Source organism: Yunchengibacter salinarum, assembly GCF_037658235.1.
GTDB lineage: Bacteria > Pseudomonadota > Alphaproteobacteria > Sphingomonadales > Kordiimonadaceae > Yunchengibacter > Yunchengibacter salinarum.
In genome coordinates this window covers 114,685-172,036 of sequence record NZ_JBBJLN010000003.1, presented here as the reverse complement: position 1 = coordinate 172,036, position 57,352 = coordinate 114,685, and the positions used below count along the sequence as shown (strand labels likewise).

General features: G+C 66.1%; 51 protein-coding genes (2 of these 51 running past the window's edge). 26 read left to right on the top strand and 25 right to left on the bottom strand.

The features are described from left to right. Both WGH93_RS04360 and WGH93_RS04355 read right to left on the bottom strand, forming a co-directional pair. Positions 1–783: the 5' portion of a DUF2336 domain-containing protein gene (locus tag WGH93_RS04360; RefSeq protein WP_374763638.1), read on the bottom strand. Its footprint begins 183 nt before the window's first position; 783 of the gene's 966 nt are visible here — the first part of the coding sequence; its start codon is at positions 781–783; the stop codon falls past the left edge of the window. 142 nt (positions 784–925) lie between these two features. Beyond that, complete coding sequence (locus WGH93_RS04355) at positions 926–1,465, bottom strand: gamma carbonic anhydrase family protein (RefSeq protein ID WP_374763637.1); 540 nt, start codon at positions 1,463–1,465, stop codon at positions 926–928. A gap of 114 nt (positions 1,466–1,579) precedes the next feature. On the opposite strand from WGH93_RS04355, the gene mnmC2 reads away from it, so the two are divergent. Continuing rightward, positions 1,580–3,544 carry a tRNA (5-methylaminomethyl-2-thiouridine)(34)-methyltransferase MnmC2 gene (mnmC2, locus tag WGH93_RS04350; protein WP_374763636.1) on the top strand — a complete coding sequence of 655 codons (1,965 nt, stop codon included), beginning with the start codon at positions 1,580–1,582 and terminating at the stop codon, positions 3,542–3,544. A 40-nt stretch (positions 3,545–3,584) separates the two neighbouring features. Here mnmC2 and WGH93_RS04345 read toward each other — a convergent pair whose 3' ends face one another. From WGH93_RS04345 to WGH93_RS04335, 3 genes are read right to left on the bottom strand one after another with little or no spacing between them, the layout of a single operon-like run. Further along, the gene (locus WGH93_RS04345; protein ID WP_374763635.1) at positions 3,585–4,796 is read right to left on the bottom strand and encodes an ABC transporter permease; all 1,212 of its coding nucleotides are present in this window, start codon (positions 4,794–4,796) and stop codon (positions 3,585–3,587) included. Beyond that, positions 4,793–5,566, bottom strand: coding sequence for an ABC transporter ATP-binding protein (locus WGH93_RS04340; protein WP_374763634.1), 774 nt, complete (start codon positions 5,564–5,566; stop codon positions 4,793–4,795). The genes WGH93_RS04345 and WGH93_RS04340 overlap by 4 nt, the downstream gene beginning before the upstream one ends. Beyond that, on the bottom strand, positions 5,563–7,068 hold the full coding sequence (locus tag WGH93_RS04335; protein WP_374763633.1) for an alpha/beta fold hydrolase: 1,506 nt from the start codon (positions 7,066–7,068) through the stop codon (positions 5,563–5,565). The genes WGH93_RS04340 and WGH93_RS04335 overlap by 4 nt, the downstream gene beginning before the upstream one ends. A 282-nt stretch (positions 7,069–7,350) precedes the next feature. Between WGH93_RS04335 and WGH93_RS04330 the strand changes: the two genes are divergently transcribed. From WGH93_RS04330 to WGH93_RS04320, 3 genes are read left to right on the top strand one after another with little or no spacing between them, the layout of a single operon-like run. After that, entirely contained in the window at positions 7,351–7,767 is a 417-nt protein-coding gene (locus WGH93_RS04330) for a YeeE/YedE family protein (RefSeq protein WP_374763632.1), read from the top strand. Between the two features lie 15 nt (positions 7,768–7,782). Then, complete coding sequence (locus WGH93_RS04325; RefSeq protein ID WP_374763631.1) at positions 7,783–8,208, top strand: DUF6691 family protein; 426 nt, start codon at positions 7,783–7,785, stop codon at positions 8,206–8,208. Between the two features lie 4 nt (positions 8,209–8,212). After that, positions 8,213–9,139, top strand: a complete 927-nt coding sequence (locus tag WGH93_RS04320) for a hydroxymethylglutaryl-CoA lyase (RefSeq protein WP_374763630.1) — start codon at positions 8,213–8,215, stop codon at positions 9,137–9,139. Here WGH93_RS04320 and WGH93_RS04315 read toward each other — a convergent pair. After that, entirely contained in the window at positions 9,136–10,332 is a 1,197-nt protein-coding gene (locus WGH93_RS04315; protein WP_374763629.1) for a PP2C family protein-serine/threonine phosphatase, read from the bottom strand. The genes WGH93_RS04320 and WGH93_RS04315 overlap by 4 nt on opposite strands. A 160-nt stretch (positions 10,333–10,492) precedes the next feature. Between WGH93_RS04315 and WGH93_RS04310 the strand changes: the two genes are divergently transcribed. Then, positions 10,493–10,768, top strand: a complete 276-nt coding sequence (locus WGH93_RS04310; protein WP_374763628.1) for an Lrp/AsnC ligand binding domain-containing protein — start codon at positions 10,493–10,495, stop codon at positions 10,766–10,768. A 30-nt stretch (positions 10,769–10,798) separates the two neighbouring features. Here WGH93_RS04310 and WGH93_RS04305 read toward each other — a convergent pair whose 3' ends face one another. The 4 genes from WGH93_RS04305 to WGH93_RS04290 form a co-directional block, all read right to left on the bottom strand. Continuing rightward, a complete protein-coding gene (locus WGH93_RS04305) occupies positions 10,799–11,848 on the bottom strand; it encodes a dipeptide epimerase (protein ID WP_374763627.1) in 1,050 nt (349 codons plus the stop codon). Then, complete coding sequence (locus WGH93_RS04300) at positions 11,845–13,218, bottom strand: MFS transporter (RefSeq protein ID WP_374763626.1); 1,374 nt, start codon at positions 13,216–13,218, stop codon at positions 11,845–11,847. Before WGH93_RS04300 ends, WGH93_RS04305 begins: the two co-directional genes overlap by 4 nt. Next, positions 13,160–14,536 carry an oxygen-independent coproporphyrinogen III oxidase gene (hemN, locus tag WGH93_RS04295; RefSeq protein ID WP_374763625.1) on the bottom strand — a complete coding sequence of 459 codons (1,377 nt, stop codon included), beginning with the start codon at positions 14,534–14,536 and terminating at the stop codon, positions 13,160–13,162. The genes WGH93_RS04300 and hemN overlap by 59 nt, the downstream gene beginning before the upstream one ends. Positions 14,537–14,634: 98 nt before the next feature. After that, a complete protein-coding gene (locus WGH93_RS04290; RefSeq protein WP_374763624.1) occupies positions 14,635–14,955 on the bottom strand; it encodes a DUF1476 domain-containing protein in 321 nt (106 codons plus the stop codon). 269 nt (positions 14,956–15,224) lie between these two features. Here WGH93_RS04290 and purC point away from each other — a divergent pair, with 269 nt between their 5' ends. The 6 genes from purC (at position 15,225) to WGH93_RS04260 (ending at position 21,511) form a co-directional block, all read left to right on the top strand. Further along, the gene (gene purC, locus WGH93_RS04285) at positions 15,225–15,989 is read left to right on the top strand and encodes a phosphoribosylaminoimidazolesuccinocarboxamide synthase (RefSeq protein WP_374763623.1); all 765 of its coding nucleotides are present in this window, start codon (positions 15,225–15,227) and stop codon (positions 15,987–15,989) included. Between the two features lie 67 nt (positions 15,990–16,056). Further along, complete coding sequence (gene purS, locus WGH93_RS04280) at positions 16,057–16,296, top strand: phosphoribosylformylglycinamidine synthase subunit PurS (protein ID WP_374763622.1); 240 nt, start codon at positions 16,057–16,059, stop codon at positions 16,294–16,296. A gap of 24 nt (positions 16,297–16,320) precedes the next feature. Next, on the top strand, positions 16,321–17,001 hold the full coding sequence (gene purQ / locus WGH93_RS04275; RefSeq protein ID WP_374763621.1) for a phosphoribosylformylglycinamidine synthase subunit PurQ: 681 nt from the start codon (positions 16,321–16,323) through the stop codon (positions 16,999–17,001). 5 nt (positions 17,002–17,006) lie between these two features. After that, a complete protein-coding gene (gene purL / locus WGH93_RS04270) occupies positions 17,007–19,220 on the top strand; it encodes a phosphoribosylformylglycinamidine synthase subunit PurL (protein ID WP_374763620.1) in 2,214 nt (737 codons plus the stop codon). A gap of 36 nt (positions 19,221–19,256) precedes the next feature. Next, on the top strand, positions 19,257–20,303 hold the full coding sequence (locus tag WGH93_RS04265) for a sulfotransferase (RefSeq protein WP_374763619.1): 1,047 nt from the start codon (positions 19,257–19,259) through the stop codon (positions 20,301–20,303). Continuing rightward, the gene (locus WGH93_RS04260; protein ID WP_374763618.1) at positions 20,300–21,511 is read left to right on the top strand and encodes a glycosyltransferase family 4 protein; all 1,212 of its coding nucleotides are present in this window, start codon (positions 20,300–20,302) and stop codon (positions 21,509–21,511) included. Before WGH93_RS04265 ends, WGH93_RS04260 begins: the two co-directional genes overlap by 4 nt. On the opposite strand, the gene WGH93_RS04255 is transcribed toward WGH93_RS04260, so the two are convergent. After that, complete coding sequence (locus tag WGH93_RS04255) at positions 21,508–23,040, bottom strand: oligosaccharide flippase family protein (protein ID WP_374763617.1); 1,533 nt, start codon at positions 23,038–23,040, stop codon at positions 21,508–21,510. The genes WGH93_RS04260 and WGH93_RS04255 overlap by 4 nt on opposite strands. 184 nt (positions 23,041–23,224) lie before the next feature. Here WGH93_RS04255 and WGH93_RS04250 point away from each other — a divergent pair, with 184 nt between their 5' ends. The 3 genes from WGH93_RS04250 to WGH93_RS04240 all read left to right on the top strand — a co-directional run bounded on the left by WGH93_RS04250 (position 23,225) and on the right by WGH93_RS04240 (position 25,084). Next, positions 23,225–23,458, top strand: coding sequence for a BolA family protein (locus WGH93_RS04250; protein WP_374763616.1), 234 nt, complete (start codon positions 23,225–23,227; stop codon positions 23,456–23,458). A gap of 132 nt (positions 23,459–23,590) precedes the next feature. Next, positions 23,591–23,923: a Grx4 family monothiol glutaredoxin gene (gene grxD, locus WGH93_RS04245; RefSeq protein WP_374763615.1), complete on the top strand. Its 333-nt coding sequence runs from the start codon at positions 23,591–23,593 to the stop codon at positions 23,921–23,923. A 108-nt stretch (positions 23,924–24,031) separates the two neighbouring features. Beyond that, entirely contained in the window at positions 24,032–25,084 is a 1,053-nt protein-coding gene (locus WGH93_RS04240; protein WP_374763614.1) for an NADP(H)-dependent aldo-keto reductase, read from the top strand. A 409-nt stretch (positions 25,085–25,493) separates the two neighbouring features. On the opposite strand, the gene WGH93_RS04235 is transcribed toward WGH93_RS04240, so the two are convergent. From WGH93_RS04235 to rpsD, 5 genes are all read right to left on the bottom strand, one after another. Next, positions 25,494–26,180, bottom strand: a complete 687-nt coding sequence (locus tag WGH93_RS04235) for a TorF family putative porin (protein WP_374763613.1) — start codon at positions 26,178–26,180, stop codon at positions 25,494–25,496. Positions 26,181–26,468: 288 nt separating this feature from the next. After that, entirely contained in the window at positions 26,469–26,960 is a 492-nt protein-coding gene (locus WGH93_RS04230; RefSeq protein ID WP_374763612.1) for a GNAT family N-acetyltransferase, read from the bottom strand. Then, a complete protein-coding gene (locus WGH93_RS04225) occupies positions 26,944–29,667 on the bottom strand; it encodes an aspartyl/asparaginyl beta-hydroxylase domain-containing protein (RefSeq protein ID WP_374763611.1) in 2,724 nt (907 codons plus the stop codon). Before WGH93_RS04225 ends, WGH93_RS04230 begins: the two co-directional genes overlap by 17 nt. 54 nt (positions 29,668–29,721) lie before the next feature. Next, a complete protein-coding gene (locus WGH93_RS04220; RefSeq protein ID WP_374763610.1) occupies positions 29,722–29,895 on the bottom strand; it encodes a DUF1737 domain-containing protein in 174 nt (57 codons plus the stop codon). Between the two features lie 142 nt (positions 29,896–30,037). Further along, on the bottom strand, positions 30,038–30,649 hold the full coding sequence (gene rpsD / locus WGH93_RS04215; RefSeq protein ID WP_374763609.1) for a 30S ribosomal protein S4: 612 nt from the start codon (positions 30,647–30,649) through the stop codon (positions 30,038–30,040). 251 nt (positions 30,650–30,900) lie between these two features. Between rpsD and WGH93_RS04210 the strand changes: the two genes are divergently transcribed. Further along, entirely contained in the window at positions 30,901–32,844 is a 1,944-nt protein-coding gene (locus WGH93_RS04210; protein WP_374763763.1) for an ATP-binding protein, read from the top strand. Positions 32,845–32,893: 49 nt separating this feature from the next. On the opposite strand, the gene WGH93_RS04205 is transcribed toward WGH93_RS04210, so the two are convergent. Further along, entirely contained in the window at positions 32,894–33,799 is a 906-nt protein-coding gene (locus WGH93_RS04205) for an NAD(P)-dependent oxidoreductase (protein ID WP_374763608.1), read from the bottom strand. A gap of 229 nt (positions 33,800–34,028) precedes the next feature. Between WGH93_RS04205 and WGH93_RS04200 the strand changes: the two genes are divergently transcribed. The 8 genes from WGH93_RS04200 (at position 34,029) to WGH93_RS04165 (ending at position 44,430) form a co-directional block, all read left to right on the top strand. Further along, positions 34,029–36,494: a penicillin acylase family protein gene (locus WGH93_RS04200; protein ID WP_374763607.1), complete on the top strand. Its 2,466-nt coding sequence runs from the start codon at positions 34,029–34,031 to the stop codon at positions 36,492–36,494. A 141-nt stretch (positions 36,495–36,635) separates the two neighbouring features. Then, positions 36,636–37,595, top strand: coding sequence for a flagellar motor protein MotB (locus WGH93_RS04195; RefSeq protein ID WP_374763606.1), 960 nt, complete (start codon positions 36,636–36,638; stop codon positions 37,593–37,595). 198 nt (positions 37,596–37,793) lie between these two features. Next, entirely contained in the window at positions 37,794–39,632 is a 1,839-nt protein-coding gene (locus tag WGH93_RS04190) for an SLC13 family permease (RefSeq protein WP_374763605.1), read from the top strand. A gap of 69 nt (positions 39,633–39,701) precedes the next feature. Beyond that, the gene (locus WGH93_RS04185) at positions 39,702–40,424 is read left to right on the top strand and encodes an arginyltransferase (RefSeq protein ID WP_374763604.1); all 723 of its coding nucleotides are present in this window, start codon (positions 39,702–39,704) and stop codon (positions 40,422–40,424) included. Positions 40,425–40,656: 232 nt separating this feature from the next. After that, positions 40,657–41,733 (top strand): TRAP transporter substrate-binding protein, encoded by a 1,077-nt coding sequence (locus WGH93_RS04180; protein ID WP_374763762.1) that lies wholly within the window; start codon positions 40,657–40,659, stop codon positions 41,731–41,733. Positions 41,734–41,755: 22 nt separating this feature from the next. Next, entirely contained in the window at positions 41,756–42,292 is a 537-nt protein-coding gene (locus tag WGH93_RS04175; RefSeq protein WP_374763603.1) for a TRAP transporter small permease subunit, read from the top strand. After that, positions 42,292–43,932: a TRAP transporter large permease gene (locus tag WGH93_RS04170; RefSeq protein ID WP_374763602.1), complete on the top strand. Its 1,641-nt coding sequence runs from the start codon at positions 42,292–42,294 to the stop codon at positions 43,930–43,932. The genes WGH93_RS04175 and WGH93_RS04170 overlap by 1 nt, the downstream gene beginning before the upstream one ends. 51 nt (positions 43,933–43,983) lie before the next feature. Next, on the top strand, positions 43,984–44,430 hold the full coding sequence (locus WGH93_RS04165; protein ID WP_374763601.1) for a thioredoxin family protein: 447 nt from the start codon (positions 43,984–43,986) through the stop codon (positions 44,428–44,430). Positions 44,431–44,444: 14 nt separating this feature from the next. Here the strand turns inward: WGH93_RS04165 and WGH93_RS04160 are convergent, their stop codons facing one another. The 7 genes from WGH93_RS04160 to WGH93_RS04130 all read right to left on the bottom strand — a co-directional run bounded on the left by WGH93_RS04160 (position 44,445) and on the right by WGH93_RS04130 (position 51,655). Next, positions 44,445–45,380, bottom strand: coding sequence for a hypothetical protein (locus WGH93_RS04160; protein ID WP_374763600.1), 936 nt, complete (start codon positions 45,378–45,380; stop codon positions 44,445–44,447). A 4-nt stretch (positions 45,381–45,384) separates the two neighbouring features. After that, positions 45,385–45,696 (bottom strand): STAS domain-containing protein, encoded by a 312-nt coding sequence (locus WGH93_RS04155; protein ID WP_374763599.1) that lies wholly within the window; start codon positions 45,694–45,696, stop codon positions 45,385–45,387. Positions 45,697–45,750: 54 nt separating this feature from the next. Next, the gene (locus tag WGH93_RS04150; RefSeq protein WP_374763598.1) at positions 45,751–46,548 is read right to left on the bottom strand and encodes a TSUP family transporter; all 798 of its coding nucleotides are present in this window, start codon (positions 46,546–46,548) and stop codon (positions 45,751–45,753) included. Continuing rightward, on the bottom strand, positions 46,549–48,339 hold the full coding sequence (locus WGH93_RS04145; protein WP_374763597.1) for an N-acyl-D-amino-acid deacylase family protein: 1,791 nt from the start codon (positions 48,337–48,339) through the stop codon (positions 46,549–46,551). A 73-nt stretch (positions 48,340–48,412) separates the two neighbouring features. Further along, positions 48,413–49,354 (bottom strand): bile acid:sodium symporter family protein, encoded by a 942-nt coding sequence (locus WGH93_RS04140; protein WP_374763596.1) that lies wholly within the window; start codon positions 49,352–49,354, stop codon positions 48,413–48,415. Positions 49,355–49,400: 46 nt separating this feature from the next. After that, a complete protein-coding gene (locus WGH93_RS04135) occupies positions 49,401–50,555 on the bottom strand; it encodes a M23 family metallopeptidase (RefSeq protein WP_374763595.1) in 1,155 nt (384 codons plus the stop codon). Positions 50,556–50,698: 143 nt separating this feature from the next. Further along, the gene (locus tag WGH93_RS04130; protein WP_374763594.1) at positions 50,699–51,655 is read right to left on the bottom strand and encodes a lactate/malate family dehydrogenase; all 957 of its coding nucleotides are present in this window, start codon (positions 51,653–51,655) and stop codon (positions 50,699–50,701) included. A 222-nt stretch (positions 51,656–51,877) separates the two neighbouring features. Here WGH93_RS04130 and WGH93_RS04125 point away from each other — a divergent pair, with 222 nt between their 5' ends. Together WGH93_RS04125 and WGH93_RS04120 are read left to right on the top strand one after the other, a co-directional pair. Next, positions 51,878–52,693 carry a DUF2189 domain-containing protein gene (locus tag WGH93_RS04125; protein ID WP_374763593.1) on the top strand — a complete coding sequence of 272 codons (816 nt, stop codon included), beginning with the start codon at positions 51,878–51,880 and terminating at the stop codon, positions 52,691–52,693. 99 nt (positions 52,694–52,792) lie between these two features. After that, the gene (locus WGH93_RS04120; protein ID WP_374763592.1) at positions 52,793–53,650 is read left to right on the top strand and encodes a substrate-binding periplasmic protein; all 858 of its coding nucleotides are present in this window, start codon (positions 52,793–52,795) and stop codon (positions 53,648–53,650) included. A 78-nt stretch (positions 53,651–53,728) separates the two neighbouring features. On the opposite strand, the gene WGH93_RS04115 is transcribed toward WGH93_RS04120, so the two are convergent. Then, entirely contained in the window at positions 53,729–55,759 is a 2,031-nt protein-coding gene (locus WGH93_RS04115; protein WP_374763591.1) for an ATP-binding protein, read from the bottom strand. 200 nt (positions 55,760–55,959) lie between these two features. Here WGH93_RS04115 and WGH93_RS04110 point away from each other — a divergent pair, with 200 nt between their 5' ends. Further along, positions 55,960–57,352 carry the 5' portion of a glycoside hydrolase family 32 protein gene (locus tag WGH93_RS04110; RefSeq protein ID WP_374763590.1) on the top strand. The gene runs 374 nt beyond the window's last position, so only the first 1,393 of its 1,767 coding nucleotides appear in the window; the start codon lies at positions 55,960–55,962; the stop codon falls past the right edge of the window.

Below are 57,352 nucleotides of genomic sequence, written 5' to 3'. Positions count from 1 at the left end.
GCCATTTTGAAGATAGCCCAGCAGCACATCGGACGTGATGCCCCCCACGGCCTTCAGGTCGCCCATATAGCGGGCCACTTCCCGATCCGGCGCCGCTTCCAGTGTACGGGCGACCACCTGCCGGGTGGCCACGGAAGTCAGATAGCTGGCATAATCATCGGCCAACTGGAATTTTTCCATCAGATACCGGCTGTATCGCTCGGATACCTTGAAGATGATGCGCTCCGCCAGGCTGGCGGGAAAATCCGACCGTTCGGCCATCTTCTCCAGCAGGGCCGCCTCTTCCGGGAAGCGCCCGATGACCCGGCGAAAGCCGCGCTCCGCCACGGTTGCGGTGCCATTTTCCATCAGGGTTTCCACCGCGTTCTCGCCCGCCACATCACACAGCGCATAGGCCACCCGCTCGCCCAGCGCGGCGCGGCTGGCTATGGCTTCCTGTGCACCCGCGCCGCCCGACCGCACAATGTCTTCAAGGATTGCATCGTCCACCGCCTCGGAAATCATGAGGAACGGCATGGCCACCTGATCCAGGTCCGCCGCCAGGCTGCGCACCAGATCATCGGGCAGGAAAACACAGTGGCGCAGTTCCCGCGACAGGGCTTCACGCACGGAAATGGAGGCATCGGCCACCAGCATACGGGCCAGTTCCAACCCGGCTTCACGGTCGGACGCGCCGGGATTGCCGGACAGCAGCCGCCCAACCTTTTCGGAAATTTCCACCCGTGCGACCAGGTCCACGTCCCGAAGATGCTCTATGGATGTCAAAGGGCGCGTCGCGCTCATGTGGGGGCCTTTGTCAAACAGGGTCTTTGCAGTGGTGAAAGGCGACCGCCCGATTTTCGCATGTGGACGGCCCGGTCCAACGTGCCCTGACATTTACCGGGCGACGGGCCGCCTGTCCAACAAAACCAATGCCAACTACCCCTCAATTCTCCGTGACTCCTTGTGTCAACGGGGTCAATCCGGCTTGGAAACGAGCGGCATTATCCACATAGATTCGAGCCGATGCGGCGATCATCGCGCGTTCCGATTCGGACAGGGCCCGCACCACTCTGGCGGGGGTGCCCATGATCAACATGCCGGGCGGAAAGGATTTGCCCTCGGTGATCAGGCTGCCCGCGCCCACCAGACAGCCTTCCCCGACCTCAGCCCCATTGAGAACGGTGCTGCCCATACCCACAAGGGCCCTGTCGCCAATGGTGCAGCCATGCAGGATCACCTTGTGGCCGATGGTCACGTCCCGCCCTATGACAAGCGGCTGGCCGGGGTCCGTATGGCACACGCTGCCGTCCTGAATATTGCTTCGGGCGCCCAGCGTGATCGGCTCATTGTCGCCGCGCAGCACGGCCCCGAACCACACACTGGCGGCTTCGGCCAGTTCCACCCGGCCAATCACATGGGCGCCCGGCGCCACCCAGGCGCCGGGCGCCATGCTCGGCGCGGTGCCGTCCAGATCATAGAGCATACTTGTCTTCTCCCCCTTTGCGGTCTAGCAGGGGATCAGCTTAGCCTTGCACCAAAGCCCCTGCCAAGCACCGGGGAGCAGGCCGCCCCACCGGAAGGACAACCGGACAAGACCATGCACGCCACATCACCCCCCCTCGCCCCGTCCTCCCTTGCACTGGAGACCGCCCGGCTGGACTGGAGCGACCACAGCCCCCATGCAAGCGCCTATGGCGACTGCTATTACAATCCGGCGGACGGGCTGGGGGAAAGCCGTTTCACCTTTCTGGACGGGGTGGAGCTGGACCGGATCATCCGAGCCCGGCAACACCCTGTCATCATGGAAACCGGCTTTGGAACGGGCCTCAATTTCCTTGCCAGTTGGGCGGCATGGCGGGATCATCCGGCACGGGGCGACCACCTGACCTTCCTGTCGGTGGAAGCCCACCCCCTCAGCCGGGCCGACCTGGCCCGCGCCCACCGGGCCTTTCCCGAACTGGCCCCGCTGTCACAGCGCCTGATCGCCGCCTGGCCGCCGCCAAGCCGGGGGGTGTATCACTGCCCGCTTGGCCCGGACGTAACGCTGATCCTGTCCTTCGGGGAGGCCGAGAGCGCCCTTCAGGCGCTTTCCGGCGAAGCGGATGCCTGGTATCTGGACGGCTTCGCCCCAAGCCGCAACCCCGCCATGTGGCGGGACAGCGTGCTGGACCAGATCGCCCGCCTGTCGCGCCCCGGCACACGGGTCGCCACCTTCACCGCCGCCGGTTTCGTGCGGCGGGGGCTTGCCGCGCGCGGGTTCGAGATGCGTAAGGCCCCCGGTTTCGGGGACAAGCGGGAACGGCTGCTGGGCGCCATGGCCACACCGGCTCCGCAGGCACTGCCACCGGACCCGGCCCCCGAATGGGCCATGCCCGCCCCGCCGGCAATGCCCGCTGACGTGCTGGTGATCGGCGGCGGCATCGCCGGGGCCTGTGTGGCGGCGGCGTGCCATCGCCGGGGGCTGTCGGTCACACTGCTGGAAGAAGGGGGCTCCGACGGGGCGAGCCGGGTTCCCGCCGCCGTTCTGGCGCCCCGTTTCGTGCTGGACGACGGGGCAACCGCCCGCTTCACCGTGTCCGCCTTTCATCAGGCGGTCACCGGCGGCGTGCCGCTATCGGGGCCACCGGGGCTGCATCTGAAGGACACGCCGGATCGGTGCGCCCGCCTGCAAAGCCATCTGGGATGGGGGGCGGACTGGCTACAAGAGACGGGGGACGGCCTGCATCTGCCCCTTGCCGGTACCGTGGAGGGCGGAAACGCCTGTGACAGCCTTTTGGCGGGCATCGACCGGCGCCGTGCCTCAGTGGCCCGCTTGACCCCGCAGGACGGGCGCTGGCAGGCGCTGAACAGCCAGGGCGCCATACTGGCAACGGCGGACGCGGTGGTGGTGGCGGGCGGCATGGCCAGCGGCGACCTGTTGCAGGCGCCCGCCGATCTGCTGCCGCTCAGGCCGGTGAGCGGGCAGGTGGCCCGGTTTCAGACCCGCGCCTGTCCCGGCCTCGCCCCGCACAGCCTGCATGATGACGGCTATATCTCCGCCGATGTGGATGGCTGGCGCCTTGTGGGCAGCACCTTTGACCCGCTGCCACCGCACAGCCGCGCGGCCCTGCCCCCCACGGCGGAGCGCCGCGCCCGGCTGCTGGATCGGTTGATGGACTGGCTTCCGGGTGACCCCGCCGCGCCCCGGCCTGACAGGCCCGGCGACGACCAGACATGTGACGACCGGCCATGCCGCGACTGGACCGGCCTGCGCGCCGCCACGCCGGATCATCTGCCCCTTGCCGGGCCGGTACCGGACTGGCAGGCCCTTGCCGAGCGCTATGCCCCGCTGAGCCGGGATGCCACGCGCACCGGGCTTGGCCCGCCGCCCTGCCGGAAGGGGCTGTATCTGCTGACCGGGCTCGGCGCCAAGGGGTTCCAGACCGCGCCGCTTCTGGGCGCGCTGATCGCCGCCCAGATAACCGGGGCGCCCCTGCCCGTGGAGCGTGCCGCCCTGCCCCATCTGGCCCCGCAGCGCTTTGTGGTCCGTGCCATCAAACGCAACAAGCCGCCGGCCTTATGATGCAGCCAGGGAAGCCCAGGCACGGATGCGCTTTTATGGCTCAATCGCCGTCCAACAGACGTTCGCTGGACAGGCGGCGCACCGTATAACCAAGCGCCAGCACCGCCCCAAGGGTGGACGCGATAATGGCAACCCCCACATGGGTCCAACTGGCCGAGCCGGTCAGGATCAGCCGGTTCAGGCTTTCCATGTCGGCGAACAGCGGCAGCATGTGCACCACATCCGGCAACTTGTCATTGGCATAGAGCTTGATATAGCCCGCCACCAGCGGCAGCACCATGATCATGCCCATATAGGACTGGCCTTCCTTGAAACTTTTCACGCTGATGCTCACCGCCATCAGCAGAGCCGCCACGAATGCCGACAGCGGCAACAACTGAAGAATGATCGGCGGCAGCACGGCAAAGGAAACCGGCGGCAGCACCGCGGCCGCCGCATCCGGTGCCAGCGCCATGGCCGCGATCAGCAGCGCGGCGCTGAGCGCCGAGCCCACAAAGCCGAAACTGAGCACCATCAGAAACTTGCCGCTCACCAGCGCCCTTGGCGCCACCGGCTGGGCCAGCAGGGATTGCAGGCTTTTGCGTTCCCGTTCCCCGGCCAGTGTATCCAGCGCCACGGACATGGCGGCGGAAAAAGGCGCCACGAAGAACAGAAGCACCATGGCCCGCGCGATGAAACGATTGATCAGGCTTTCGCTGGCCACATCCCCCGCCACCGGATTGAGCGGCTGACCAAGGCCGGCGGGCACCCCCCGCGCGATCAGGCGGTGGCGCGCCATCAGGCTGCCATATTGCTGGATCGCGGACATGATGCGGCGGCCTTTTTCCAGCCCCTCGCGGGCGCCTTCGTCCACATAGACGGGAATGTCCAGCCGCTGACCGCCCCGGATCGTGACCGGGGCATCAGCCGGAATCCGAACAAGCGCGTGCACGCCTTCCGGCAGGCTGTCCGGGATCGAGGCCGCGCCGCCCTGCCCATTGTCATCAGCGCGAGCACGGCGCTCCACCGCGAAGCCCTGATTGACCAGATGCTGTTCCAGGCCCGGCATCAGGTCCGCCCCCACCAGCATCGCCATGGGCGGGCTGTCCGCCCCCTTGTTCAGGGTGACCAGAAAGCCGATGAAAAAGGCCAGCAGGGGCGTGCCGATGATAAAGGAAAACACGGCGATCAGGGTGCGCCGGTCCCGCAGCATGTCGCGCATTTCCTTGCCATAGATCGCCCGCACCTGAGAGCGGAAAGTGGCCTGTGTCATGCCCTGCTCTCCTCTTTGGCTGCCCGGTTTTCGGGGCCGCTGTCCGCCCCGGCGGCAGCACGGGAAAAGGCCACGAACGCTTCCTCAAGGTCCGGCTCGCCGCTTTCCCGCACCAGTTCGTCCGGGCTGCCTTCGGCGCATTTGCGGCCCGCCGCCATCATCACCACATGATCGCTCAGGCGCTGCACTTCCGCCATCACATGGCTGGACAGCAGAATACAGTGCCCGGCATCGCGCAAATCAGACAGGATACGGCGCAGCAGGCGTATGCTCATCACGTCCAGCCCACGGGTGGGTTCATCCAGCACGATATTGCGCGGCCTGTGAATGATGGCACGGGCCAGCGCCACCTTCATGCGCTGACCGCTGGAAAAACCTTCCGTGCGCCGGTCCACGATGTCGCTGATTTCCAGCAGGGCAACCACATGCTCGATAGCGGCATCCAGGTCAGACCCGCCCATGCCATGCAGCCGGGCGAAATAGGCCAGATGCTCCCGCGTGGTCAGCCGCGCATAAAGCCCGAAATTATCCGGGAACACGCCCAGCCGGGCCTGCGCCGCCAGGGTATCCGTCGCCATCACATGGCCATCCACCAGCACCTGCCCGCTGTCCGGCGTCAACAGGCCGGATACCGCCCTGAGTGTGGTGGTCTTGCCGGACCCGTTGGCCCCCAGCAATGTGGTGATCGCCCCGTCGGCGGCGGTGAAATGCATGTCCGAAACAGCCTGCACCGCGCCGAATGCCTTGGAAATACCGTTCACGCGGATCATGGGCGCGCCTCCATCCCGATAAGAACGGCCTTGTCCGATGCCTCCGGCGGTTCCGGGGCGGGCACGGTGCGGCCATTGGGGCCCAGAAAGGGCTTCAGCCGAGCGCGGGTACCGGCGCAGTCGGGGCTGTCGTCATCGCCGCCGTCAAAGGCCGCGCGGGCGTCCGGCTCGGCCAGAAAACGCACGATCGCATCCCCCACGCAGGGCACGGTGCTGGCAATATGGCCGGTGCCGGGCACCACCTTGTGAGCGCCGTTTTCCAGCCCCCCCAGCAGATGCGCGCCCATGTCCGGCGGGGTGATCGGGTCCAGATCACCGGACAGCAGCAGGGCGGGCAGATCGCTTTCCAGCGGCTCGGCCTGATCGGCGGGCAGCCGGGAAAACGGCGTATAATCCCACCCCGCGCAGGCGGCGGCCCAGAATTCATAGAAGCTGCCCCGTGTGAAGCTGTCCCGGCCCGCGGCGCGCGCCTCCTCGGCGGTGATGCGGTCCAGCTCATCCCCGCACAGAACGGACAGGGTCGCCCCGAAATAAAGCGGCTGATGCGGCAGAACGCGCCCTTCGCTGAACAGGCCCGCCAGCGGTGTCAGGTCGCCTTCCGCCGCGCGGGCGATCACATAAGGCAGGGTCGCGGTGCCTTCCATCTGATACAGCGCCCCGCGCAGGCCGTTGGCCACCAGAAACAGCGGCAGCGGCTGCGTGTCCACGTCCCGCGTCATGGGGTCGGGGCCGGAAAAGGCCAGTTCGCCCGCCGCCGCCCGGTCCATCAGCCGGTCCAGCCGGTCGCCAAGGTCGGGATAACGATCCCGGCAAGGCTCGAATGCCGCACAGTCCGCCAGCAGGCGATCCATGGCCCGCCCGGCGGCCTTTGGCGCGAAACGGAACAGTTTGCGATCCGGCGGCGCGATGGAATCGGCAATGAAGGCGCGCACATGATCCGGGAAGCGCTTCACATAATGGCTGATCACCCGCGTGCCATAAGACCCGCCCCACAGATTGACGCTGCCATATCCCAGCCGGTCCAGCACGGCGCGAAAATCCTGAACGGCGTTTTCCTGCGTGAAGGCGGCCACATCCAGGTCAAAACCCGCGCGGCACGCCCTGACCGCGTCCGTCAGCGCGGACAGGCTGTTCACGTCCGTCTCAAGATCACATTGCAGGGGCGTGGAGCGGCCCGTGCCGCGCTGATCAATCAGCACGATATCGCGGCTGTCGCGCACGGCATCGAATATGCGATCCACCAGCGGCGCCAGTTCGCTGGCCGCCTGCCCCGGCCCGCCAGCCAGTATCACCAGCGGATCGGGTTGTGGCCGGGCGGAACGGGCGGGCAGCACGGCGGCAAAGACCGATACCGTTTCCGCGCCCGGCCCGGCATGGTGCAGCGGCAGATCGAACCGATAGCAGTCCACCGCGTCCTTCAGGCCATCCAGATAGCAGGGCTTCGCCGCCGGGCGCCCCTGATCCTGCGCCGACGCCCCGCCCTGTGGCAATCCTGCCAGCATGAGCAGGACGATCCCCAATAATCGCACCACCTGATCGCCCCCCGATCCGAACCATGCCATAAAACCATGTGTGCGTACTTTGCGAAGTGCCCACCCGCCCGTCAATGCCTGTTGTCGCCGTTAAACCAAAAGCAGTGCCGCAGCCCGTGCGGCTTTTGGTCCGATTTGGCGTACGGCAACCGCTTTCCCCCTTCAAATTCGGGTCCACAGGCTTTATCTAACGGGGTGACATGCTGTGCCGGGCCGGTAATGCCCGTGGTGTAATGCGAAGGACCCCCTCTTATGACCATTGACTGGCAGGCTTTCACACCGTGGCAATCCCTGGCCGGTGGCGCCCTTGTGGGCTTCGCCGCCGTGGCCCTGATGATGACGCTGGGCCGGATCATGGGAATCAGCGGCATCACCACGGGCGCCATGCGCGCGCCGGACAAGGGCTGGCGCATCGCCTTTCTGGCCGGCACGGTTGCCGCACCGCTGGTCTATCAGTTCGGCTTGCAGCAGCCGCTGATCGTGAATGTGACCAACAGCCCGGAGCTGCTGGCGATCGGCGGGCTATTGGTGGGTATCGGCACACGGGTGGGCAGCGGCTGCACCAGCGGTCATGGCATATGCGGCCTGTCCCGCTTTTCCCTGCGTTCGCTGGTGGCCGTCATCACTTTCATCGCCACCGCCATGCTGACCGTATATCTGCTTAAATAAAGGGGCTTTCACGCCATGCGAACCATTCTTTTCGCGCTCGTCTCCGGCCTGATATTCGGCCTTGGCCTGGCCCTGTCGGGCATGGCCAACCCGGAAAAGGTCATCGGCTTTCTGGACATTACCGGCCGCTGGGACCCGTCGCTCGTCATGGTGATGGTGGGGGGCATTCTGGTCAGCCTTGTGGGCTATCGGCTCGCCTTCCGGCAACAGGCCCCGCTGTGCGCCGCCCGCTTCGACATCCCCACCAAGCGCGGCATCGATCCGCAGCTCATCATTGGTGCGGGGCTGTTCGGGGTCGGCTGGGGGCTGGTGGGGCTTTGCCCCGGCCCGGCCTGGACCATGCTGGCCACCCAGCCACGGGAAGCCCTGCTGTTCATCACCATGATGCTGGTGGGCCTGTTCGTGACGGACAAATATGCCAGCCCGCGCCGGGAGGCCTGAGCCCATGGCACAAACCCCCGCGGTGGAGATCATCGAGGTGGGCCCGCGCGACGGCCTGCAAAACGAAAAGATCCCCTTCGCCACGGCGGACAAGCTGAGCCTGATCGGCGGCGCCCTGGATGCGGGCGTCAGGCGGATCGAGGTGGCGAGCTTCGTCCACCCAAGGCTGGTGCCCCAGATGGCGGACGCGGAGGACGTGGTGGCCGCCCTGCCCGACCGGCCCGACGTGACCTATATCGGTCTGGTGCTGAACAAGCGCGGCCTGCTCCGCGCGCTCGCCACCCGCGAAGGCGGCAGGCGCGGCGTGGACGAGGCGGGCGCCGTGGCCGTGTGCAGCGATGGCTTTGGCCAGCGCAATCAGGGCCGCACCCGGCTGGAAGCGGTGGAAGACGCCACCGGCATTGTCAGCCTTGCAAAACAGGAAGGCATGAGCGCGCAGATCACGCTGTCCACCGCTTTCGGTTGCCCGTTTGACGGCCCGGTGGCCCCGGAAACCGTGGTGGACACGGCAAAGCGGCTGGCGGAAGCGGAGCCGAAGGAACTGGCGCTTGCGGACACCATCGGCGTGGCCGTGCCCGCCCAGGTCACGGACCTTGTGGGCCGCGTGCGGGAGGCGGTGGGGGACATTCCCCTGCGCGCCCATTTTCACAACACCCGCAATACCGGCATCGCCAATGCCTGGGCCGCCTATGAAGCGGGCGTGACCCGGCTCGATGCTTCCATCGCGGGGCTGGGCGGCTGCCCCTTCGCGCCGAAAGCCACCGGCAATATCGCCACCGAGGACCTTGTCTATCTGCTGCAAAGAAGCGGCGTGGACACCGGCCTGTCCCTGGACGGCCTGATCCACACGGCCACCTTCGTGGAAGGCGTGCTGGGCCTCCCCACCCCCGGCCAGGTCTCCAAAGCCGGGGGCTTTCCGGGGTCGGCCTAACGGCACAGCAGGAGCAGGGTCAGGTCGTCGTCAAGGGCGAGGTGGTCATCGCCGAATATATCCGTCATCAGGCGGGGCAGCACCGGCTCTTTTTCGGCGGCATCCATCAGCGCCGCGACACGGCGGGCAATCTCCGCCCCGTCCCCCATATGGCCGGATCGGTCGGGGGATTCCATCAGCGCGTCCGAATACAGGAACAGGCTTTCGCCGGGGCTCAGCCGGTCATGGCGAACGGGGCGCTCCGTTTCCGGGGCAATACCCAGCGGCAGGCCGCTGCCATCCAGGAAGCGCGCCCCGTCACCGGCGAGGATGATCGGCGGGGGCGTACCGGCGGCCACATAGTCGAGAGCGCCGCTTTCCCCGTCCAGCACCAGAAAGAGCATGGTAGCGAACTGCTCTTCCCCGAAGCTGCGGGAAAGCGCGCGGTCCAGCGCGGTCATGAAGGCATCGGGCCTGTCCGCCAGATGGGCGCAGTTGGCGATGGCGGTGTGGACACGAAAGGTGTTCATGGCCGCGCCCACGCCGTGCCCGGCAATATCCAGCACATAAAGCGCCACGCGCCCGTCCGGCAGGGGCCAGCCGCCCCAGAGATCGCCGCCAAGCGCTTCGGACGCCTGATAGAGCGATTCCAGCCGGGCGCCAAGCCGCTGTTCCATGTCGCGCACCTGCTCCGAGCGCGGCAACAGGCTGTGCTGCATGTGGCGGGCCAGCGCCAGTTCGGTTTCCATGCGGGCGCGATAATCCCTGAGATCGGCGATCAGCGCGCGGTTTTCCACATGCATCCGAACCCGTGCCACCAGCTCGGCGCGGTTGATGGGCTTGCTGATGAAGTCGGTTCCCCCGGCGGCAAACACCGCCGAACGTTCATCCGCATCACCGAAAGCGCTCTGCACCACCACGGGCAGATCGGCGAATGCCGGGTCATCCCGCAGCGCGCGACACACCGCCAGCCCGTCCATACGCGGCATGGCAATGTCCAGCACCACCAGATCGGGCCGGGTGGCGCCGATGCGGTCCAGCGCCACATCGCCGTCTTCGGCATAGTCGATATGGGTGAAGCCCGCCTGTTCCAGCGTTTCCCCGATCAGGCGACGCATCAGGGGCATATCGTCCACCACCATGATACGCGCCGCGCCAATGGCATCGGCCAGCCGCCCATTCGTGGTCGTGATGGTATCCCGATCGGTGGCCACAGCCGGTCCTTTTCCCAGGGGTTCGCGGGTTTCACGATCTGACACGCCATATACGGTTTGCAGCGCGCGATGGATGGTTTATGCCTTTTTCATCCTATACCCCACTGATTCGGCCCGGTCGATAGCAGCGGGAAGATGCCGGGAGCGAAAGGAACGCGCAATGAAAACCGTTTTTGTTCAGATCAAATGTCAGCTTGGCCGCACTTATGACGTGGCCGCCGCCATCGCCGACACGGTGGAGGAGGTGCGCAGTGTCCATTCCACATCGGGCCAGTTCGATCTTCTGGCGCAGTTCCAGTTGAGCGACGATCAGGAAATCGGACGTTTCGTCACCACCCGCATTCAGACCCTGCCCGGCATCCGCGATACCTATACCATCATCGGCCTGAACGCCTTCACGGCGGACGGCCCGAAAGGCGGCCCGGACGCGCTCTGACCAGCCCCAATCCGATCAGCTACAGTCCGATCAGCCCCAGAGCGCAGCATCCGGCGCGGCCCACCGGCCCGGCCCGGCGGCGGCCAGCGAATGCGCCCGATCCCGGCTGAGCAGCAGCGGCCCGTCCAGGTCCGCCAGCACCGGCGCGCCCGGCACGCTCGATGCCAGCACCAGCCCCGGCGCCATGGCCAGCGACGTGCCCAGCATGGACCCCACCATCAAGGTCATGCCCAGCTCCGCCGCCCGATCCGCCAGTCTCAGCGCTTCGGTCAGGCCGCCGGTCTTGTCCAGCTTCAGATTGATGCCGTCATAGCGGTCCTTGAGAGTCGGCAGATCGCCCGGCCCGTGAATGCTCTCATCGGCGAAAACGGGCACGGGGCGGTCGATCTCCGCCAGGGCCGCATCGGCGCCCGCGGGCAGTGGTTGTTCCACCAGCCGCACCCCGGCATCCGCCAGCGCGGCCAGCAGCACCGGCAGATCCCCGGCGCCCCAGCCCTCATTGGCATCCACGATCAGCGCCGCATCCGGTGCCGCATCACGCACCGCCCCAACCCGCGCCAGATCGGACAGGCCGCGCCCCAGCTTCAGCTTCACAAGGGCAAGCCCGCGCCCCGCCGCATCCCGCGCCGCAGCGGCCATGGCATCCGGCGTATCGAGGCTGATGGTGAAGGCGGTGGCCAGCGGCGCGGGCGCGGCAACGCCCAGCAGATCCCAGACCCGCCTGCCCGCCCGCTTGGCGGCCAGATCCCAGAGCGCACAATCCAGCGCGTTGCGCGCCGGGGGACTGAGCCGGGGTGCGCCCGGCCCGTGCAGGTCCGCCGGTGTGGAAAGCCCGGCTTCCAGCGCTTGATGCACCTCATCCACCACGGCTTCGGCGCTGTGGCCATAACGGTCATTGGGCTGGCATTCACCCTGGCCGGAAAAGGTGCCGTCATGCAGGCTGACCCGCACCACCGTCACCGTCTCCCGCCGTGAACGGGCGATCACGAAAGGCACCCTGAGCGGCCAGTGTTCCGCCACCGCCCCGCCCTTCACGGGCGGGCCGCCCGGAAAGGCGCCGCTGGTCCCCGCCAATGTCATGTGGCGGCCTTGCGCGCCAGCCGCGCAAACAACACGGATTGCCAGACCAGCACCAGCAGCACCAGCACCGCCCCCACCAGAAAAGGCATGGCATCGGCGGACTGGAACAACACGCCGGAGGCCAGCGGCCCGGCGCTGCGGCCCAGCGCCTGCATGGCATTGAACTGCCCCATGACCAGGCCGCGCTCACCCGATCCCGCCTGATGGGAGGCCAGGCTCGCCATGGTGGGGTTGAAACAGGCCACGCCCAGACCCACCAGCGTCATGGCCGCCAGCACGCTTGCCAGGCCATCCGCCAGCGCCAGACCGGCCAGCCCCAGCCCCATCATCAGCGCCCCGGCGCGGGCCACAGGGCGCTCGCCCATGCGCCGGGCGATCCGGGGCACCACGCCGCCCTGCATCAGCGCCATGATCAGCCCCACATAGGTGAACAGCCGCCCCAGTTCACGCGGCCCCCAACCAAGGCGCCCTTCCAGCAGCAGGGGCAGGCTGGGTTCCATCAGGGACAGGCTGACCGTGAACAGCAGCACCATCAGGCCGAGCCGGGCCAGCAGGGGCCGGGATGTCATGATCGCCAGCCCCTTCAGCCGCCCCACCGGCAGGCCGGTGCCCGCATGGCTGTGGCTTTCCCGGAAATTCACCAGCACCAGCATCAGGGCCAGGCCGCTGACCGCGGCACTGGCAAAGGCGGGCACGATGATGCTGGCCTCGTCGGCGGACTCCCCCGCCAGATAGCCGCCAAGCGCGGGGCCAAAGACAAAGGCAAGCCCGATTGCCGCGCCGATCAGCCCCATGCCACGCGCCCTGTTTTCCACACCGGTTCTGTCGGCGGCGGCAGCAAACAGCACGGCCAGGCTGCCCGCCATGGCCCCCGCCATTGCCAGCGCCAGCAGCATCAGCGGCAGACTGTCCGCCGCCACCCGGCTCATGAACAGATAGGCCCCGAAACTGCCGCCCAGGCACAACAGCAGCACGGGCTTGCGCCCAAGCCGGTCGGACAGCCCGCCCCAAAGCGGCCCGAACAGGAACTGGGCCAGGCTGTAGGCCGCCAGCATGGGGGTGGCCAGCGCCGGGCTGGCGCCAAGATTCTGAAGCACGAAGACGATGCTGGGCAGCAGCAGGGAAAACCCCGCCATAACAAAAAATGCGGTCAGGAAAAGAATGAGCACGCGGTGCGCCTCCGGGCAGCGTTCATGGGACCCGCTGTTTAGCGTGCCGCCCGCCCGTACCGCAAGTGGCTGTGGCAAGACGAACCGCGCCGACGCCAGCACCCGCACGGGGCCAGGCCCCTTCAGGCGCGGCAAGGCGGGATCATACCGCGCTGGAATGTCGCGCCCCGCCCCCCGTCGCGGCGGCCATGAAATAGGCATCGAACCGGCTGGCCACCACCCGCACCAGTGCGCGGGCCGGGCCGGGCACCCGCACGGTGCGCCCGTCCAGCCTGCACAGTCCATCCGCCGCCAGGGGCACCAGATCGGCAAGGCCGCCGTCCAGATGATCGTCCCGAAAGCCGGCAAGGCGGCATTCATGGCCCACGTCCACCTTGAAATCGCACATCAGGCGCTCGATCACCCGCCGGCGCAAACGGTCCTCCGCGGAAACGGCAATGCCCTTCACCGTGGCCAGTGTGCCCGACTCGATGACCCGGCGATAGCTGCCGATATCCACGGCATTCTGCACATACCCCGCCCCAGGAGAGCCGATCGCGGAAGCCCCGAAGGCGATCAGGGTATCCGAATCATCCGTGGTGAAGCCCTGGAAATTCCGCCGCAGATCACCGGTCACGGCGGCGGTGGCCATGGCATCCCCGGCGCGGGCGAAATGGTCGAACCCCACCGGTTCATAGCCGCACTCCGCCAGCAGGCGGTTCACGGCGGCGCGCTGGTCAAAGCGGGCATCGCCGTCCGGCAGGGCCGTTTCATCGATCAGGCGCTGATGTTTCTTGAACCAGGGCACATGGGCATAGCCGAACACGGCAAGCCGATCCGGGTTCAACCCCACCGCCAGGCGGGCGGTTTCCTCCACGCTCGCCACGGTCTGTCCCGGCAGCCCCACCATCAGGTCAAAGGCGATATGGTCGATGCCCACCGCCCGCAGCCGGGCCACCGCCGCTGCCACCTGTTCATAGGGCTGTACGCGGTTGATGGCCTTTTGCACATGGCCGTCAAAGTCCTGCACGCCCAGCGACACCCGTGTCACCCCCATTCGGCGGAGCGTGTCCACGCAGTCCCCGTCCAGCGTGCGGGGGTCCGCTTCCAGCGCCACTTCCGCCGTGGGCAGCAGGGTGAAATGGCGCTTCAGGGCGGCCATCAGCCCCAGCAGGTGATCGCGGGACAGAAATGTCGGGGTGCCGCCGCCAAAGTGCACCGCCGCCACCGGCGGACACGCGCCCGCCACTCCCCTTGCCAGGTGCTGGCCCACGCGGGCGATCTCCGTCTCCAGCGCGGCCACATAGGGGGCGGCTCGATCGGTCCTGTTGGCCACCACCGTGTTGCAGCCGCAATACCAGCAAAGCTGGCGGCAGAACGGTATGTGCAGATACAGCGAAAGCGGCCCGTCTGGCCGGGCCTGCGAAAGCCAGGCCGCATAGGTATCCGCCGTGACGCCACCATGAAAATGGGGCGCCGTGGGGTAGCTGGTATAACGGGGAACCGATTCCGCCGCATAGGGTGTGAGTCGTGCCTGCATGACGCGGGAAGGTATCCGCCGCGCCCATCGCACGCCTTGACCTGGATCAGAAAACCACGCCCTGAATCAGAAAACGGCGCCGCCCCCGGCGCCCGCCTTTATTCGCCCGCAAGCTGGGCCTTGGCTTCCCTCATGAAGTCTTCCAGCTTTTTTTCCAGACGGTGGCGGGAAATCTCAACCTTGCGCTCGGCCAGATCGGCTTCCACGGCGCGGAAAACGTCTTCGTCGCCGGCTTCCTTGAGATCCTCGGTGACCATGCGTTCGCCATACAGCCGGGCTTCCGCCTCCCCCAGGCCGATGGATTCGGCAACCCACTGCCCGAACAGGCGGTTTCGGCGGGCACGCGCGCGGAACTGCATTTCTTCGTCATGCGCGAACTTGTCTTCGAATGCCTTTTCGCGGCTGCTGAAAGAGGTCATGGTAGCGGTCCTCGATATTGCGGGCACGCTGGCCCGGCGGATGATCCGGGCGCGACACCCGGTGTTGATGACATTTCGACCCCACCGCCCCGGCGCCCTGCCGGTCGGCCCTGTGGGTCGTTTCAGCACCTTACTAAGCCGTCAGCGGGCCGGGTGCAAGCGCATGAAGAAGGGATTGAGCCTGCCCGACCTTTCGCCTATGGTCCCGCCAGACCGGTTCAGGCGCCACGGGCCGACGTGGCCCCTTATCCAAAAGGAAACGCCCACCCATGTCCCGCCGCAAGAAGATTTATGAAGGCAAGGCCAAAATTCTCTATGAAGGCCCGGACCCCGGTACCATCATCCAGTATTTCAAGGACGATGCCACCGCCTTCAACAATCAGAAGAAGGGCACGCTGTCCGGCAAGGGCGTGATCAACAATCACATCAGCGAGCATATCTTCACGGCGCTGACTACGCTGGGCATTCCCACCCATTTCATCAAGCGCCTGAACATGCGCGAACAACTGGTGCGCGCGGTGGAAATCATCCCCGTGGAGGTGATCGTGCGCAACCTGGCGGCGGGCAGCCTGGCCAGTCGCCTGGGGCTGGAAGAAGGCACGGTCCTGCCCCGCCCCATCATCGAGTTCTGCTACAAGTCCGACGCGCTGAACGACCCGCTGGTGACGGACGAGCACATTCTCGCCTTCGGCTGGGCAGACGAGGTGGAGCTGGACGAAATGGCCCATATGGCGCTCAGGATCAACGATATGCTGTTTGGCCTGTTCGCCGCCATTTCCGTGCGCCTGGTGGATTTCAAGCTGGAATTTGGCCGCCATTACGAGGCGGAAGACCTGCACACCGTGATCCTGGCGGACGAGATCAGCCCCGACGGCTGCCGCCTGTGGGACATGAAAACCGGCGAAAAGCTGGACAAGGACCGCTTCCGCCGCGATCTCGGCGGGGAAATGGACGCCTATCAGGAAGTGGCGCGGCGACTCGGCATTCTGCCCAGCGCCGATATCGCCGAATTCGCCGATCACCAACGCAAATGACCGCGCGCCCCCGGCGCCGGTGGCGTCGGTGGGGCGGCGGCACCATCAAGGGCCGGAGGAAGAGCCGATGAAGGCGCGCATACATATCACACTGAAATCCGGGGTGCTGGACCCGCAGGGCAAGGCCATCGCCCATGCGCTGGGGGATCTGGGCTTCATGGGCGTGGTGGACGCCCGCCAGGGCAAGCTGATCGAACTGGACCTGGAAACGGACGACCGCGCCAAGGCGCAGGCGGACGTGGAAGCCATGTGCGAGGCCCTGCTCGCCAATACGGTGATCGAAAATTACCACATCACGCTGGACTGACCGGACGCGGGCGGAGCAACACTCATGAAAACAGCCGTCATCACCTTTCCCGGCTCCAATTGCGACCGGGACATGACCACGGCGCTGACCCGTGTGACGGGGCGCGAGCCGCTGGCCGTCTGGCACGGCGATGCGGATTTTGACGCGGTGGACCTGATCGCCCTGCCGGGGGGCTTTTCCTTTGGCGACTATCTGCGCTGCGGCGCCATTTCCGCGCGCTCGCCGGTGATGAAGGAAGTGGTCCGCCGGGCTGGCCGGGGCGTGCCGGTGCTGGGCGTGTGCAACGGTTTCCAGATTCTGCTGGAAGCGGGCCTGCTGCCGGGCGCGCTGATGCGCAATGCGGGACTGGGCTTCATATGCCGCCGGGTGCCGCTGACCGTGACCAACGCCACCAGCCTGTTCACCCGCGCCTATGAGGCCGGGGACAGCATCGATCTGCCGGTGGCCCACCATGACGGCAATTACACGGCGGACGCCGATACCCGCGCGCGCCTGCATGACGAGGGGCGGGTGGCCTTCACCTATGGCACCGACATCAATGGCTCGGACGACCGGATCGCGGGCATATTGAACGCGGCGGGCACGGTGCTCGGCATGATGCCCCACCCGGAACGCGCGGTGGACCCGGCGCTGGCCCCCGATGGCCGCACAGACGGCGTGCCGCTGTTTGAAAGCCTTGTCCGCAGCCTGAGCGAGAAAGCCTGATTCCCATGAACGCAACCAGCCACACATCCCGGCCCGACGCGGCCCTGATCGCCGAACACGGCCTGACCGCAGCGGAATATGAGCGCATCGAGGCGGCCATGGGGCGCGCCCCCAATCTGCTGGAACTGGGCATTTATTCCGTGATGTGGTCCGAGCACTGCTCCTACAAGTCGTCGCGCCGCCATCTGAAAACCCTGCCCACCACGGGGGACGTGGTGATTCAGGGGCCGGGCGAAAATGCGGGCGTGGTGGACATTGGCGACGGGCTGGCCGCCATCTTCAAGATGGAAAGCCACAATCACCCCAGTTTCATCGAACCCTATCAGGGCGCGGCCACCGGTGTCGGCGGCATATTGCGCGACGTGTTCACCATGGGCGCGCGCCCGGTGGCCAACATGAACGCCCTGCGCTTCGGCGCGCCGGATCATCCGCGCACCCGGCACCTCGTTTCCGGCGTGGTGTCCGGCATTGGCGGTTATGGCAATTGTGTGGGTGTGCCCACCGTGGGCGGCGAAACCAATTTCGACGCCCGCTATAACGGCAATATTCTGGTCAATGCCATGACAGTGGGCGTGGCGCCCGCTGACCGGATCTTCTATTCCGCCGCCGCGGGCGTGGGCAATCCGGTGGTCTATGTGGGCTCGAAAACGGGGCGGGACGGCATTCACGGCGCCACCATGGCATCCGCCGAATTTTCCGAGGACACGGAAGAAAAACGCCCCACCGTTCAGGTGGGCGACCCGTTCACCGAAAAGCTGCTGATCGAAGCCTGTCTGGAACTGATGGCCACCGACGCCATCATCGCCATTCAGGACATGGGGGCGGCGGGGCTCACCTCGTCCAGCGTGGAAATGGCCTCCAAGGGCGAAGTGGGCATCCATCTGGATCTGGACCGCGTGCCCCAGCGCGAGGCGGACATGCAGCCCTATGAAATGATGCTGTCCGAAAGCCAGGAACGTATGCTGATGGTCCTGAAACCGGGCCGGGAAGATGTGGCAAAGGCCATTTTCGACAAGTGGCAACTGGATTTCGCCGTGATCGGGGAAATCACCGACAGCCGCCGTCTGGACCTGAGCTTCAAGGGGGAGCAGGTGGGCAGCCTGCCCATTGACAGCCTGGTGGAAGACGCGCCCGACTATGACCGCCCCAGCGCGCCGCGCACACCGCCCCAGCCGATGCAGGTGCCGCGCCTGATGGATGACGGCGAAGCGCTGACCCGGCTGATGGGCGGGCCGCATCTGTGTTCCCGCCGCTGGATATGGGAACAGTATGACCATATGGTGATGGCGGACACGGTTCAGGAACCGGGTGGCGACGCGGCGGTGGTGCGCGTGCATGGCACGGACAAGGGCCTGGCCATCACCACGGACGTGACGCCCCGCTATTGCGAAAACGACCCGGTCACGGGCGGCGCGCAGGCGGTGGCCGAAAGCTGGCGCAACCTGACCGCGGTGGGGGCAAAACCGCTGGCCATCACCAACTGTCTGAATTTCGGCAACCCGGAACGGCCAGAAATCATGGCCCAGATCACCGGCTGCATCGAGGGCATGGGCAAGGCGGGCCGCGCGCTGGATTATCCGGTGGTGTCCGGCAATGTGAGCCTTTACAACGAAACCGGCGGGGAGGCGATCCTGCCCACCCCGGCCATTGGCGGCGTGGGGCTTGTAAAGGATATCGCCCGCATGGCCCGCGCCCGCTTCACGGATGACGGCCAGGCCCTGATCCTGGTCGGGGATACCCGCAATGAGCTGGGCGCCAGCCTGTATGCCCGTGCGCTTGGCGGCCCGCTGGACGGCGCGCCGCCCCACGTGGACTTTGACGAAGAGCGCCGCAATGGCGACTTTGTGCGCCGCCTGATCGAAGCGGGCACCCTGACCTGCTGCCACGACCTGTCCGATGGCGGGCTGGCGGCGGCGGTGGCGGACATGGCGCTGGCCGGCGGTATCGGCGCCACCGTGGCGCTTGCGGGCGACCTGCCGGACCATGTGCAGCTTTTCTCGGAAAGTCAGGCGCGCTATCTGCTGGCAGTGGCCCCGGCACAGGCGGGGGCCATACTGTCACAGGCGGAGCAGCAGGGCGTGCCCGCCACCCGCATCGGCGAAACCGGCGGCGACCGGCTGGTTTTCAGCAATGATCGGGACGTGATCGCACTGGACCTTGACGCGCTGCGCCAATCACACGAATCCTATCTGCCCGCGCTGATGAGCCGAAGCGACTGATCCCGCCCCTTGGCGGCGCACATTGGGGAGACGGCCATGATCAAGAGCCTGATGTTCGCCCTCTGGCGCCGCCTGCTGGCCAGTCACCGGGGCCGTGCCCTGCTGCTTGAAACGCTTGAGGAGCCGCTGACCCGGCCCCGCATGGACCCGGCGAGCCCGCCCTTCGCCCTGCCCGATCCGCCGCGCCCCACCCCCTCGCAACCGACGGATATCCCGGATGCACCAGGGGCACGATCCGCGCCGGTGTTCATGACGGGGCGGTTCCGATCCGGCTCCACCTATCTGTGGTCACTGGCCGCCGCCACGGAAGGCGTCACCGCCTATTACGAGCCGCTGAACGAACGCTGCTGGGTGGCCGGGCCGGATGGTCGCGGCGTGGACGCCACGCACCACGGCGTAAGCCGCTATGACGCGGCCTATGATGGGCTCGATGATCTGGTGTCGCTGTTTTCCCGGCAATGGTCGTTCCAGCGCCTTTACATGGATGCGGCGGACGGCGACCCGGCGCTGGAACGCTATATCAACGCCCTGATCACCCGCGCGCCGGGCCGGGCGGTGCTGCAATTCAACCGGGCGGATTTCCGCCTGGGCTGGCTGAAAAGCCGCTTCCCCGATGCCCGGCTGATCCATCTGCGGCGGGACCCGCGCGACAGCTTCCTGTCCATGCTGGGCCGGGACAGCGCGGTAACACGCGAAACCCGGCTCGCGGATTTCGGCCCCCATGACCGTTTCTATCTTGCGCCATGGGCGGCGGACCTGAAGCGCACCTTCCCCTTTCTGGCCCTGATGCCGGACAGCCACCCCTATGCCCTGCACTATCTGATATGGCGGCTGTCGGATGCGGCGGGCCGGGCGGCGGCGCATGTGAGCATCACCTATGAAGCCCTGATCGACAGGCCGGAAGACACGCTGGGCGCCATAGAGCGCGCCACCGGGCTGGACCTGTCGGGGGCCGCGGCCCGGCAGGGCAGCCACCCGGCGCGGCGCGACAAATGGCGGGATTTCGCCGACCATGACTGGTTCACGGCACAGGAATCCGCCATGGACCGGCTGCTGGCCGCCACCTTCGGGGCGCAGGCATGAAAGCCCCCCGCATCCTGCTGATATCGGACAATCTGCCGCCGGTGATCGGCGGGTCCGGCGTGGTCTATGACGCGCTCGCCCGCGCCCTGCCGGAAAACATGGTGGTATTGACCAGCACACACACCCCCGACGGCACCGAAAAACCCGGCTGGCGCGCGGTGGATCAGGGCGCCCCCTATCGCTGCCATCGCTGGCGCCATGTGCGCCTGCGCCAGGGCGGCGGCCTGATCGGCAGGCTGCGGGACCTGTGGCAGATGGCGCTGGTTTCGCTGAAGGTCTGGCGGCTGGCCGGGCAGGAGCGGGCGGACGTAATCGTGATCGGCGAACTGGTCAGCCTGGGCTGGCTGGCGCTGGCCCTGAAGCGCCTTGGCCGCCGCCCGGTGGTGATCTATACCCATACGGAAGAAGTCACGCAGGCCATGGCGGATCGGCTGGGCGGGCTGCGCCCCCGCGTTTTGGGCGCGGCGGATCATGTGGTGGCGGTCAGCCGCTATTGCGCGCGGGCCGTGCGCACACTTGCGGGGCTGGCGGGGGCGCGAATCAGCGTCATCAGCAATGGCGTGGACCTTGGCTTCTTCACCCCCGGCGCACCGGAACGGGACGTGCGCGCCCCCCACGGGCTGACGGCGGAACACCGGCTGATCGTCGCCGCCGGGCGCCATGTGCCACGCAAGGGGTTCGACCGGCTGATCGAGGCCATGCCCGCCATAACGGCCCGCCACCCGGACAGCCACCTGCTGCTGGTGGGCGACGGCCCGCAAACCGCCGACCTGAAAGCATTGGCGGCGGACACATGCCCCGATCATGTGCATTTCACCGGGCCGCTGGACCGGGCCACGCTGAGGGATCATTACCGGACGGCCACCCTGTTCGCCATGCCCAACCGCACCATGCCGGACGGCGACACGGAAGGCTTCGGCCTGGTGTTTCTGGAAGCCGCCGCCTGCGGTGTTCCGTCGGTGGGCGGCCTTGGCGGCGGCGCGGTGGAAGCCATCCGCCATGAGCGCACAGGGCTTTCCATCGACGGCACGGACATAGCGGCCATCGCCAAGGCGATCACGCGCCTTCTCGGCGATGAGCGGGACCGTCGGCGCCTGGCGGACGGGGCGCTCGCCCATGCCCGTAGCCAGGGCTGGGCCGACAAGGCCGCCGAGTTTCAAACCATCATGGCCGACCTTGTGGCCGACCCGGCGCACCGGCGCCGCTAAGACCGCGCAAGAACCGCCAGAATCCGGGCTTCCAGCCCGTCGGGGCGGCCCGTCAACCACCAGATCCCCAGAAGCCCGGCGCCATAGGCCATGGCACCGGCGGGCACCAGCATCAAAAGCTGCAAGGCGGACACATTGGTCCAGCCAGCCACCAGCGGCATCAGCGCCAACACCGTCGCGGCCATGCCGGTGGCGGCCAGAGCCGTGCGGGCCAATGCCGCCCCCAAATGCCGCCAGTCCACCGGCATTCGAATCGCCAGCACCACCAGCAGCGCCAGCGTCACGAAAGCATCCATGCCCGACTTGGCCAGCGCCACCCCCACCAGACCAGCGCCGTGAAAAGCGGGCAACAGCAGGGCCACATAACCCAGCAGGCGGGCCACCTTGATGCCGGTCACCGTGGCAAGGCGCCCTTCCACCACCATGATCTGGGTGGCCGCCGAGGACAGCCCCTCGAACGCCAGGGCCGGGGCCAGCGCCACCAGAACCGGCACGGCCCCGGCATAGTCATCACCGAGCAATGCGCGGACAAACGGATCGGCCACCAGCGCCGCCCCCACCGCCGAGGGCACCGCCAGCGCGCCGAAGCTGCCAAGGGCCAGCGAAAACAGCCGCCCGCGCCGCGCCGGATCATGCCCGCGCGCCTGTCGCAGGCCCGGCAACAGGGCGCGGCCCACCGGCATGATCAAAAGCTGATGCGGCACCAGCGCCAGATCCTTGGCCAGCGAAAACAGCCCCATGGGCGCCACACCCGCCAGACGGCCAAGCAGCAGGCGATCCGACCGCCCGCTGGCCATATCCGCCAGCACTTCGCCCAGCGACCAGCGGGACACCCCCCACAGGGCGCGGAACAGCGACCGTGTCACCGCCCCGGCGGGCCGTGGGGCCAGGGCGTATGACAGGCCCACCCGCACCATGGCCGCCACCAGCGCCCCCAGAATCACCCCCCAGAAAGAGCGCAGCCACAGGGTCAGCGCGATGGTGGCGGCGATCCGGGCAGCCCCCACGGCCACTTCGAACGCCGCATCCCGCCGCCAGCGCATGTCCCGTTGCAGGCTGACCACGCCGGGGTTTTCCAGCCCTTCCAGCACCACCACGGCGGCAATGGCCATCAGCCCGGCTTCCAGTGCGGCCACCTGATAAAAATCCGCCAGCGCGGGCGCGGAAAGCCAGACAATCGCCCCTAGCGCCAAAGCCAGCCCCACCCGCAGGCGCCGCGCGGCGGCAAAATGGGCGGGGGTCACGCTGTTCAGCCGCACCAGCGGCGCGCGGGTGACCGTATCCACCAGCATTCGGGGCAGCACCAGCAACGACATGACAATGGCGATCAGCCCGAAATCGGCGGGCACCAGCACGCGGGCCAGCACCGCCACATTGATCACGCCCGCCCCGCGCAGCGCCAACCGCATTCCCATCATCCAGGCGGCACCACCGATCACGCGGCGCCCCACGGCGCTGTCGCCGCCCATGGTCAGGCCCGGATCGGATCGCCCCTGCTCGGCGCCCGGAACACGCTGGTGGTCTGTCATGCTTCTGCCCTGCTGCTGCACGCCGTCAACATCCGGCGCCCTATCCTGTTTCTGTCTTGCCCGCTCCGGGCCTGTGGGGCAAGGTCTGGCCGGTCATGCGCAACCGGATTTCAAGGCAATGCTTGCACAGCGCCCCGGCCATGCCATATGCCCTTTGACACGGATTTATGCGGGAGAGCACATCATGGCGATGACGGCAGACGACATCGAAACCCTGATCAAGGACGCCCTGCCCGGCGCCGAAGTCAGCATAGAAGACCTGCGCGGCGACGGCGATCATTACGCGGCCCGCGTGGTCTATGAGGGATTTCGCGGCCTTTCACGGGTACAGCAGCACCAGATGGTCTATAAAAGCCTGAAAGGCCGCATGGGCGAGGAACTGCACGCGCTCGCCCTGCAAACCGCCACGCCCGACTGATCGCGCCAATGGGCGAAACACCGAAAAAACGGATTTGCTCTTGTCAGAGGGCGCCCGGAAACTTAACTGTTTTGGTATGATTTATTCGGGCGCGGTCCATCCGCCCTTTTCCAACATGCGAGGTATCCAGCCATGAGCCAACACCCCCCCATTTTCGAACGCATCCAGAATTATGTGAACACGAACGACGTGGTTCTGTTCATGAAAGGCACGCCGGTCTTTCCCCAGTGCGGCTTTTCCAGCGTGGTGGCCCAGGTTCTGTCCCATATGGACGTGCCCTATGAAAGCTACAATGTTCTGGATGACCCGGAACTGCGCCAGGGCATCAAGGACTTTTCCGACTGGGCGACCATCCCCCAGCTTTATGTGAAGGGGGAGTTCGTCGGCGGCTGCGACATCATCCGCGAAATGTTCGAAGCGGGCGAATTGCAGCAATTGATGAAAGACAAGGGCATCGCCGCCTGAGCCGGTTTCCGGCACACTTTTTTAGCAGCCGATCGGGCGCCGATCGGCTGTTTTTCTGAGTCTAACCGATTTGCGCCTGAACCAGTGCGCCTGAACGAGGATCGCCCCATGCAGTACCGCCCGCTTGGCACCAGTGATATTTCCGTCAGCCTGATCTGTCTCGGCACCATGACATGGGGCGAACAGAACAGCGAAGCCGAAGGCCACCGCCAGATCGATATGGCGCTGGATCACGGCGTCAATTTCCTCGACACGGCGGAAATGTATCCGATCCCCGCGCGGGAGGAGACCTATGGCCGAACCGAGCAGATCATCGGTTCCTGGCTGAAGAAAACCGGGCGCCGGGACGATGTGGTGATCGCCACCAAGGTACTGGGCCGGTCGGGCTTTCCCTATGTGCGCCCGGACATGGACGACGGCCAGTGCCGCCTGAACGCCCAACAGATCCGCGCGGCTGTGGATGGCAGCCTGAAACGCCTTGGAACCGATGTGATCGACCTGTACCAACTGCACTGGCCAGAACGGCCCGCCAATTTCTTTGGCCGTCTGCGCTACAAGCACAAGGAAGACCCGGACGCCATCGCCATAGAGGAAACGCTGGAAGCGCTGGCGGACCTGGTGAAAGAAGGCAAGATCCGCACCATCGGCTTTTCCAATGAAACCGCCTGGGGCACCATGCACGCCCTGCATCTGGCGGAACAAAAGGGCCTGCCCCGCGTTCAGAGCGTGCAGAACCCCTATAACCTGCTCAATCGCAGCTTTGAGGTGGCGCAGGCGGAAGTGGCCATGCGCGAAAAGTGCGGCCTGCTGGCCTATTCCCCGCTGGCCTTCGGCGTGCTCAGCGGCAAATATCTGGACGGGCACAAGCCGGAAGGCGCCCGGCTCACCCTGTTCGGGGACAAGTTCCCCCGCTACACCTCGCCGCGCGGCGTGGAAGCCACCCGGCGCTATGTGGCACTGGCGCGGGAACACGGGCTGGACCCGGCGCAAATGGCCAACGCCTTCGTCAACCAGCAGCCCTTCGTGACCGCCAATATCATCGGCGCGCGCACGGATGACCAACTCAAGGCCGCCCTTGAAACAGCAGACATGACGCTGGACCGCGCCCTTCTGGACCGGATCGACGCCATTGAGGACGACCTGACATTTCCGTGTCCTTGATATCGCTCACGCAAGCGCGCTATCGCGCGCGCTCCGCGGGGGCGCCGCACTTGCGGCGGGCCACGCTTGTGGCCTCCGCTCATCCCGCGTAGTGGCGGGATGGCGGTAGAGGCGACGCCGGTGCGGGATTTGTTTACCGCTCACGCAAGCGCGCTATCGCGCGCGCTCCGCGGGGGCGCCGCACTTGCGGCGGGCCACGGTCGTGGCCTCCGCTCATCCCGCGTAGTGGCGGGATGGCGGTAGAGGCGACGCCGGTGCGGGATTTGTTTACCGCTCACGCAGGCGTGCTACGCGCGCGCTCCGCGGGGGCGCCGCACTTGCGGCGGGGCGCGGTCGCGCCCTCCGGCGCTGCCGTGGGGCAGCACCGGTAGGGGCGGCGCTGGGGCGGTGATATGCCTTCCGGGTCGCCCTAAAAGGAGCGGAAGACTGAGATCACAACGCCCGTATCGGCATTGCTGCCCGCGGCGTTTTGCGCGCCAATCAGCGTGGCGCCCACATTGAAGCCTTCCAGGCTGGTGCTGAAGCCGACACCCCAGTCCACCTTGTCATTGCCGAACGCGCCATCTTCATAGCCGATATTGCCGTTCAGCGAGATGCCGCTGTCCGCCAGCGGATATGAACCATTGGCCGACAGATAGATATTGTCCTGGCCACCAATATTGCCCTGATCCCAGTTGTAATTGACCCCGGCACCCAGTGACCCGGCGCCCACCGACACACTCATGGAGCTGTACAGCTCCCAGTAATTGGTGTTCTTGCCGCCGGGGAAGGTGTAGAAAATAACCCCGTTGGTCCAACTCACATCCTCCGACAGATTGGCCGTGTAGGACGCCGTGAAATCCAGTTCCGTGCCCGCGCCGTTGAAATCGTCAATGCTGGACGACCACACATTGAGCGAAAAGCCGCTTTCATGGCTGGCGGTGACCGAGCCCTGAAGCGCCACATCCTCATCCGTCAGCGAAAGACCCCGGAACCGGTAATCGCTCACCAGCCCCACCGAGCCGGAATAAGCGACACTGTTGTCCGCCGCCCCCGCTGCGCTGACCGGCACCAGCACCGCCCCCAAAGCGGCACCCAGCGCGACAGCGGTAAACATCCCAACCTTCGGAAAACGGAACGGATTGCGCCCGTTCCCTTGCTCCAAACACCCCATTTTTAGTCTCCTTCAAGCATATCCGCCAAAGTCGGCGACTTTGATCACGGGATACACTTGCATGGGGTGGGCCAACTAAATAATTTAGTAAAATCAGGCACTTATAGATTTTTCACGCTGCCCTGCACAAAAAATCCTGCCTAAAATTTAGGCAAAAGTTAAAGAAACAATCAATATTGTTTACCGTGACAATTGAAACTTTATATCAGAATCAAGGTGCTGACCGATTGATCAGGAAAGCTGCCGACCAAAAAGCCATTCCTCCGTCTCGGACGGGTCGTGCAGCAGCCTGGTATCGGGGCACCGCTGATACCCTTCCCGTTGATAGAAGGCGTGCGCGCGGGTGAACCGGCTGTCCGACCAGGCGATCATTTCCCTGGCACCGCGCTTGCGCGCCCGGCTTTCCACCAGTTGCAACAGGGTGATGCCAAGGCCGGACCCCCTGAGCGGGGCCGCCACATAAAGCCGCTTCACCTCGAAAACCCGATCATCCACCGGGGCATAGGCCACACAGGCGACAATCCGGTCATCCTCCTCCACCACGAAGCCCTCCCCGCCCGCGGCGGACAGGGTAGTGGCGAACCGCTCCAGGTCCCGATCAATCCCCGGCAGGTCCAGCACCACGCCGGGATATTCGCTGAAACAGTCCCCGATCAGCGCCACCAGCCCGTCACGGTCCCCGTCCCGCGCCCGGCGCATCACAAGGTCACTCTTTTCCGGCATTGCCGCCCCCTTCATCCACGCTGCCGAGCCCCGGCACCGCGCCCACATGCTCGCTTCTTTGATCCAGCCAGTCCTGCCGCCAGGCAAAGACCGTTTCCACCCCCCGGATCTCGTCATCGGTCAGGTCTGGATGCCATGCTTCCGCAATCAGAACAATCCGCAACCGGTCACTGTCGTTGCGCGCCTCGTGATCGAAGCTGTCATCGAACGCCAGAATCTCCCCCTCATGCCAGGACCGCCAGCGATCGCCCACCCGAATCCGGCACCGTTCCGGCACGATCAAGGGAAGATGCACTGTCAGGCGGCTGTTGGCGAGCCCGTAATGTGGCGGAATGTGTTGACCCGGCCTGAGCAGCGACAGGAACACCTCAAGCGGATGGTCGCCGCGACGCACCAGCGGCATCCGGCGCAGCACCGCATCGGTTTCCGGCAGCAGGTCCAGCACCTCCGGGTTGGGCTGCCCGCCCCGGTACAAATCCAGCGCCGTCCAGTTCAGCGACCCTTCCAGATGGGCGAAACTCTCATCCAGTCCCATGCCCGCCTCAAGATAGGGGCGCCCGGCGCGTTCCAGCGTGGTCAGCGCGCGGGTCACTTCCGCCTTTACGGCCCCGCTGGCGGCCTCCACCGTCTCGGCCCAGGGCATGTGTCGCCGCTCGGCAAAGGTGATCGGCGCCAGATCGGGAATATAAAACACATGGGGCCGCTGATCGGCATGGGCGAAGCGCACCGGCCCGTATCGTTCATGATCGTGGGTTTGCGGCCAGACGGCGCGGCGCAGCCGGTCCAGTGCCGTCGCCGACGTGCCCGCCGCCACCAGGCTGTCAAGCGCGGCATGGTGCAAATCCGTGAAATGGCGGCGCAGCAGGCCATCCGCCAGCGCCGCGCGGCGCCGGGTTTCTTCGGCCACGCCGGGCATCTCCGCCGGGCGGGCAAAGCGGGGGTCCAGGTCTCGCGCCTCGGACATCAGGGCCAGCCCGGCGCGCTGCTCCGCCGCCTGCCCGGCGGCCCCTTCATGCAGATACGCCCCGGCATAAAGCCGTGTCAGGGCATTTTTCGGGTCCAGCCGGAGCGCGCGGCCATAGGCGCGGATCGCCCCCTGCCGCGTGCCCACCTGCTCTTCCACCACCGCCAGCCGGTACCATGTGGCGGCATGATCCGGCCCGTTTTCGGCCAGGCGCTGCAACAGGTCCAGCCCGGTTGCATGATCGCCGCCGTTAAACGCCCGGTCCACCGCGTCGGCCAGGGCCGGTGCGAAAGACGGATTATGGCTGAGCGCCCGATCCAGCGATTGATGGGCGGCGGCGGCCTGCCCCTCGGCCAGGGCCTTGCGCGCGCGCCGCCAGTCCTGTTCAGCGGCAGCCGCCCCCTCCAGCGAGGCACCGAGAAAGGCCAGGCTCTCGCTCCGTGCCCGGCGCCAGGCGTCATAATCCTCCGCCGCCGTCATCACCGCCTGTTTTTCCGCCGCGCTCAGGCCCGGATGCCACACTTCAAAGATCAGGGTCACGCGGCGATCACCCCCCTCATTGGCGGCGCTGTGCAAAAAGGTGTCGTCAAAGGCCAGGGGCGCCCCCGCCGCCACCGGACGGCGCTCCTCCGCCACGGTCACATGGCAGCCGTCCGGCACGATGATGGGCAGGTGCACGGTCAGCCGGGCATTATTGGTGCCATAGTGGGGCGGGATGGTCGTGTTCGGGGCCAACAGGGAAAAGAACACCTCCACCGGCGCCCCGTTCAGGCGGTACAGGTCCAGCCCCTCAAGCGCCTCAAGGGTGCGGGGAAAGCGCTCAGCCAGCGGCGTGGCATTGGCATTGTTGTACAGGTGAAGCGCGCCCCAGTCCTCCCGCCCGGCCAGATCGGACCAGCGCGCATCCTTGCCCAGATGGGCCGCCACATACGGCGCCGCCGCGCCGGGGTCCAGCGCGGCCCGCACCTCCGCCACAATGGCGGGAAAGGCGGCCACCAGATCATCCATGCCCGTCAGTTCTTCGCCCGCCACCCACGGCCTGGCGGGCAGCGCGGGCAAAAAGAACTGGGCGGGTCTGCGGCCATGCGGATCGTCGGCCCACACCTCCTCCGGCAGACCCTGGCGCCATTCCGCCCCCGCCAGCGCCCCGGTGAGCCCGCCCGCGGCATCCCGGCAGCCCTTGGGCGCACAGGCCACGATCCGATCCTTGAGATAGCGATGCAGAAAGGGGGCGGCCTCGGCCACGGCATGGCTCAGGGCGGGCTCCCCCTCCCGGCGCACACGGTCCAGCGTTTCGGGGGCCAAGCCCTCCAGCGCCAGCGACAGCAGGCTGGCGGCATGGTCCCGCGCCCCGGCGGCCCGCGCCGCCTCCCCGGCATATACGGCCAGCGTGCGGTCGCTCGGCGTCAGGCTGAGCGCGGTTTTCAAGGCGTTCCACGCGGCATCGGCCTGCCCCGCGCGCAGCAGCGCCTGACCCAGCGAGCGCCAGCCCGCGCCGTCCAGCGGATATGCCTTCAGATAGCCCCGTATGGCCGCCGCTGCGCCCGCATGATCCCCGCCCCGGAACGCCGCCGCGGACAGGAACTGCCAGCTCTCGCCCCGGTCGGGCTGGCGGGCGACAATCCGCCGATGCAGCGCCGCCGCGCCGGCTTCGTCGCCACGCCGCGCGGCATCGTTCGCCTGGCGGATCAGGTCCGCCAGAGGCGCTTGGGCACCGCTTTGCCGTTCGCCCGGCGATGTCATGCAGCCCTGCCCCCTGTGATTTGGCCTGTGATCCGCCCGCGCGGCACGGCCCGATCAGTCCCTGATGACGGCCTGGCCGCACATCAGGCGACCATCCGGCATGGCCACCAGGCGGGGTTCGCCGTACAGGCTGTAGCCCGCCTCCAGCGCGTCGCTGACCCGCTGGCAGAAACGGTCATCATCTTCCCCGGTTATGAAGCGGTATTTCTTCGGGTTGTCATCGGCCATGAAACGGGCTCTCCTGTTGTCATACTGGTTCTGCCTTAGCAGCTTGTAACGCACCGTGCGAGGGCCGCCACACAAAAAAAGCCGCCCGGCAACAGCCGGACGGCCCAAATCTCGCAGCGGCGCCGGAAGGCGCCCGCACGCCTTAGCGGGAGTAGAATTCCACCACCAGGTTCGGCTCCATCACCACCGGATAGGGCACGTCCTCAAGGTGCGGAACGCGGTTATAGGTAACCTTGAAACCTTCCGTGGTCAGATAGTCCGGCACTTCCCGTTCGGGGCTTTGACCGGCTTCGATCACCATGGGAATTTCGCGGGCCTTTTCGCGCACTTCCACCACATCGCCGGGCTTCACCTGGCGGGACGGAATGTTACAGCGCACGCCGTTCACCAGCACATGGCCGTGATTGACGAACTGGCGCGCGGCAAAAACCGTGGGCACGTACATGGCGCGATACACGATCGCATCCAGACGGCTTTCCAGAATGCCGATCAGGTTCTCGCCCGTGTCACCCCGGCGGCGATCCGCCCAGGTGTAATAACGGTGGAACTGCTTTTCGGTGATATTGCCATAATAGCCCTTCAGCTTCTGCTTGGCACGCAGTTGAACGCCGAAGTCGGACAGCTTGCTTTTGCGGCGCTGGCCGTGCTGGCCGGGGCCATAGGACCGCACATTGGCCGGGGACTTGGCGCGCCCCCAGACATTTTCGCCCATGCGGCGGTCAATCTTGTATTTGGCACTGATGCGTTTGGACATCGTGAATCGCTCCTTCCATATATAAGCGCCGCGAGTGGCCCACGTTCCTCATGGACACATTCAAACCCGCGCGGACGGCACCCGGTATGGGCCGCCCATTCGTTTCAGGAAGCGCGTGCCTACCCCCGCCACCGGAAAAAGTCAACCGCCAAGGCGCCTGATGCGCTATTAGCAACCCATTAAGGTTTTGGCGTCATAGTCGGGGCCCACCAGTCCCTTATAGAGTGAAGAGAGTCAGCCTTGTGAACAGGATGGAACCGGGTGGCGACCACGGCAAGCCTGGCCTGATAGCGCGCCTGAGCAAGGCGGGGCCAGCGGGGGAAGACCTGCTGGTGAGGGACTTCCGGCGGTTGCTGGTCGGGGTGGCGCTGATTCTGCTCGGCGTGTATTGGGCCCTGTCGTCCGCGCTGGTGGAAGAAAGCCGATCCGATGCCCGCGCCCTCGCCCGGCAGGACGTGATGCGCACCCTGAACGTGATTCGCGCGCGGGTGGAAGCCGAAGTGGCCAGCAGCTTCTATCTGGCCAGCGGGCTGGCCTCGGCCATCAGCGCCAACCCGAACATGTCGGCCACGCGCTTCAAGGCCATTTCTGCCAGCCTGAAACGCAGCAATCCCGCCATCATGGTGATCGCCGCCGCGCCCGATTTCAAAATCAAATATGTCTATCCGCTGGAACCGAACCGCGTGCTGATCGGCACCGACTATACCCGGAACCCGGAATATTTCGCGCCGATGGACCGGGCGGTGCGCACGGCGGAACCGGTCATGGCCGGCCCCATAGAGATGCGACAGGGCGGGGAAGCCTTCACCATCCGCTATCCCGTGTTTCGCGCCGATGTGGGCCCTGCCGTTCCCCCCGTTTCCAAAACCGGGTTGAAAGAGCGGGTCTGGGGCATCATATCCCTTGCCGTTGAGGCCGACGCGCTCTACCGCGCCACGGGCATCACCCATGACCGCCACGACCTTGATATCATGATCCAGGGCCGCCATGGCACCGGCCATCATGGGGAGGTCTTTCTGGGCCGGTCGGATATCATGAACCAGTCTCCGGTAACCCAGTCCGTTCATCTGCCGGGGGGCGGGGTGTGGATGATCAATGCCGTTCCCCGCACCGGCTGGCCCACACGGGCACCGGATGCGCTGCGCATCCACCTGATCAGCCTTGGGGGCGTGGCGCTGGTGTTCCTGATCGTCTGGAGCACATTGCGCTATATCCGGGAAGTTCAGAAGGCGCGGCTGGTGACCGCCGCCAATTCGGCATCCAAATCCCGCTTCATCGCCAATATGAGCCACGAAATGCGCACGCCGCTGAACGGTGTGATCGGCTTTCTGGACGTGCTGGACATGACCAGCCTTACCGCCCGCCAGAAGGACTATGTGGATACGGCGCGATCTGCCGCGGGCCAGTTGCTCACCATCGTCAATGACGTGCTGGACCTGGCCAAGCTGGAAGCGGGCCATCTGAGCGTGGACCATGAACCCACCGATGTGGGCGCGCTGCTGGAAAAAAGCGCGGAGATGGGGCGCCGCAAGCTGGCGGACGCCCCCATAGACCTGACCCTGTATCTGGGGCCGGGCATAAGCGGCGATCTGTTCGAAACCGATCCGGGGCGACTGCGCCAGATCGCCGACAATCTGATCACCAATGCGGTGAAATTCACCACGAAGGGCAGCATCAAGATATCCGCCCATCTGCTGGAAAACCCCGGTGGGCGCCGCAAGCTCAGGATTTCCGTGTCGGACACCGGCCCCGGCATCGACCCCAAGGACCAGCAGCGCATCTTCGAGCGATTCGAGCAGGTGGGCGATATCTACACCCAGGCGTCGGGCGGGTCGGGCCTGGGGCTGGCCATCTGCCGCGATCTGGCGGAACGGCTGGATGGCAGCCTGACCCTGGAAAGCTCCCCCGGCGAAGGCTCCTGTTTCACGCTGATCCTGCGCGAAGGCCGCGACCCGGAAGACGCGGCACCCCCGGCGGCCACCCCCGGCACCCGGTCACCTGGCCGGAAAAGCCGCACGCGGGTGGAAAAGCGGGTAACCGCGGATGGCCGGGTGGAAGGCCGCCTGACCCCGCAATCCCGCTGGTTCCAGCACCGCACGCCCGACCCTGACAAAGGCGGCGCCAGCGCTGACATGACAGATGATGAAAGCGCCACACCCGCTGCCCCGCCTCAACCGCCCCGCGACATGATCTAGGCGCGGCGCCCCGACGGGTCTTCATGCGGCCCCGATGGCCGGCCCCGGCTCAGTCCCGATCGGGCAAGGCGTGGCGCAGGCGGCGAATCAGGGCGCTGGTATCCCCCCGGCCAAGACCGAGCGCCTGCACATCCGCGTAAAACTGGTCCACCAGCGCCGTGAGCGGCAGGCTCAGGCCGCGTTGGCGGGCCTCGTCCAGCACCATGGCCAGATCCTTGCGCATCCAGTCCACCGCGAAGCCGAAATCGAACCGGTCTTCCAGCATGGTCAGGGCGCGATTGTCCATCTGCCAGCTTTGCGCCGCACCGCCAGAGATCACGTCCACCACCGCGGCGCCGTCCAGCCCGGCCTGTTCGGCGAAGACCAGCGCTTCCGACAGGCCCTGAAGCGTGCCCGCAATGCAGACCTGGTTGGCCATTTTGGTTAGTTGCCCGGCGCCCGCCTCGCCCAGCCGCTGCACCCGGCGGCCATACAGGGCCATGACCGGGCGGGCCGTCTCGAACGCCGCCGCATCGCCGCCGCACATGATGGTCAACTGGCCGTTTTCCGCCCCGGCCTGCCCGCCGGAAACCGGCGCGTCCAGAAAGGCCACGTCCCGCCCGGCGGCCTCCGTGGCAAGCCGCCGCGCCAACCCGGCGGAAGCGGTGGTGTGATCCACCAGAATCGCGCCGGATTTCATGGCATCCAATGCGCCATCGGCCCCCAGCGTGACCGCCTCCACATCCCGGTCGGCGCCCACACACATGAACACCATATGAGCGTCCCGCGCCGCCTCGGCGGGCGTTTCGGCGGTGGCGACGGATAGGCCGCCATGCGCCTCAAGCCACTCAGCGGCGCGGCTGAATGTGCGGTTATAGACCGTCACCCTGTGACCGGCGCGCGCCAGATGCCCGGCCATGGGATAGCCCATCACGCCAAGCCCGATAAATGCCAGAGTGTATGTACCGTCGCTCATGCCATGCCCTTTCCTTGCCTCTCCTCCGGCGCCCCGCGGGATCGGGGCAGGCGAACACACCGTGCCCAAACACACCGTACCCCGAACACTCCCTTCGTTGACAGGCGCCGCCAATGACGACAACTCTTAGGATCGCCCGAACATCCTGTCCAGCATGGCGGGGCCCGCAAATGGCGGAACCCGTCAGGCGGCGGGCATGTCGGGGCAATGGGGTTGCGGGGGAACACGCATGAAACATCACTTCAAGATCGTCGCGGTTGTGCTGGCGGGGCTTGTGCTGGCCGTTTATCTGATCGGCGCCGCACTGATGCGGCACAGCCTGCCCGACCATGACGGCACCCGGCAGGTAACCGGGCTGGATGGCCGGGTAAGGCTGGAGCGGGACGTGTTCGGCATACCCCATATCAAGGGGGAAAGCTGGCGGGACATCCATTTCGCGCTGGGCTATGCTCATGCTCAGGACCGGCTTTGGCAGATGGAGATCAACCGCCGCATCGGGCATGGCCGACTGGCCGAGGTGGTGGGCCGGCCCGGCATCGCCATAGACCGCTATTTCCGCACGCTGGGCTTTACCCAGGCCGCCAAAAGCGCCTGGGCGGCCATGGAGGATACCCCCCGCGCCGCCCTGACCGCCTATGCCGCCGGGGTCAATGCCTTCCTTGGCGACCGGCGCACGGCCCTGCCACCGGAATTCACCCTGCTGGACGTGACGCCGGAACCCTGGTCCCCGGTTGACAGCCTTGTGTGGCAGAAAATGATGTGGCTGGACCTGTCGGGCAATATGCGCCACGAACTGGCCCGCGCGCGCCTGCTGACACGACTGAGCCCGCGCCAGGTGGAGGCGATCTATCCCCCCTATCCCGGCAGCCGGGAGGCGCCGCTGCCCGCGCTGGAAGATATTTACGACGACCTCCCCGTGCGCCCCGAGGCGCTGGACCGGCTGGCCGCCCACATTGGCCCGCCACCCGAAGCGGGCTATGGCTCCAACAACTGGGTGGTATCAGGGGCGCGCACCAAAAGCGGCAAGCCCTTGCTGGCCAATGACCCGCATCTGGGCCTGAGCACGCCGAGCATCTGGTATCTGGTGCGCCTGCACAACACCACCAGCGGCGAAAACCAGGTGGGGGTCAGCTTTCCCGGTGCGCCCGGCGTGGTGCTGGGGCGCAACGATCACCTGGCCTGGGGCTTCACCAATGTGGCCGCCGATGTGCAGGATCTCTATGTGGAAAAGCTGACCGACGACGGCCAGGTTCTGACCCCCGCGGGCAAGGCGCCGTTGAAAACACGCACGGAAATGATCCGGGTGCGGGGCGGCGACCCCATAAACCTGACGGTGCGCGCCACGCGGCACGGGCCGCTGATCTCCGACGCCATGGAGGACGTGGCCGACCTGCTCAGGGATGAATACGCCCTGAGCCTGCGCTGGACCGCGCTGGACGAAACCGATTCCGGCCTGTCCGCCCTGCTCGCCATGGGCCGGGCGGCAGATGTCTCCGCCTTCAAGGCCGCGGCACGGCGCTTTGACGGCCCGGCGCAGAATATCGTCTATGCCGACCGCGAAGGCACCATCGGCCATATCGCCCCGGCGCGGGTGCCGGTCAGGGCGGCGGGCAATCCGGTCAACGGGCGGCTGCCGTCCCCCGGCTGGGACGCCCGCTATGACTGGCAGGGATTCCTGCCAAAAAGCGCCCTGCCGGAGCGGGAAAATCCGGCGGATGGCCTGATCGCCACCGCCAATGAAAAGATCGTCGGTGAAAGCTATCCCCATTATCTCACGCGGGACTGGGCGCTGCCTTATCGCGGCAACCGCATCCGGCACCTGCTGCGCGCCACGCCGAAGCACGATCTGGCCAGTTTCACGCACATCCAGCAGGATACGGTTTCGGACATGGCGCGGGACATCCTGCCCCACATGCTGGCCCATCTGGACAGTTCCGGCCCGGCGGTGGAGCGGCTGCTGGCATGGGACGCCGACATGGCCACCGACAGCAGCGCGGCGCTGATCTTTCAGCGCTGGCTGCGCCACTATCAGGACCGGCTGATGGCCGATGAACTGGGCGATCTGTATGATGATTTCCGGCGCATCCGGCCCCGGCTGGTCAAGGCCAGCCTGTACTGGGCCAGGCCGGAGCCCGACACCGGCCCCGCCCCCTATTACAGCGTTGGGGTGATTTCCAAGGCCAGCGCGCTGGACTGGTGTGACGACCGCGCCACAGAGGTCACCGAAACCTGCCCGGACCTGGCGCGGGCCGCCTTTCAGGATGCGCTGGACGACCTGACATCCCGTTTCGGCCCGAACATGGACAACTGGACCTGGGGCCGGATGCACATACTGACCCAGAGCCATCGCCCATTGGGGCCGGTGCCGATACTTGGCGGCCTGTTTCAGATCAGCGGGCCGCAGTCGGGCGGGCGCTTCACCATCAATGTGGGGGGCAATGGCAACGACCCGGACATGCCCCACCGATCCGGCTTCGGGCCCAGCTATCGCGGCATTTTCGATCTGGCGGAGCCGGATACGTCGCTTTATGTGCAGCCCACCGGGCAAAGCGGGCACCCATTGTCAGAGAACCATGACGACCTGTACCCCCTGTGGCGGGATGGCCGCTATGTGCAGATATCCACCGCCCCCGCCGCGCCTTTGGACCCCGAAGCGGTCCTGGTGCTGGAACCCGCGATCCCGGCGGTGCCCTGACTGGCACCGCCAAAGCCGATACGGGCCGCAAAGGCGGCGGCGTGCCTAATCGCTTGTTTCCGCACCCCGCCGCCTGCTAAACACGAAGGGATATAGCCGGGGCGCCCCCCGAACCGGGGTGCCCGAACAGGAGAGCGGGCCTTGGCGGATAATAACGGCGACGACAAGCCGATTATCAAGAAAGTGAAGAAGGTGGACGGCGGCGGCGCCCATGGCGGCGCCTGGAAAGTGGCCTATGCCGATTTCACCACCGCCATGATGGCCTTTTTCATGCTGCTGTGGCTGCTCAATGTGGCGCCGCCGGAAACCCTGGAAGGGCTGGCGGACTATTTCTCCCCCACCAGCGCGGCCACATCGGGCCGCACCGGGGCCAAGGCCATCAACACGCCGAAAGATGACGCGCTCGGCTCCAACCCGTCGCCGGTGGTGGCCATTTCCAAGCCCGGCCCGCCACCGGAAGGGTCCACCGAAGGGAGCAAGTCCGGCGCCGAGGTGGACAGCGCCACCGACCCCGCCAAGGACGTGTCCGGCCCCGGCAAGGGCGCGAATGAGGCGGCCCAGGACCGCATGGAGGAAATAAGTGCACGCATCCGGCAGCAGGAGGACCGGGCCTTCGATGCCCTGAAGGCGGATCTCAGGATCGCCATGCAGGAAAGCACCGTACTGAAGGATCATGCGGACCAGCTCATTTTCGAGGTGACCGACGATGGCATGAAAATCCAGCTCGTGGACAAGGACAATCGCGCCATGTTCGAGCGCGGCGGCGCGGAGCTTTACGACTATGCCCGCCAGATGATCGCCCGTGTGAGTTCGGAAGTGCAGGACATTCCCAACCGCATTTCCGTAGAGGGGCACACGGACGCAGGCACATTCGTCGGCCCGGAGGATTACACCAAATGGGAGCTGAGCGCCGACCGGGCCAATGCCGCCCGTCGGGTGCTGGCGGACAGCGGTGTCAGCCGGGACCGCTTCTCTCAGGTGGTGGGCAAGGCGGATACGGACCCGCTTTACCCGGATCGCCCGTCCCGCACGGAAAACCGCCGCATCACCATCATGGTGCTGCGCGAAGCACCGGTGGTACCGCCCGGCAACAATCGCTAAAAACAGGCCCGCTGAAAACAGGCCGCCCTGCCTGGATCATGGCCCCGCGCGGGGCACGCCGGATCAGCGGGAAAACGCCTTTTTCTTGCGGGCCAACCCGCCGATGGCTAACACTAGCCGGTCAGCCGAGCCGTGCGTCATCATGCACGGGCCTTGAAATGCGGCCTTATTTGGAACGCAGCGTACAGGAAAGACGTGATGGAAGTAATCGCGCCGACAATCCAGATGTGGCTGACCTTCGCCGTGATCATCGGCGCGATCGTGGCCTATGCCTCGGATCGGATTCCGCTTGAGATCACCTCCATCGCCGTGGTCACGGTGCTGCTGTTCATCTTTCACATGCTGCCCATTGAAGGCCCGGACGGCAGCCATGTGAGCAGCCGCAACCTGCTGGCCGGGTTCGCGGACCCGGCGCTGATCACCATTCTGGCGCTTCTGGTGGTGGGCCAGGGGCTGGTGCAGACCGGCGCGCTGAACCACCCGGCCCGGCAACTGATCCGATTGGGGGAAAAGGCGCCGCGCACCGTCATCAGCCTGTCGCTGATCCTGGTGGCGCTGACCTCGGCGGTTCTGAACAACACACCCGTGGTGGTGATCTTCATTCCCATCATGGCCACCCTGGCGGAAAAACTGGGCCGCCGCGTATCCAGCGTGATGATTCCGCTGAGTTATGTGGCGATCCTTGGCGGCAATCTGACCCTGATCGGGTCCAGCACCAACCTGCTGGCGGCGGGCGCCTATCAGGCGGTCGGTCAGGGGCGAATCGGATTCTTCGATTTCACCATGAGCGGCGCCGTGCTGGCTGCCGTCGGCTTTGTCTATGTGCTGCTGCTGGCGCCGCGCCTTCTGGTGGACCGGCGCGACATGAAAAAGCGGCTGGCGGGCTCCGGCGGCAGGCAGTTCCTGTTTCAGATCGAACTGGAACCGGACAACGCACTGGTGGGCAAAAAGGCCGTGGCGGGCATGTTTCCCGGCCTGAAGGACGTGACCGTGCGGATGATCCAGCGTGGCCGCACCAAGCTGCTGCCACCTTATGACGACATCACGCTGGAAGCGGGCGATATCGTGCTGGTGGCCGCCACCCGGCAGGTGATGATGGACCTTCTCAATGCCAGCCCAGACATGGTGTCCGATGCCGAGGGCGACCCCGGCGAGGACGAGGAAGACCCGCCCAGAAAGCGCCGCGCCATCGCCGAAGCCGTGGTGGCGCCCGCCTCGCGGCTGGATGGGCGCACCATCGCCCAGACCGGCTTCCGTGCCGAAACCGGGTGCAGCGTGCTGGGCATTCAACGCCGCAGCCGGATGATTCGCGCCTCCATCGCCCAGTTGCGGCTGGAAGCGGGCGATGTGCTGCTGGTGATGGGCGAACGCCCCAATGTGATGGCCCTGCGCGACAATCGGGACGTGCTGCTGATGGAAAGCTCCGCCACCGACATGCCGGTGCAGGCCTATGCCGGTCGCGCGCTCGCCATTTTCGCGGCGGTTGTGGGCCTGGCCGCCGCCAATCTGCTGCCCATCGTGGTGGCGGCTTTGGGCGGGGCGGCGCTCATGCTCACCACGCGCTGCCTGAACGTGCGCCAGGCGGCGCGGGCCATTGACCGGCGGGTGCTGACGATCGTGGGGGCGGCGCTGGCCATGGGCACCGCGCTTCAGGGCACAGGGGGCGCCACCTTTCTTGCCCACGGCATGGTGGAGATGCTGTCCGGCGCGCCCGTATGGGTGATGCTGTCCGGCTTTTTCCTGCTGGTGGCGGTGCTGACCAACATCCTGTCCAACAATGCCACCGCGGTACTGTTCACGCCGATCAGCGTGTCCCTGGCGGGCGAACTGGGGCTGGACCCCATGCCCTTCCTGCTGGCCGTGATCTTCGGCGCCAACTGTTCCTTCGCCACGCCCATGAGCTATCAGACCAATCTGCTGGTGATGGCGCCGGGCCACTACAAGTTCAGTGATTTCCTGCGCGTGGGCACCCCCTTGATCGGGCTTATGTGGCTCACATATACGTTGTTTGTGCCGTGGGCTTATGGTCTATTATAGCCGGATCGCATTGGATATCGAACGCGCTGGTGCGCCAGTCAGTCAGGATCAGGGACAGGATCAGGCCGCATGACCGATCAGGGTCTCCAGTTTCCGAAATTTTATGTCACCGCCCCGGCGCCCTGCCCGTATCTGGATGGCCGAACGGAGCGGAAGGTCTTTACAGAGCTTGCCGGGCCGGATGCGGCGGCTCTGGGCGAAGCGCTGGGCCGGGTGGGATTCCGGCGCAGCCAGTCAGTGGTGTATCGCCCGGCCTGCGAGGGGTGCGCGGCGTGCATTTCCGTGCGGGTCAGGGCCAATGATTTCCGCCCCCGCAAGTCCGATCGTCGGGTGTGGAAACGCAACAGCGACCTGAAAGCGGTCCTGCGCCCCGCCGAAGTGACCGAAGAACAGTTCGATCTGCTCAGCCGCTATCTGGCCCACCGCCACGGGGACGGCTCCATGGCGGAAATGAGCCGGGAGGAATTCCGCGACATGGTGGAAACCACGCCGGTGCCCACCGTGATGGTCGAATATCGCCGGGTGATGGATGATCGCCTGATGGCCTGCGCCCTCACCGACGAGCTGAGCGACGGCCTGTCCATGATCTACAGTTTTTTCGACACGTCCGCCCCGCGCCGGTCCCTGGGCACGCATGTGATTCTGGATCATATCGAACGCACCCAGGCCATGCGACGGGATTATGTGTATCTGGGCTACTGGGTGGAAGGCAGCCCGAAGATGGACTACAAACGGCGCTTCCGCCCCCTGGAAAAGCTGGGGCCGGACGGCTGGCACACCCTGGAAGACTGAACACCGAATCCGGTGAACCATGGTTCGGGGAGCCATGGTTCGGGGAGCCGGGGGGAAGGCTGCCACTCATCAACCGCGAGCGCAAGGGGACATGCGGGTGACCGACGCCAAGACACGCACAGACCGGACCAGCACAACCGGAACACCCAATAAGGCCGCCACGACGAACGGCCCCGCCGCGCCCGGTCGGCGCCGGGTGTTGGGGCTGACGGCGGCAATCGGGGCCAGCGGCCTGTTGGCGGCGTGCGGTCAGGGGGGCAACGGCTCTGGCGAAGGGGCTGAGGGCGGCGGCGCGCCCTCGGTGGCCCGCGGCAAGCGGACTTTGAAAATGGTCACGGCCTGGCCGAAGAATTTTCCCGGCCTCGGCACCGGCGCGGCGCGGCTCGCCCAGCGGATCACGGACATGACCGATGGCCGCATCACCGTGCGGCTTTATGCAGCGGGCGAACTGGTGGGGGCGCTGGGCGGTTTTGATGCCGTGGCCCAGGGGCAGGCGGACATGGTCCACGCAGCGGAATATTACTGGCAGGGCAAGCACCCGGCCTTTTCCTATTTCGCCGCCGTACCGATGGGGCTCAATGCCAATGAAATGAACGCCTGGATACGCTTTGGCGGCGGCCAGGAACTGTGGGACGACCTGTCCGCCCGTTTCAACATGAAGGCCATGCCCGCGGGCAATTCCGGTGTGCAGATGGGCGGCTGGTTCAACAAGACCATCGACAGCGTTGAAGACTTTCAGGGCCTGCGCATCCGTATGCCCGGCCTTGGCGGCGAAGTCATGGCGCGGCTCGGCGCAACGACGGTGACCAAGCAGGGCGGCGAGATTTTCCAGGCGCTGTCACAGGGCAACATAGATGCCACCGAATGGGTCGGCCCGTGGAACGATCTGGCCTTCGGCTTCCACACCATCGTCAAGAATTACTATTATCCGGGCATTCACGAGCCGGGGACCACGCTGTCCCTTGGGCTCAATCTGGATCTCTGGAACGATCTGGCGCCCGCCGACCGCGCCCTGATCGAAGCCGCCGCCGCCGCCGAGAACGACATCATGCTGGCCGAGTTCAATGCCAACAATGCGCGCGCCCTGGACACACTGATCAACAAGCACGGGGTCACGCTGCACCGGTTCAGCGAGCCGATCCTGGCCGAACTGGCGCGTATCAGCCGCGCGGTGCTGGAAGAAACCGCCACCCATGACGACCTGTCGAAACGCGTGCACGACAGCTTCATGGCGGCGCGCACCAATGGTATGCGCTGGGGCGAAGTGGCGGAGCGCGCCTTCTTCGACGCCCGACGCGCAACCAGTTGATCGCCTACGGAGCCCATCCTTGATGACACCCAACCCCGCCCAACGCCTGCTGTTTCGGCTCGACCGGTTTCTGGACCGAACGGGATCGATCCTGGCCGTACTGCCGCTGCTGCTGATGCTGGTGCAGTTCCTGGTGGTGGTGATGGTTTATGTGTTCCGCACCGGTTCCATCCAGCTTCAGGAAAGCCTGACCTATATCAACGCGCTGATGTTTCTGGGCGGCGCCGGGTATACCGCGCTCCGGGACGGCCATGTGCGGGTGGACCTGTTCTACAGCCGCCTGGGCGCGCGCGGTCGCGCCTGGGTCGATCTGCTGGGCACATTGCTGCTTCTGATGCCGTTTCTGGGCCTGTTCTGGGCCACCGCCCTGCCCTTCGTGATCACCAGTTGGGCCATGAACGAGACCAGCGTGGAATCCAGCGGGCTGCCCTTTGTCTATGTTCTGAAGGCCACCCTGCTCGCCTTTCCCCTGACCATGTCGGTGGCCGCCGTAGCGGACCTGCTGCGCGCCGCCCTGACTCTGAAAGGCCATAACCCGGCCATCGGAAAGGATAGCTGATGGACCCGTCGCTCGGCCTGACACTTGCCATGTTCGCCGTGCTCATGGCCTTTCTGCTCAGCGGCTTTCCCGTGGCGTTCACGCTGGGCGGCACGGGCCTGCTGTTCGGGCTCATCGGCATGGTCACCGGCCATCTGGACGGCAGCTTCCTGTCCCTGCTGCCCAACCGATTGTTCGGCAATGTGATCTCGAACGACCTGCTGTTCGCGGTGCCGCTGTTCGTCCTCATGGGGGTGACGCTGGAAAAGTCCCGCGTGGCGGAAGACCTGCTTGAAAGCATGGGCCAGTTGTTCGGGTCGCTCAGGGGCGGGCTGGGGCTCAGCGTAACCCTGGTGGGCGCGCTGCTGGCCGCGTCCACCGGCATTGTGGGGGCCACCGTGGTGACCATGGGCCTGATGTCCCTGCCCACCATGCTCCGGCGCGGCTACAGCCCGTCGCTCGCCACCGGTTCCATCGCCGCATCGGGCACGCTGGGGCAGATCATTCCGCCTTCCATTGTGCTGATCCTGCTGGCGGACGTGCTGTCCGCCGCCTGGCAGCAGGCGCAATTGAAGCAGAACAATTTCGCCCCCGACCCCATGAGCGCGGGGGAACTGTTTGCCGGCGCCCTGCTGCCGGGGCTGACGCTGGTTGGCCTTTACATGCTCTATCAGGTGGCCATGGCGATACTGCGCCCGGAAACCAGCCCGGCCATCCCGCGTGACAAGGGCGATGGGCTGGACCCCGCCTTCATGGCACGGCTGGCCGCCGCCCTGCTGCCGCCGCTGGTGCTGATCGTGGCGGTGCTGGGCTCCATCCTGTCGGGCGTGGCCACCCCTACCGAAGCCGCGTCCGTGGGCGCGGTGGGTGCCATGCTGCTGGGGGCCACGCGGATCGGCAACCGGCCACAAGGCGGGGACGGCACCCCGGAAGCCGCGCCAACAGGTGGCGGCAGAAGCAGCGGCGGAACGGGCTGGCTGGCGCTCGGCGCCCTTGCGGGTCTGGTTGTGCTGTCCCGCATGGTGGACCTGCGCATGGGCCGCGAGACCGTCTCATTGGGCGAGCAACTGGCCTTTGTGCTGGCGCTGGCGCTTGCCGTGCTGTTCGCGCTGGCGCTCGCCCGCGCGCTGTGGACCACCCACCGCGCCGGGGTGCTGAGCGACATCCTCAAGGGCACGCTGACCATTTCCACCATGATCTATGGCATCCTGATCGGCGCGGCGCTGTTTTCGCTGGTGTTCCGGGGCCTTGGCGGCGACATGCTGATCGAGGACTGGTTGAACAACCTGCCCGGCGGCCACATGACCGCGCTGCTGATCGTCATGGCATTGATGTTCGTGCTGGGCTTTTTCCTGGACTTTATCGAAATCACCTTTGTGGTGGTGCCGGTGGTGGCCCCCGCCCTGCTCGCCATGGAAGGGTCTCACGGGCCGATCTGGCTTGGGGTGCTGATGGCGATGAACCTGCAAACCAGCTTCCTGACCCCGCCTTTCGGGTTCGCGCTGTTCTATCTGCGCGGCGTGGTGCCCGAAAGCGTACCCACCAAGGCCATGTATCGCGGTGTTCTGCCCTTTGTGCTGATCCAGATTCTGGCGCTGATCACCCTGATTCTGGCCCCTGGACTGGTCACCTGGCTGCCAGACCGGATGTTCGGTTCATGATCACGCTGTCGTTAATTGCGGCGGCGCCCGGCACATGGTAAATCGCGCTTCATGAAAGCCTTTCTCAAAAAAGCCTGGGCCACGGTGGGCATTACCGGCCTGATCGCCATCGGCCTGTTCGGGCACCTGCTCTACATGAATCTGCGCCCGGCGGACCCGATTCTGGCAGGCTGGCAACCCTATGAAGCGGCCAGCTTCAACGAGACCCTGCAGAATGGCGACCCCATGCTGGTGGAAATCTATGCAAGCTGGTGCCCCACCTGCAAGGCGCAGCACGAAGCCTTTGAAACCATGGTGGACAATGGCACCGCACCGAACATCCGCGCCGTCAGGGTGGACTATGACGACGACCCGGCATTTCTCAAGCGGTACGGCATTCGCGGCACCGGCATTCTGATGCTGTTCGATGATGGCCGCGAAATCGCGCGCGCAGCCGGGCTGACCACGCCGAAACGCATTCAGGCATTCATCAGCCAGCACGACCTGGATAAAAGCTAGGCACTCAGCCCCGGTCAGGGGCGCTCGCCCCCGAAATGCAGCCTGAGACCCCGCCCGGCGGCCACCGGCGTGACCTTGTGGGCCAGTGTGTGGATCAGCCACAGACCGCGCCCGCTGGTGGCGAGCCCATGGTTGACGAGCGCTTCACGAGATACCCCGCCCGATAAATCCGACCCGGCATCCATTTGCGCGAATGGCGCGGAATCGGCGCCGTCATGGCAATGGACTACCGGCTTGCCCCGAAGCCGGGCCAGATGCGCATCCGGTATGCCCGCGCCCGCATCCACCACCTGCAATATTACGCCGTCCGTCCCGTACCAGGCATCCAGCCACAGGGGTTTGGTGGCAAAGGCGGCGTCCGCCAGACGTTCGCGGATGATCCGGTCATAAGCGGCCAGCGCCTGCTCCCCCTGATGCAGGTCGGGGGAATCAAGGCCGAAATTACCATGTATGATGCCATTGATGAGCGCCTCGTGCAGGGCGATTTCCATGTCGGGAAAAGGCAGGCCGCGAACCATTGCACCCAGCCGCCATTCCAGTGCCAGCAGAAACGCCCGCGCGGGGGACAGCAGGGCATAGGCCAGGCGGCTGGACAGGCACCAGCGCATGTGCGCCCCGCCGCCGTGTGCCGCCGCCTCGGTGCGGGGCGCGTCATGGTCGGGGGCCATGCTGCCCGGTGCTTCCGGCGTCTCCACACCCTCTGAGCGAACGGTGATGTCCAGCACATGACGGGCACGGTGACCGGGGCGCGGCAAGGTGCCTTCCGCCGCGCAGTCCGCCGGGTCACACAGCAGCAGGTCGGGTGGCATCTCTCCGGCAAGCGGCGCCACCGGGCCAGCGGAGACACATCCGCCAAGGGGGTGCAGCATTTCCGCCCTCAAGGCCGCTGATGCGTCTGCATAATCCCGCCAGAAACCGGGCGTGGCCGCGATAAAGGAGGTGCGGGGCACGACGCTAGACCTCCTCGAACGGCAGCAGGTCGCCGAACTGGGACAGGTCGATCAACCGCGCCACCTGGCCGTCCCGCGCGCGACGCACGGTCAGATCCCACCCTTCCTTGCGGGCGGAGGACCGCAGCTTGAGCAACATGCCAAGCCCGGTGCTGTCCATGAAATCCACCGCGCTAATATCCACCACCACACGCTTCGGCCCGGCCTCGGTCAGGTCCGCCATCAGGGACCGCCACTGTGCCTGATTGTTGAAGGTCATGCGCCCGTTCAGCGTAACGCTGACACCATCATCGGTCGCTTCCAGAAGATATTCCATGCCTGCCATCCCCCACTTGTCGCCAGACGCCATAAGACCGGTGCGCATCAGGGATCAGGCCGCCCCCATGACCGCCTGTGCCACACTGGCCGCGCCCATCAGAAACAATCCGGCCACCGCCACGCGCCGGTACAGGCTGGAACCGTACCGCCAAAACAGGAAAAAGCCCAGCCTGTCGCCCGCCACCATGGCGGGATAGGCGGCCACCACCAGCAACATCTCCTCAAGCCCCAGATAACCGCCAAAGGCAAAAGCGATGACGGCGGCGGCGCTGGAAAACAGGAAAAACACCATCAGAAAGGCCCGGCTGTCCGCCGCGTCCCGGAAGCGGGCCATGGCATAGACGATCACCGGCGGGCCGGGCACCGCCACGGCGCCATTGAGCACGCCACTGGCCAGCCCCGCCAGCCACCCCACAAGGCGCGGGGGCGCGGCCACATGCACACTCTGCCGCATCAGCAACAGGCTGGACAGCATCACCACCACGCCCACCAGAAGCTGAAAGCTGGCCTTGTCGATCAGCGCCAGAAGCCGTGCCCCCAGCAGCGTGCCCAGTAATGACAGCACCAAAATCGGCGCCATGGGGCCGACGGGCACCCGGCCCCAATAGCCCCTGAGCGTGGTCAGGCTGACCAGCAGGGTCAGCAGAACCACCACCGATACCGCCGTGCCCGGTTGCAACACCGCGCCCAGAACCGGCAACGCCCCAAGCGCGAAGCCAAAGCCGGTAAAGGCGCGCAGCACCGCCGCCAGAAAGATCGCCCCCAGCATGGCCAGAAGGGTGGCGATGCCCTCGGCCATCAAGCGGTCCAGCACATCGGCCACCGGCTGGAAAAAGGCCGCGTCCGCCACCTATTCCGCCGCCATCCGGCCCGCGCCCCGTGGCCCGGCCCGTACCAGGCGACCGGGGCGGGCGTCTGTCACACGATCGTCGCGCACCACCACCTTGCCGGAAACCAGCATGGCCCGATAACCCGTGGCCGCCTGCAACAGGCGCTGCCCCCCGGCGGGCAGGTCCTGCACCATGCGCGGCGGATGCAGGCGCAGCGCCTGCGGTGCGATCACATTGATGTCCGCCTTCATGCCCTCGCGGATCAGGCCCCGATCCGTCAGGCCAAGATAGGCGGCCTGCTTGCCGGTCAGCATGTGCACCGCCTGCTCCACGGCGATGGTGCGGCCATCGCTGCGCGGTTTCGTCCAGTGGGCCAGAAGATAGGTAGGGAAGCTGGCGTCACAGATGGTTCCCACATGCGCCCCGCCATCGGACAGGCCCATGATCGCCTGCGGGTGGGTCATCATCTCATGGACCGCCTGATAATTCAGGTCGGTATAATTATAAATCGGGAAATAAAGAAAGGCGCGCCCCTCGTCTTCCAGCAGGATGTCATAGATCATCTCAAGCGGGCTGACACCGGCGCGTTCGGCCATTTTATAAACGCTGTTGTCCACCGATTGCTCATAGTCCGGCGGGTCACCCAGCTTGAACAGCTTGCAACTGACAAAATCGATGGTGGCCAGCAGCTTGTCCGCCAAAGGGGGGATGGCGCTGCCGTCCCCGGCCATTTTCTCGGAGGTCTCCAGGAGCAACCGCTTCTTGAAGGCCGGATCTTTCATGGCGGCCACCCGCTCGGCCAGCGGCAGATGGGCGATCGCCTTGTAGCTCGGAAAGCCGATAAAGGGGTGAAAGGTGCATTGCAGGCCCAGAATCACGCCAATGCCGCGCGGCGCCGTCTGCAAGTGCATATCCACCCCGTCAGCCTTCAGGCGCTCGGCCTCTTCAATGATCCGCCGCCACTGTCCGGGAGCGAAATCCCGCTGCATCAGCGACAGCGAAAAGGGCCGCCCGCCGCCCGCACGGGCGAAGGATTCCAGTATGGCGAACTCCCGCGCAAAGGCATCCGGGTCGTCACGCTCCAGGTCGAAATCGTTCACCGCCTGAAGAACGCCGTGATCCAGCCCCTCGAAGGCGCGGGCGATGCCGGCCAGCTCCGCCCCGGTGGCCTCGCTCGCCGGGGTCCATTCCCCGTCCGCCGTGCGGTGCAGGTCGGTGCGGCCAGTGGTGAAGCCGATGGCCCCCGCCTCCAGCGCGCGCCGGGTCAGATCGCGCATGGCCGCGATATCGTCATCGCGGGCGGGCTCCCCGGCTTCTGCCCGGTCCCCCATCACATAAACGCGCAAGGGATCGTGCGTTACCTGAACGGCGAAATCGATGGCGTGGGGCACATCGATGGCATCCATATAGTCTTCCAGGCTTTCCCAGTCCCAGGTGATGCCTTCGCTCAGCGCCACGCCGGGGATATCCTCCACCCCTTCCATCAGGCGTATCAGCCGGTCCCGATCCGTCGCCCGGCAAGGGGCAAAGCCCACGCCGCAACTGCCCATCACCACCGTGGTCACGCCGTGCTGCACGCTGGGCGCCAGAACCGGGTCCCAGCTTACCTGGCCGTCATAATGGGTGTGGATGTCGATAAAGCCGGGCGTGACCAGCGCGCCGTCGGCATCCAGCATTTCGCTGGCGGTTCCATCCACCCGGCCCACCGATGCAATGCGCCCGCCGCGGATGGCCACATCGGCGGCAAAGGGCTCGGCGCCGCTGCCATCCACCACGCGCCCGCCGCGGATGATCATGTCGAAATCCGGCATGTCTGCTGTCTCCCTCCCGTTAAGAGCCTCCCCCGGCCCGATGGTCTGGATGCTGCGCATCCCGCGTCGTCCGTCATGGCCGATGGGCCAGACGATCCCGACCGCGCATCAGGGCGGCCACTATTAGCCCCCCGATCATGTGCCAGATACCCCAGACCGCCACCGTCAGGGCCGCGCCGCCCAGCCCGGCGAACTGATCCAGCAGGATCACCAGCCCCAGCCCAGAATTCTGGATTCCCACCTCGAAGGTAAGCGCCCGGCGCGTTTCCCTCGCGCGGAAGAGAAGCCAGCCGCTCACCGCCCCCAGGGCAAAGGCAAGCCCGTTATGGACCACCACCAGCGGAATGATGACGCCGGAAAAGCGGCTAAGCAAGGGGGCATGGCTCGCCAGCCCCGCCACAATGACCAGCAGCAGGGTCGCCAGCGCCAGCGGCGTGAACAGCCGCCTGAGCCGCGCCGCCAGTACCGGGCGGGTGGCGGCAAGCCAGATGCCCAGCGCCAGCGGCAGCCCAAGCGTGAAGGCGGTGCGCGCCAGAAAAGCGGCGCCGTCCAGATGGATGCTGTCCACCAATGCGGCGGTGGGCGGGTACAGGCCGGTCCAGAACAGGATGCTGGCGGGTACCAGCACCACGGCCAGCACGCTGGTCAGCGCCGTAAGCGCCACGGAATAGGCGGCATCGCCGCGCGCCAGCACGGTCAGCAGATTGGAAATATTGCCGCCGGGGCAACTGGCCACGATCACCATGCCAAGGGCTATGCTCGGCGCCGGATCGAGCACCAGAATCAGCGCCATGGTCACAAGGGGAAGTCCGACGATCTGCACCAGCGCCCCTTTTACGATGCGGGTGGGCGCCGTGCGGATGAACCGGAAATGGCCCGGTTTCAGGCCCAGCGCCACCGACAGCATCAGAAAGGCCAGCACCAGCGCCAGTCCCGCCTGCATCAGCGGGTCCAGCGTGATCACCGCCCCGTCCAGCGTGGCGGGATCGGCCTTGCCGGCATCCACCGCCGTCATGCCCGGCCCGCCATCAGGGCGCGCCTGAAACGGCTGGCCGGGACCGTCATTGCGCCCGCGTCAGGCGCACCGTTGCCTTCCGGCTGAACAGATCGTTTCCATCGGCATCCACCAGGCTGGCGGTCAATGTGAAAACCCCTTCCGGCCACCTTCCCTGCCTGTCGCTCAGCGCCCGGAACCGCCGGGCGCCGGTCAGCGCCGCCCCGGCCCAGCCGCGCAGGCTTACGGACTCCACAGCGCGGGTGCCGCTCAGGACCACGCGGCCATCATCGGGCGCGGTGACCTTCAATCGCACCGCCCCGCCCCTGGGCACGCCGCTGTGCAGTACAAAGGCATAAACCGGGGCACGACCGGATATATCGATCACCGACATGGCCCGGTCTTCCAGCGCCAGATCGGTAAAATCAGGCCGCTTGGTGGTAAACCCCAGCTTGAGAATATCCGCCGCCGCATAGGGCAGCGCCTTGGCCGCCTCATCGGTCCACAGGGGGCGCTGGCGCTCCCCGCAGGCGCGGGTGTTGAAGGTGCCGCTATAGGGGTCCACCGGCAACAGCTCGCCGCCCTTGCGCGTCATCACCTGAAAATGCAGATGGGGATAAGACGACATACCGCTGGACCCCATCATGCCGATCACCTGACCGCGCTTCACGTCCTCCCCGGCGGCCACACGCACCGACCCGCGCTTCATGTGGCAATACTGGGTATGCCAGCCATTGCCATGCTCGATCCGCACGCTGTTGCCACAGGCGCGCTGGCGCACCTCGTCCTTCAGGGAACCCTTTGTGTTGCGGGCATCCGCCATGCCGTCCCGGCGGCCCCCCACCACGCCGTCCGCCGCCGCCAGAATGGGGATGTCCCGTGTCCAGGCGGTCCAGTCCAACACGCCCATATCCACCCCCTGATGGCCGCGCCCGCGTTTCTGCACGGCATTATAGGTGCGGGCCTGACAGCGATGGTCGGCCACATCAGAAGACAGGTCATGGTCCACAAAGGCATGAATCAGGCACTCAGTCTCCCCGGCGCGGCCCACCGGGCAATCGATCGGAACGGCCAGCGCGGGCGCCCCGGACAGGTCCTGCGCCCGGCCCGGCACCGTAATCAGCACCGATGCCATCAGTGCGATCAGGGCAAGGCCACCACTGACCGGGCCGAGGATGCTCTTGCCGCCCTGCCGGACGCCCTCATGCGTTGTATCGCTCATTCCGCGACTCTCCCCCCTTTGTGCCGGGCCGCCTTGCCGGACCACCGTGCCTGGCCGGGCGCTTCACCCTCCATCCTTGCAAGCTGTTCTTATCCAGCGCAAGGGGGCAATGACAGGGATGAGTCGCGCTTCGGCGAAAGACCTCAGAAATCCAGCGCCTCTATCGCTTCCAGCAGCACTTCGGCACTGTGGACCAGCGCCGCGCGCTCACCCTCGTTCAGGCTGGGCGACAGGGTGGCCACCACGCCCTCCCTGGCCAACACATGCGGCAGCGACAGGGTGACGGCCTGATCCGGCGCCATGCCGATCAGGCTGCCGCTCACCGGGGTGCAGCAGGTCAGCACCGCCCGCTCGTCATCCCGGATCAGTTCCGCCATGCGGGCGATGCCGGCGCCGATGCCGAACCAGGTGGCCCCCTTGCCTTCTATCATGCGCCCGGCGGCTTCCCGCACGCCGGAATCGATGCGGGCGCGCACACCGCCATCCAGTGGCCGCCCCAGTTCCGCGGCCACGGCATCCAGCGCGCGGGTACCCACCGTGGCACCGGACCAGTGCAGCACCTCGGAATCGCCATGTTCCCCCAGCACATAGGCGTGCACCGAATGGCTGGACACACCCAGATAATCCCCCAGCAGGGTGCGGAAACGCGCGGTATCCAGAATGGTGCCCGTGCCGATCACGCGATGCACCGGGCCGTCCGCCCCTTCCCCGGCGAAGCGGGCCGCCAGATGGGTCATCACATCCACCGGATTGGTGGCCACGATCAGACGCGCTTCGGGGGCTGCTTCAAGAATGGCCGGGATGATCCCGGCGAACACCTCCCCATTGCGCCTGAGCAGATCGAGACGGGATTCACCCGGCTTCTGGGCCACGCCCGCCGCGATCACCACGATATCCGCCCCGGCCAGTGCCGCCATGTCGCCGTGATACACGCGCAGCGCATGGGCAAAGGGCGTGGCGTGAAGAATGTCCTCCGCCTGGGCGCGGGCAAGCGCCATGTCCCGATCCACCAGCACCAGATCGCTGCCCACACCCCCCAGCGCACAGGCATAGGCTGCGGTGGCACCCACCTGACCGCATCCCACAAAGCCGATTTTCATACCATTTCCCTTCCGTGTCCGTCTTTCTGCCGGGCGCTCGCAGCCGCCCCCAAAGAGGTGTTTCTTCCAGCGCCCCTTGAAGGGTGGGTGACAAATTGTCACATCTGGAATACACTTTTCGTTAACGTCGGCGGGACCGACGGCACCGACCGGCCCACTGGGCCGCGTGGCCCATGACAAGCGGCCGGCCGGGCAATTTCCGGTTTTTACACGGAGGACCCCATGGCCGAACGAACCCTTGATACCGACAGCGTAACCACTGCCGAAAGCGAACGCCAGCGGCGCGAAAAACCAAGCATCATCAACACACTGAACGAAAAAGACCTGCGCGATGCCTTTGCCGCGGGGCTGGCGGATTTTCGCGCCTCGCCCAGTTTCGCCGTGGTTCTGGGCCTGCTCTATCCGGTAGTGGCCCTGATCATGACGCGCTTCGCCCTGGGCTATGACACGCTCACCCTGATTTTTCCTCTGGCGGCGGGCTTCGTGCTGGTAGGGCCGGTGGCCGCCACCGCATTCTACGAAATCAGCCGCCGCCGCGAAACCGGGGAGCCCATTGGCCCCGGCGTAATCACCCGGCTGAAAGGGCACACGGTGCGCTCCGTCGCGGCTGTGGGGGGTGTTCTGCTGGTGATTTTCACCAGTTGGCTGATCGCCGCCCTGTTCATTGCCAAGGCGACCATCGGGTCGGTGGGGGCCGACAGCGTAAGCGCCTTTCTCGGCGCCGTCTTCACCACACCGGCTGGCTGGGCCATGATCGTGGTGGGCAATCTGGTGGGCTTCCTGTTCGCCCTTCTGGTTCTGGCGATCGGCGCGCTTTCCGTGCCCATGCTGGTGGACCGGGATGTGGGAACGGCCACGGCTTTGACCACATCCATGTCCGTATGCCGCAAGAACAAGCGCGTCATGGCCAAGTGGGGCCTGTTCGTCACCGCCGCGCTGATGGCGGGCAGTATTCCGCTCTTCTTCGGGCTGACCGCCGTGCTGCCCATTCTGGGACATGCCACCTGGCATCTGTATCGCCGGGCGGTCAGCTTCTGAGGGGCGCTCTCCACCGCCGCCGATAAATCCGGTTTATCTGAATAAGCCTTTACCCTACCGTAACGGGTCTTTGTTTTGTGGAATGGAGAGTGTGGACCCATGCGGTCGGATAATGCCTTCATGACCGGAAAATGCCATGGCCGCGCTTTTCGGCTGGCGCGCCTGATCCGGCGTTTCGGCCTGGCGGTGCTGTGTCTCGGCTTCACGGCGCAGGCCGTAACGGGCGCCGCATTGGCGGCAAACGCCGGGGCTTCGCCCCGCATGGCGGAAAACACATCACCGCACCCACGGGCGCTTTCAGTGGTGGGGCCGGTCCTTCCCCCGCTCGCCCGCCGGGGCACAGGGGGCGCACCGGAAGGTCATCTGGTGCGCCAGGTGCGCAAAACATTGACAGAATCGGGCTTTACCCCGGACATCCGCCTGATGCCATGGCACCGGGCCATGACCCGACTGGAAAACCACCCTGAAACCCTGATTTTCCCCCTGACCCGCACGCCGGAGCGCGAACAGGCTTTTTACTGGCTTACCCGGCTGATGGTGGAACGCGCCAGCGTCGCCAGCCTGCGCGGCCAACCGGCGCTGAAAAGCATTGACGACCTGATTGGGCGATCGGCACGGGTGGGCTGTTCCCGTGGGTCCGTGCAATGCAAGCTGCTGCGCCAAAGGGGCCTGCCGGAGAAGCAGATTTTCATCATTCATGAACATGGCAGGCAAACCTATCTCAAGCTCGCCCTGAACCATCGCATTGATTATTTCGTCACCGATCCGGCCATGATGCGCCTTCAGATGAAGAAACTGGGCCACAGCATGTCGGATTTCCAGATTCATTTTGACCTTGGCCACAGCCGGGCGCTGTATCTGGCGATCAGCAGGCAGGCCCCCGCGATGCTGGTGGAGATGCTGAAATCCGCCCTGCCCCCCAGCGCCGAAATCACCATCGAGGAAAGCGATCAATAGCGGCGAACCCACGTTCAAGGCCCCTTGATCGGCGCCGTCGCCCCGCAACCCCGCCAGGAACCGCGCGGCATCACAGCATCAGCGGCCCGCTTCGTCCCGCAGCAGGGAATCGAGCGCCGCTTCGGCCCGCCCGCTCAGCGGCGCGTGCCCGGTGGCGGGACCGGGCCGGTTTTCCGGTGCCGCCCGGCCTGTTGCCCGCGCCATGGCGACATAGAGCGCCCCCCGATCAATGGGCTTGGTGACCACATCATTCATGCCCGCTTCAAGATATTCCATCCGCTGCCCGTTCAGGGCATTGGCCGTCAGCGCTACAATGGGCACCTGCCCCACCGCACCCGCGACGGACCTGATACAGCGCGTGGCTTCCACGCCGTCCATGCCGGGCATCTGAATGTCCATCAGAATCAGGTCCGCCGGTTGGTGCTGATGGGCCGCCACCGCTTCGTGGCCATTGGCGGCAAAGCGTGGCGTGATGTTCACATTAAACAAGAGCCGGGCGCACAAGTGGCGGTTCACTTCATTGTCTTCCGCCACCAGCACGTCCAGCCCGTCCAGCGTACCGCTGACCGGGGCGGCGGCTTCATACTCCGCGGCGCTGGCGGCCACCTGCCCGGCTTCGGCCACATTCAGCGGCAGGCGGACGGTCACCTCGGTGCCGACACCCTCAGCGGATCGCAGGTCCGCGCCGCCATTCATCAGGTCCGAGAGCTGCTTGACGATGGCAAGCCCAAGCCCCGCCCCCTGATGGCGCCGGTTGCGGGTGGTATCACCCTGTGTGAAGCGGGAAAACAGGGTGCGCTGCACATCCTCGGCAATGCCGGGGCCACTGTCCGCCACCACGAAGCGGATCAGGCCATCATGGTCCCGGCCAACCTTCAGCCGCACCCAGCCGGACTCGGTGAATTTCACCGCATTGCCCAGCAGATTGACCAGTATCTGTCGCAGCCGGGTGGCATCCCCGGACAGCCGATCCGGCACGGCGGAGTCGATGTCATGGGTCAGGTCGAGCCCCTTTTCATTGGCCATCGGAGACAGCAGGCTGCATACACTGGCCACCAGATCACGCAGGGAAAAGGGCCGGGCATTCAGGGTCAGCCGACCGGATTCGAGCCGCGACAGATCGAGAATGTCATTGATCACATCCAGCAATGCCCGACCGGAGCGCCGAATCACGGCCACATTGTCCCGCGCTTCTTCCGACAGGCTCATTTCATCCAGCAGATCGGCCATGCCCAGAATACCGTTAAGCGGCGTGCGGATTTCATGGCTCATATTGGCCAGAAAGGCGGACTTGGCGTGGTTGGCATTCTCCGCCGCCCGGCGGGCATCGGATAGCGCCTGTTCCAGCGACTTGCGATCCGTCACATCCGTATGGGTGCCGACAATGCGCACCGGGTCCCCGTCGGCATTGCGGACCACCGCCACACCGCGAGACATGATCCAGCGATAACTGCCGTCCTTGCAGCGCAGCCGAACATCAAAGGCGAGCACATCGTCGCTGCCCCTGGCCAGCCAGGTGTTCACATCCCCGGCCACCCGATCCCGGTCATCCGGGTGCATCAGCGACCAGAAAGTATCCGCGTTCTGGGGCAGTTCGTCCGGGCTGTAGCCCAGCATGGTCATCCAGCGGGGCGAGTAATAGGCATCATTGCTGGGCACATCATGATCGAACAGCCCATCGCGCGCGCCTTCCAGGGCGAATTGAAGGCGCTCCCTGTTCTTGCGCTCCCGCTCCAGTTCCGCCACGGCGTCATGGCGGTGCTGAAAAGCCATGATCACCCCGCCAATGGTGCCGTCGCTCTGGTGCCATGGGCTCACATACCAGCTCAGATGCTGCATGGTGCCGTCCGCCCGGTCAAAGCGGTCAATGTCGGATTTGAGCGTTTCCCCATTCAGCGCCCGGCGGTGCGTTTCCCGCCAGCGTTCCGGCAGGTCGGGCAGCAGATCGTAATGGCTCTGGCCGATCACGTCATCCTTCGTGCGCCAGCCATTCTGTTCGATCCACTTGTCATTGCAGTCACAATAACGCATCGCGATATCGAACACCGCCACCGCGCCGGGCAGGGCGTTCAGCAAGGCGGACACGATCGGCGGCAGGCTTTCCGACATATGGCCCCTTTGGTACGGTTCGTTCCATGACCCTGTATGGTCCCGGACGGCGCGACAACCCGGCCCCATGACAACCGGACATTGAGTATCCAGTATTTGCGCGGCGAAGCGCCCTGTCCAGCCCCGACTTGCATTAGGGCGCGGTTTTGTCTATCCGGTGCGAACAAAGCCGCCTTCAACCCCGTCGGGGAGCCGCCCGCATGACTGAGTACCGCTGTACCCGCCTGACGATCCCCGCGCCGACGATCTCCGCGCCCACAGCGGCGCCGGGTTCCGCCGCCACCGAAGAGGCGCCGCGGCGGCTGGAACTGTGGTATCTCGCGCCCTCATCCCCATCTTTCAACGCCGGGGATGAAAACGATTGCAGCCTGTATCTGACACCGGACAACAGCGCCGACGGGCAGCCCTGCCAGCCGGTTACTCTGCCCGTCGCCACCACGTCGCCCAGCTTTCGCCGACTCAGCATCGACCTGCCAGCCGAACACGGCGGCAGCTTCACGCTCAGCGGGCCGGGCATGGCGCGGCTGCGCGGCGTGTGCCTGTTTCAGCCGGATCGGGTGCTGGAAGACGGCGTGCAATGGCTGATGCTGGACGGTGAGCCCGCCCGCCCCGGCAATCGCGGGCCGGGCAACCCATGGGCGCTGCACCTGGCGCCGCCCATGGGCTGGATGAACGATCCCAACGGCCTGTTTTTCGACGGCACGCGCTATCACGTCTTCTATCAGCACAGCCCCAACAGCTATCACGCCCAGAACATGCACTGGGGCCATGCGGTGAGCGACGACATGCTGCACTGGCGCCACCTGCCCGTGGCCCTGACCCCCCATGCCGGCGTGGTGGAAAAGCCCCACTTCAAGGATGGCGCCTTTTCCGGCTCCGCCGTGGTGGACGCGGACGGGCGCCAGTGGCTTTTCTATACCCGCCACCAGAATCTGGACAGCCGCCGCCCGGATCTGGCCATGCATGAATGGCAGGTGCGGGCCGAACTGAAGGATGGCTGGCACACCGGGCCGGAACAGCCGGTCATCGCCGGACTGCCCGCCACCGACATGGGGCAGGATTTCCGCGACCCATGGGTGTTCAAGGGGCCGGACGGGCGCTGGAAATGCCTGATCGGCGGCCAGCACGGCGCCCATCGCATGGTCTATCTCTATCAGTCGCCGGATCTGCTGCGCTGGTCCTATGCCGGCATTCTGTGGGAAAGCGACGCCTGGAGCGCGCACCCCGCCGAATGCCCCGCCTTCTTCCCGCTGGGGGACAAATGGGTGCTGGTGCTGTCCATGTGCCTGAACGACGAACCGTCCCGCACCGCGGCGGGCATGGTGGCGGGCGATGGCTGGCCCGTGGTGGCCTTTGTGGGCACCTTTGACGGGCGCCGCTTCACCGAGGAAACACACCAGAAGCTGGACCTGGGGCCGCATTTCTATGCCGCATCCATCATGCAGCGGGATAATGACCGGGGCGATGGCGAGGCGCTGTGCATGGCCTGGGCACACAACTGGGCGTTTGAGGATCACGGGCGCCCGCTGGCCAGTTGCCAGACCCTGCCGCGCAGGCTGTCGCTGGGCGCGAACGGCCACATCATCAGCCAAC

What these genes read in the sequence shown, in the direction of transcription:
- WGH93_RS04355 (WP_374763637.1), bottom strand. Translation starts at nt 1,465, where the DNA reads ATGCTCTATGATCTGGACGGCACCGCGCCGAGCATGGCGCCCGGCGCC.
- mnmC2 (WP_374763636.1), top strand. Translation starts at nt 1,580, where the DNA reads ATGCACGCCACATCACCCCCCCTCGCCCCGTCCTCCCTTGCACTGGAG.
- WGH93_RS04345 (WP_374763635.1), bottom strand. Translation starts at nt 4,796, where the DNA reads ATGACACAGGCCACTTTCCGCTCTCAGGTGCGGGCGATCTATGGCAAG.
- WGH93_RS04340 (WP_374763634.1), bottom strand. Translation starts at nt 5,566, where the DNA reads ATGATCCGCGTGAACGGTATTTCCAAGGCATTCGGCGCGGTGCAGGCT.
- WGH93_RS04335 (WP_374763633.1), bottom strand. Translation starts at nt 7,068, where the DNA reads ATGCTGGCAGGATTGCCACAGGGCGGGGCGTCGGCGCAGGATCAGGGG.
- WGH93_RS04330 (WP_374763632.1), top strand. Translation starts at nt 7,351, where the DNA reads ATGACCATTGACTGGCAGGCTTTCACACCGTGGCAATCCCTGGCCGGT.
- WGH93_RS04325 (WP_374763631.1), top strand. Translation starts at nt 7,783, where the DNA reads ATGCGAACCATTCTTTTCGCGCTCGTCTCCGGCCTGATATTCGGCCTT.
- WGH93_RS04320 (WP_374763630.1), top strand. Translation starts at nt 8,213, where the DNA reads ATGGCACAAACCCCCGCGGTGGAGATCATCGAGGTGGGCCCGCGCGAC.
- WGH93_RS04310 (WP_374763628.1), top strand. Translation starts at nt 10,493, where the DNA reads ATGAAAACCGTTTTTGTTCAGATCAAATGTCAGCTTGGCCGCACTTAT.
- WGH93_RS04305 (WP_374763627.1), bottom strand. Translation starts at nt 11,848, where the DNA reads ATGACATTGGCGGGGACCAGCGGCGCCTTTCCGGGCGGCCCGCCCGTG.
- WGH93_RS04300 (WP_374763626.1), bottom strand. Translation starts at nt 13,218, where the DNA reads ATGCCTATTTCATGGCCGCCGCGACGGGGGGCGGGGCGCGACATTCCA.
- hemN (WP_374763625.1), bottom strand. Translation starts at nt 14,536, where the DNA reads ATGCAGGCACGACTCACACCCTATGCGGCGGAATCGGTTCCCCGTTAT.
- WGH93_RS04290 (WP_374763624.1), bottom strand. Translation starts at nt 14,955, where the DNA reads ATGACCTCTTTCAGCAGCCGCGAAAAGGCATTCGAAGACAAGTTCGCG.
- purC (WP_374763623.1), top strand. Translation starts at nt 15,225, where the DNA reads ATGTCCCGCCGCAAGAAGATTTATGAAGGCAAGGCCAAAATTCTCTAT.
- purS (WP_374763622.1), top strand. Translation starts at nt 16,057, where the DNA reads ATGAAGGCGCGCATACATATCACACTGAAATCCGGGGTGCTGGACCCG.
- purQ (WP_374763621.1), top strand. Translation starts at nt 16,321, where the DNA reads ATGAAAACAGCCGTCATCACCTTTCCCGGCTCCAATTGCGACCGGGAC.
- purL (WP_374763620.1), top strand. Translation starts at nt 17,007, where the DNA reads ATGAACGCAACCAGCCACACATCCCGGCCCGACGCGGCCCTGATCGCC.
- WGH93_RS04265 (WP_374763619.1), top strand. Translation starts at nt 19,257, where the DNA reads ATGATCAAGAGCCTGATGTTCGCCCTCTGGCGCCGCCTGCTGGCCAGT.
- WGH93_RS04260 (WP_374763618.1), top strand. Translation starts at nt 20,300, where the DNA reads ATGAAAGCCCCCCGCATCCTGCTGATATCGGACAATCTGCCGCCGGTG.
- WGH93_RS04255 (WP_374763617.1), bottom strand. Translation starts at nt 23,040, where the DNA reads ATGACAGACCACCAGCGTGTTCCGGGCGCCGAGCAGGGGCGATCCGAT.
- WGH93_RS04250 (WP_374763616.1), top strand. Translation starts at nt 23,225, where the DNA reads ATGGCGATGACGGCAGACGACATCGAAACCCTGATCAAGGACGCCCTG.
- grxD (WP_374763615.1), top strand. Translation starts at nt 23,591, where the DNA reads ATGAGCCAACACCCCCCCATTTTCGAACGCATCCAGAATTATGTGAAC.
- WGH93_RS04240 (WP_374763614.1), top strand. Translation starts at nt 24,032, where the DNA reads ATGCAGTACCGCCCGCTTGGCACCAGTGATATTTCCGTCAGCCTGATC.
- WGH93_RS04235 (WP_374763613.1), bottom strand. Translation starts at nt 26,180, where the DNA reads ATGTTTACCGCTGTCGCGCTGGGTGCCGCTTTGGGGGCGGTGCTGGTG.
- WGH93_RS04230 (WP_374763612.1), bottom strand. Translation starts at nt 26,960, where the DNA reads ATGCCGGAAAAGAGTGACCTTGTGATGCGCCGGGCGCGGGACGGGGAC.
- WGH93_RS04225 (WP_374763611.1), bottom strand. Translation starts at nt 29,667, where the DNA reads ATGACATCGCCGGGCGAACGGCAAAGCGGTGCCCAAGCGCCTCTGGCG.
- WGH93_RS04220 (WP_374763610.1), bottom strand. Translation starts at nt 29,895, where the DNA reads ATGGCCGATGACAACCCGAAGAAATACCGCTTCATAACCGGGGAAGAT.
- rpsD (WP_374763609.1), bottom strand. Translation starts at nt 30,649, where the DNA reads ATGTCCAAACGCATCAGTGCCAAATACAAGATTGACCGCCGCATGGGC.
- WGH93_RS04210 (WP_374763763.1), top strand. Translation starts at nt 30,901, where the DNA reads ATGGAACCGGGTGGCGACCACGGCAAGCCTGGCCTGATAGCGCGCCTG.
- WGH93_RS04205 (WP_374763608.1), bottom strand. Translation starts at nt 33,799, where the DNA reads ATGAGCGACGGTACATACACTCTGGCATTTATCGGGCTTGGCGTGATG.
- WGH93_RS04200 (WP_374763607.1), top strand. Translation starts at nt 34,029, where the DNA reads ATGAAACATCACTTCAAGATCGTCGCGGTTGTGCTGGCGGGGCTTGTG.
- WGH93_RS04190 (WP_374763605.1), top strand. Translation starts at nt 37,794, where the DNA reads ATGGAAGTAATCGCGCCGACAATCCAGATGTGGCTGACCTTCGCCGTG.
- WGH93_RS04185 (WP_374763604.1), top strand. Translation starts at nt 39,702, where the DNA reads ATGACCGATCAGGGTCTCCAGTTTCCGAAATTTTATGTCACCGCCCCG.
- WGH93_RS04175 (WP_374763603.1), top strand. Translation starts at nt 41,756, where the DNA reads ATGACACCCAACCCCGCCCAACGCCTGCTGTTTCGGCTCGACCGGTTT.
- WGH93_RS04170 (WP_374763602.1), top strand. Translation starts at nt 42,292, where the DNA reads ATGGACCCGTCGCTCGGCCTGACACTTGCCATGTTCGCCGTGCTCATG.
- WGH93_RS04165 (WP_374763601.1), top strand. Translation starts at nt 43,984, where the DNA reads ATGAAAGCCTTTCTCAAAAAAGCCTGGGCCACGGTGGGCATTACCGGC.
- WGH93_RS04155 (WP_374763599.1), bottom strand. Translation starts at nt 45,696, where the DNA reads ATGGAATATCTTCTGGAAGCGACCGATGATGGTGTCAGCGTTACGCTG.
- WGH93_RS04145 (WP_374763597.1), bottom strand. Translation starts at nt 48,339, where the DNA reads ATGCCGGATTTCGACATGATCATCCGCGGCGGGCGCGTGGTGGATGGC.
- WGH93_RS04140 (WP_374763596.1), bottom strand. Translation starts at nt 49,354, where the DNA reads ATGACGGCGGTGGATGCCGGCAAGGCCGATCCCGCCACGCTGGACGGG.
- WGH93_RS04135 (WP_374763595.1), bottom strand. Translation starts at nt 50,555, where the DNA reads ATGAGCGATACAACGCATGAGGGCGTCCGGCAGGGCGGCAAGAGCATC.
- WGH93_RS04130 (WP_374763594.1), bottom strand. Translation starts at nt 51,655, where the DNA reads ATGAAAATCGGCTTTGTGGGATGCGGTCAGGTGGGTGCCACCGCAGCC.
- WGH93_RS04125 (WP_374763593.1), top strand. Translation starts at nt 51,878, where the DNA reads ATGGCCGAACGAACCCTTGATACCGACAGCGTAACCACTGCCGAAAGC.
- WGH93_RS04120 (WP_374763592.1), top strand. Translation starts at nt 52,793, where the DNA reads ATGCGGTCGGATAATGCCTTCATGACCGGAAAATGCCATGGCCGCGCT.
- WGH93_RS04115 (WP_374763591.1), bottom strand. Translation starts at nt 55,759, where the DNA reads ATGTCGGAAAGCCTGCCGCCGATCGTGTCCGCCTTGCTGAACGCCCTG.